This window comes from Paraburkholderia caledonica NBRC 102488 (genome assembly GCF_000685095.1).
GTDB classification, from domain to species: Bacteria; Pseudomonadota; Gammaproteobacteria; order Burkholderiales; family Burkholderiaceae; genus Paraburkholderia; species Paraburkholderia caledonica.
The window spans coordinates 55,535-109,160 of the sequence record NZ_BAYE01000020.1 but is presented as its reverse complement, the minus strand read 5'-3'; the positions used below and the strand labels follow the sequence as shown (position 1 = coordinate 109,160).

The window sequence follows — 53,626 nt, the reverse complement described above, 5'->3', positions numbered from 1 at the left end:
GCGCCGGGAAGAGTCGGCGCCAACGGCCGCGGCGCGCGAGATCTTCACCGGCACGGACTTGTAGGATGGCGTACGGCTTTGCGGGTCGAATGCGTACAGTGGAACGAGAGGGTTCGCCTCCGGATAATAGGCGCCGCAACAGCCGTCGGGCAGCGAGTATTCGACGACCTTGAAGCGTCGAATCACGCGCTCGATTCCGTCGGTCGACAGAGCCCATACATCGACGCGCTCGCCCGGATGCAGGTTGCGCTTGCGCAGTTCACGCGGGTTCATGAAGACGACATCGCGCTGCCCGAAGACGCCGCGATAGCGGTCCGAGTGCGAATAGAGCGTGGTGTTGTACTGATCGTGACTGCGCATCGTGGTGAGCCATAGCGCGTCGGGATCGTGGTGTGCAGGATCTTCGTCGAGTCCTTTGAAAACCAGAAAGTTGGCCCGGCCGTTGGGTGTCGCCCAGACCCGCTCCCGGGCAGTCGATGCAAGATGAAAACCGCCAGGCACGCGAATGCGTTCGTTGTATGCCTGGAACATCGGATAGACGATTTCGATCTTCTCGCGGATGCGGTCATAGCTCGCGACAAGGTGTTCCCAGTCGACGTGCGAGCCGGCTCCGAGAGTCGCGCGCGCAATGCCTGCGACAATCGCCGGTTCGCTTTTCAGATGCGGCGAGGCTGGCTCGTTCCGGCCACCTGAAGCATGCACCATCGACATGGAGTCTTCGACGGTAATCGACTGCGGTCCGTCTGCCTGAATATCGATCTCGGTGCGGCCGAGACACGGCAGGATCAACGCTTCCTTGCCATGCACGAGATGGCTGCGATTGAGTTTGGTCGCGATGTGTACGGTCAGGTCGAGTTTGCGCATTGCGGCCTGTACGCGCACCCAATCGGGCACCGCCGCGGCGAAGTTTCCACCCAGCGCGACGAAGACTTTCGCGTCGCCGCGCATCATCGAATCGATCGTGGCGATCACATCGTGGCCGTGGTCCGCTGGCGGCCGGAAACCGAACGCTCGCTCGACGCCGTCGATCAACGCCGCCGACGGCTTCTCCGTGATCCCGACGGTGCGATTGCCCTGCACGTTCGAATGTCCGCGCACCGGGCACACGCCCGCGCCGGGCCGACCAATATTGCCGCGCAACAGCGCGAGATTCGCGACCTGCTGGACGTTCTCCGTGCCGCGATGATGCTGTGTCAGCCCCATGCCATACACGAGGATCACGTTCTTCGCGCTCATGTAGATGTTGGCAGCGTTCTGAATATCGTCGCGCGACAGGCCGCTTTGCCGGACGATGAGATCCCACCTGGTGGCGCGCAGATCGGCGGCGAGGTCGTCAAAGCCGTGTGTGTGTCCTTCGATGAATTCCATGTCGAGTACACGGGGCCGGTCCGCGGCGAGCGCCGCATCGTCGGCCTCGATGAGCGCTTTCATCATGCCTTTGAGCGCGGCGACGTCGCCGCCCACGCGGACCTGATACAGGAACGAACTGATCTGCGTGGAGCCGAGCGTCGCCATCTCCACGGGATCTTGGGGCGCCGCGAAGCGCTCCAGCGCCCGTTCGCGGAACGGATTGAACGAGACGATTTTCGCGCCGCGCCGCGAGGCGCTATGCAGATCGCTCATCATGCGCGGGCTGTTGGTGCCGGGATTCTGGCCGAAGATAAAGATCGCATCCGCATGCTCGAAGTCTTCGAGCAGCACAGTGCCCTTGCCGACGCCGATCGATTGAGGCAACCCGACGCTCGTTGCTTCGTGGCACATGTTCGAGCAGTCGGGGAAATTGTTCGTGCCGAATTCGCGCACGAAGATCTGATAGAGAAACGCAGCTTCGTTGGATGCACGGCCCGACGTGTAGAAGTCCGCCTGATCGGGATGGTCGAGACCGTTCAGATGCTTCGCGTCGAGCGCGAACGCGTCGCTCCATTCGATCGGCACGTAACGGTCAGACGCCCGGTCGTACACCATTGGATGTGTCAGACGGCCGGCCATTTCGAGGTCGTAGTCGTCCCAGGCGCTCAGCTCCGAAACGCTATGCGCTGCGAAGAACGCCGGTGTGCAGCGATTGACGGTGGCTTCCCAAGCCACTGCTTTCGCGCCGTTCTCACAGAACTCGAACGACGATGTGTGCTTGGGATCGGGCCACGCGCAGCCAGGGCAGTCGAAGCCTTCGGGCTGATTCATCCGCAGCAACGTCTTCGCGCCCGATATCGCGACGCCCTGCAGTGCCAATGCCTCGCCGGTTGCTTTGAGCGCACCCCAGCCGCCGGCGGGTTCGCTGTATATACGAATCTGCTTCTTCTTTGCCATCGCCATTTCCCGCCATTTTGTAGAGGGCATGGGCGCAGCATGGCACGCCGCCCGACGCGGCAATTGTGCAAACGCCCGTCCGTTTCAGATTCGCACGCCAGTCTCCGGCTTGCCTGCGTCGCGCGCGACTGGCAGGCGGCTCGAAGCGGCCAACGATCCTGATGTCGCAAACGGGGAGTGCGCCGGCATCCCGGAAGCTCGCTGCGGCGCCTCCGATCGGCCGGCTTCGAGCGCAATGCGTTCGAGCGGCAGCCGGGTGTCGCGGTCGGTCTGTTCGAGCGCTTTGCGCAAGTCCAATGCGCAGTGGCTAGTCGTGACACACCACGCCGAAATCAGAAGGCCCGCCGCAACGGCTGCAAGGCGAGAACCGGGACGAAATTGCGTTGCTCTGCGGGCGGCCATGTCGTGTTCTCCCCAAAAGGAAGCCGCAGGAGGCCGTGCGGCCAGAGCAGCAAGTCGAATGATGGTGGCCAGTATGTCGGCCGTCGCACATACGAGCTTTCGTTCCAGCACGGCTAATTGTTTATTTGCACGTGGGCGGCCGTTGCGTGGCGTCGGCTTTCTGTTTCGCGCGGCCACGGCTCGCGTCGAGCATCCGCAAGCATGACGGTCTCATACGAAGGTGTGAGTAGGCGCGCGTGAACCACGACGCGCCACGTGCGAGAGCCCGTCGTGCGCAGTCGGGCAGCGGGAAGGATGCGGCAGCCTGCCGAAGCGGTGACTGCCGTATCCCTATGGATAGTGGTTTTGGCTGACTCCTCCCATTACCATGACTCAACCGGCGCTGGCCTCGTTACGGCCTCGTGGGCAAGGTTGCGAAAGCTATGAAAGTGATGGCTTCGCCGTTCCGCTAATCAACCAGACGTGAATCCCGCATGATCAAAATCGGTCGAATAACAGTGTCGCTGGACATGCGCGAGGTCTATCTCGGTGCAGAATTGATACCGCTGGGAGCGCGCGCGTTCGGCATCCTCGAAATGCTGATCCGGGCCCGCGGCGCAACCGTTACGAAAGACGAGATCTTTGAGCACGTGTGGTCGAAGTCAGTGGTCGGAGAAAATAACATCCATGTGCAACTGTCCGCCTTGCGCAAGGTTTTCGGCGAAGACAAGCAGGCTATCCGCACGATTCCCGGAAGAGGTTATCGCCTGACCCTGGCAATCGAGACAGACGAATCCGTGGAAGTGCCCGCGTCTGCGCCGATAGCTCGCATTGAGGCCGGTCGTCTCTACAGTTTGCCGGCGATGCACGGGCCTTTGATTGGCCGCGACAGCACAACCGCGGAGCTCGCGCAGGCGCTCACTACGGGGCCCATCGTTACGCTGGTGGGTCCGGGCGGCATCGGCAAGACGCAACTGGGTATCGCGGTCGCGCGGTCAATCGCGGATGCGGCCGGGATGGAAGTGTGTTTCGTGCCTTTGGCATCGGCAGCAAGGGCGCAGAGCATCGTCAGCATGATGGCAGAAGCGTTGGGCATAGCAGCCGGCAATGGCGACGCTCCCGAGTTGAAAGATCTGGCTGCGGCCGTCCACGGCCGCAAGCTGCTCGTTCTGCTGGACAGCTGCGAGCATGTCATTGAGTCGGCAGCGACCGTTTGCGACGTACGGGTGCAGGCGAGCGCCGATGTGCGGATTCTTGCGACCAGTCGCGAGCCGCTCCGAACGAGGGGCGAAATCACGCACTGGGTCGATCCAATGGAGACGCCCGCCGTGGACGCGGGGCTGCATGCCATCCTCACATGCAGTTCGGTGAAGCTCTTCCTTGCGCAATTGAGCGCGTTCAATGCCGCTGCGATAAGCGACCGTTGCAGTCTCGAGATGATCGCTACGATCTGCCGTCGGCTCGACGGCGTACCGCTCGCTATCGAACTGGCGGCGGCACGCGCAGCAGTGTTCGGCATCGGCAGGCTCATATTCGAACTCGACGACCGGTTCCAGTTTCTGACCGGTGGGCGCCGTACCGCGCCGCGCCGTCAGCAGACCCTGGAGGCGTCGCTCGATTGGGGCTATGAATTGCTGAGCGACTTCGAAAAACTCGTGTTGCAACGGCTCAGCGTATTTTCCGCGCGTTTTTCACTCGAAGCGGCATGTGCGGTCGCCGCCTTCGGTCAACTGTCATTCAACGAGGTCACGGAAGCGATCGTCGGCCTCGCCTCGAAGAGCTTCGTGAGCTCCACTGGCGGGAGCAACACCAAGGAATATTTTTTGCTCGAAAGTACCCGGGAATACGCGCTGCGCAAGCTGTACGGATCCCGAGAAGCGAACGTGGCGTTGTCGCGGAAGGCAGCGTTTCTCGCGAAATCGGAAGCCGCGCCGGAGCACGATTTGGGTATGGTCGCGCGACGCAGCCTGATTGCGGTTGAAGCCGTGGCCTCCTGGTAACGGCATTGGAGTGGTGGCAGCTATGAGTTTTGTGTGCATCGTTGACGATGACGCGTCCATACGGAGCGGCGTCGGCAATCTTCTTAAAGCCGTGGGTTACAGCACGTTGGCTTTCTCTTCCGGCGAGGAGTTTCTCGCGTCGCCGCTGATTGACGATGCACTTTGCGTGTTGCTGGACGTCAGGATGCGCGGCATGCCGGGACTGGAAGTTCAACGTCGATTGAACGCGGGCCACCGGTCGATACCCGTGGTATTCATGTCGGCGCATGGCGACGGGCAGACGGTCGAACGGGCCATGCGCGACGGTGCGGTGGGTTTTCTTCGAAAGCCCTTCGCTGAAGAAATGCTGCTCGATTCCATCGAGCTTGCCATTGCGCGAAAAAATGACGAGGCTTGATTCCATGATCGATCGCTGCGAACCTTTCGTAAAGGCTCGCAGCGATCGCATATCAACCGGTTGGTCGACTTGCTAGTCAGCGTGAAGTTACATCACAGGGCACGATTAGGCGTCGGACTCGCCCTGCTTGCCGACTCGATAGCAGCCGCGACTCCCTGACCGTAAGCCGGATCGGCCTTCGTGCAGTGCTCGATGTGCAGCTTTTGAATCGGCTCTGACACGCCCGCCATCGCGCGTGCAGTGTTGTCGAAGAGCGCCTGCTTCTGCTCCGGCGACATCAGGCGGAACAGCGCACCTGGCTGCGAGAAGTAGTCTTCGTCGACCCGGTGGTTCCAGTGATCCGCCGCTCCTTCGAGCGAAAGCGGTGGCTCGCTGAAATCCGGCTGATCGAGCCATTCGCCGCGCGTATTAGGGTTGTACGGCGTCGTGCCGCCCATGTTGTTGTCCACGCGCATCGATCCATCGCGATGGTAGCTGTGTACCGGACACCTCGGCGCATTGACAGGAATCAGGCTGTGATTCACGCCGAGCCGATAGCGCTGCGCGTCGCCGTACGAGAACAGGCGACCTTGCAGCATCTTGTCCGGAGAAAAGCTGATGCCCGGAACGACGTTCGCGGGGTTGAACGCGGACTGTTCGACTTCGGCGAAATGATTGTCCGCATTGCGGTTCAGCTCCATCACGCCCACTTCGATCAGCGGATACTCTTTTTTCGACCAGACCTTGGTTAGATCGAACGGGTTGAATGACGTCTTTGCGGCATCCTGCTCGGGCATGACCTGCACGAACATTGTCCACTTCGGGTGTTCATTGCGCTCTATTGCTTCGTACAGGTCGCGATGCGAGCTTTCCCGATCCACGCCCACAAGCGCCGTCGCTTCGGCGTCGGTCAGGTTCTGGATGCCCTGTTGTGTGTACAGATGGAACTTGACCCAGAAGCGTTCCTTGTCCGCGTTAATGAAGCTGAACGTGTGGCTGCCGAAGCCGTGCATATGTCGAAACGACTTTGGAATGCCGCGATCGCTCATCACGATCGTGATCTGATGCAGCGCTTCGGGCAATTGCGTCCAGAAGTCCCAATTGCTTTCGGCGCTGCGCAGGCCCGAACGCGGATCGCGTTTGATCGCGTGATTCAGGTCGGGGAACTTGAGCGGATCGCGCAAGAAGAAAACCGGCGTATTGTTGCCTACCAGATCCCAGTTGCCTTCGTCGGTATAGAACTTCACTGCAAAGCCGCGAATATCGCGTTCGGCGTCGGCGGCACCGCGCTCGCCGGCAACCGTTGAAAAACGCGCGAACAGGTCGGTCTTCTTGCCGATCTGCGAGAAGATCTTCGCGCGTGTATATCTGGTGATGTCATGCGTAACAGTGAAGGTGCCATATGCGCCCGACCCCTTGGCGTGCATACGCCGCTCGGGAATCACTTCGCGGTCGAAATGCGCGAGCTTTTCGAGGAACCATACGTCTTGAAGCAATGCGGGGCCGCGCGGCCCGGCTGTTTGAACATTCTGATTGTCTACAACAGGTGCGCCAAAAGCAGTCGTTAGCTTCTTCACTTACTACCTCCAATGATGGAAGAAAAACTCCTGAATGCGGGGCCATGACGTACCGCGGCGTTATGCAGAACGGCTGCCGCCGGTTCGAACGGCTTGATAAGCCCACGCGAAAAGTCCGCCGCGCGGGTACTACGGCTGCAATCTTAGCGCTCGCCTGATAGCGCGGCGTGCACACCCGTGCTGTTTTTGGGGCGAGGCATGAATCATGTGCAAGACGGTCGGTATTGGAGGATACCAATATGAATCGCTTTCAACATGTTCGTTAGGTCCGCTGCGATTTTCCGGGAGACACCGACGAGCGGTATTGCTCGGCGCGACACCTGAGGCGACAGTTTTATTCCATTGCATGACAACAAATTTATAGATCGTCCGTTTGCGGAATTTCAGCGTGGCGTGGAATAGTCGTGCTGCGTTGACTGTTATGAATGGACGGTCACGATCGGCAGGTTGGAGCGACCGTTCCGCTCTATTTGAGCGGAGCATCCGGCTCTGCGAGTTTTCAGCGCGAGTGAGCCGGATTCACCTTGCATTTGCCGCGGTGCAAGCGTTCTGGCGTTTGTTCAAGGAAGATCCATGTTCAGAAGAGTTCTGCAATGGGGCGGCGTGACGGTTGTTGGGGTGCTGACACTGGCCGCCTGCGCGTCGACGCCTGCAAGCCGTTCGTCGTCTTCCATCGATCCGCCAGCCGGCGAGCGTCTCATGGCGTTGACTGCGTCGGGTCTGCAGACGTACACGTGCGAGTTCGACGCGCAGCATCGTCTGCAATGGGTATTCAAAAGCCCGCTGGCGACGCTGTACGACACGAGCGGCCACGCCGTAGTCAATCACGCAGCGGGGCCTTCATGGCAAGCGAGCGACGGCAGCCGTATCGTTGGGCATGCAATCGCGCAGTTGCCGAGCGATACGAAATCGAGCGTGCCGCAACTCCTGCTGGAAACGCATAGCACGGCGGGAAGCGGCACGCTGTCCACGGTGCGGTACGTGCAGCGCGTCAAGACCGTGGGTGGCGTGGCGCCTGCCGCGCCGTGTTCGGCGGCGGGGGAGGCTGGTAGCTCGCCTTATCTAGCCGAGTATGTGTTCTATAAGTAGCGCGTGGCGAGGCTCTGCAACATAGCTAACGGTGCCATACCGCATATCGGAAACACGGCGGAAGGTGCATTGCGGCTGTGAGCGAACGTCTGGCCTACGCTGTACAATCCGCGAACTTTCGTCTGCCGGCAATAATCGCGCAGTTTGCGGTCCGCGCGCCGCCCGGCAGGCCTCAGCTTTTCGTCAGTCAATCATGTCAACAGCAGATGTCGAGGGTTTGCCCGTTTCACTACCGGGCATGATGCCGCGGCTTCGGGCACTCTCCGATGCCAATGAACGATGATCGCTTGCGCGAGTGGCGGCACCGCCACGGGCATGTCCTGTATGCATTGCGCTGGTTCGCCGTCCTCGCCATACCGGCGACGCTCGCTGTGCTGTTCGTCTGGTGCGCCGGATGGTTTTCACCGCGGCTCGGCCCGGCGCGCATCGTCGATGCGTTCCAGGCGACGACCACGCCGCATCCCGGTTTCCGGCGAAACCACGCGAAGGGCGTTTGCGTGACGGGACATTTCGTGAGCAACGGCGCAGGGACACTGCTGTCGCGCGCGAGCGTGTTCGCGCATGGCCAGTATCCAGTTGTCGGTCGGCTATCGATACCTGGCAGCGATCCCGGACAGAGCGACGGCGCCGCCCAGGTGCGCAGTTTCGCGCTGCGCGTCCTGCTACCGCACGGCGAAGAATGGCGTCTTGCGATGAATTCAGTCCCCGTATTCGCGGTACGCACGCCTCAGGCTTTGTTCGAGCAGCTTGAGGCGGATGCGCGCGATACGAGAACGGGCCGCGCCGACCCTGCGCAGATGCAGGCGTTTCTCGAGAGCCATCCGGAGGCCCGCGCGTTCGGCCGGTATCTCGACCGGCATCCGCCTTCGTCTGGCTACGATAACGCGACGTACTACGGCATTAGCGCGTTTGAGGTTGTAAATGGAGAGGGGGTACACCGGTTCGTGCGTTGGGAAGTGGTGCCAGAAAATTCGTATCGTCCCGCCGATGCGGGCCGCCTGCGCGATCCAGACTTCCTCGCATACGATCTGATGAAACATCTGCGCAGCGGTCCGTTGCGCTGGCACCTGATGCTGAACGTCGCTTTGCCGGGTGAGACGACCGACGACTCCACACGGCAATGGGCGCAGTCGCCCGATCGAATGCGGATCGACGTGGGCACTCTCGTGATAGATCGAGCGCAAGCGCAGATAGACGGCCCGTGCCGCGATATCATTTTCGACCCGACGATCCTGCCCAACGGCATCGCGCCGTCGTCGGATCCGCTGCTTGCTGCGCGCTCGGCTACGTATGCAGAGTCGTTTGGCCGTCGCATGAAGGAAGAGTCGGCAGCGCACGCAGGCACGCACTGATTTGCATGAGTGTATCTACTATGCCTTAACGGTCGTGGCCAATGGGCCCTTCACGGCGTTGGTAAGTCCATTGCGAAAGTCTCGTTCGGCGCGAAGGTGCAACTGCTGCGGTTATCATAGATGTCCGCTTGAAAACGTAAGTTTCGCGAGCCCGAGCCTACTCAATCCCCATTTCCTCCCTTTTGCATAACGTGCAATGAAGCTCGATGACAGCCTACTGATCGCATATGCCGACGGCGAACTGAGCGCTGCCGATGCTGCATCGGTCGAGCAGGCGCAGGCCGAATCGGTCGATCTAAGACGCAGCGTCGAATTGCTGCGTGCGTCGCGGCTTCCTTATCGGGAAGCATTCGCGAGGCAGAAACTGCCACCGGTGCCGGACGAACTTCGGCGCCGGGTCGAGGCAATGGCGAGTACCGCACAAGCGCGGACCGATTTCCCGGCGAGACAGCCGGCACGACGCTCACCAAGCCTTTTATGGCTTGCCGCGGCTTTCGTTGCCGGAGCGTTCTGCGTGGGCCTCGTGCAACAACTCAACGCGCGCTTGCCGGGCGCGTTCAGTAACAGCGCGGCGACGACTGCGAGCGTCGACAGGCGGTCGTGGGTTAGCGTCGCCGCGGGCTATCAGCAAATGTACACGCGTGACACCGTTGAGAATGTCGCGCCGGATCGAGGGGCGGCGGTCGATACGATCGAGGCAATCCGCAACGTCGACGGCATTCGCTTGCGCGTTCCGGATCTGAGGCCGGCCGGATTAGCGTTCAAGTCGGTTGAGCGCTTGCGTTATGACGGCAAGCCGCTTGTGCAGATTGTGTACCTGCCCGAGCGCGGCGTGCCGGTCGCCCTTTGCGTAATCAAGGATTCGCGGCCCGACGAGTCGATCGCGCAGAAGAAGGTCGACGGCATGACTGTCGTGTCCTGGCGGCAGAACGAACTTGCGTATGCGTTAATCGGCACGCCTGACTCGGGCGATTTGCCGACCATCGCTCGGCAGATCGCAAATGCCAACGTCGACGAGATATTCTCCGCACTCGCAACTGAACGTCCGGCACGCGGCTGACGCTGCCGCGTTAACGTGGCCTGGTTTTGCCGGGTCGTCGCGGGCTGACGCGCGACCCGCGCCGCTTCATCAAAAAATGCTGCGGCCACTCCAAAAGGCATGCGAATTGCTCACCTCTTGAGACCGTTGCGACGGTCGCGATTGCAGGCGGGCCACGTCAGCGTCGCGCAACATGACGGAGCAATTGAATATGACGCAAAAGAAATTCGCACAAACGGAAGATGAATCGACGTTGAACGCCGGCTCTGGCGACGACAATCCGAAGGTGCATCCCACGTCGAATGCCGAGAAAGATCCGGACGACTGGGTCACGGGCGAAGAACCGATGACGGGCGCTCAAGCCTCGTACTTGAAGACGCTGTGCGAAGAAGCAAAAGAGCCGTTCGAGGGCTCGCTGACGAAGGCAGAAGCGTCTCGACGCATCGACGAACTTCAGGGCAAGACCGGTCGCGGAAAACCCTGATCGGGCATTGTTTCGCCAATCTTACGGTGCGGCGCGCGCATGGAGTAAGCCCAGAGCAGTGAGACGGTTCTCTGCAGCGCCGTCCGCGTGACCGGCATATTTACCAATGCGCCTGCAGTTCGGACCTATTCCGGAAGCGTTAAATCCCACGCAGTTCCGGGAGTAGGTTGCGAGCGGTGGTGCAGTTGCCCGCCGATGCTCGACAGTATCCTGCGACTCGTACGCAGGCCAATGTGTTCAAGAGCGCTCGGGAGCAAGCCGCGTCCATTATCGGCTACGCAGATTGTGTATCCACCGGACGGGTTTCGCGTCAAGCTTATTGTCAGTTGCCCCGAAGTCCCGGCGAAAGCATGTTCTACCGCGTTCGCAACGAGTTCATTCACCACCGTCCCGATTGCGGTGCATGTGTCCAGAGTCACGGAGATGCCCGATACGAGATTGATCTCAAGCGTGATACCGCTCTCGCGCAAGCCGTAAAAGTCGTGGAAGCTGTCGGCCATCGACGCGAGGTATCGCCCGAGATCGACTAGTTCGCCATGATCGCCTAGCCCCAGCAGATGGTTATAGAGCGAAGCCATGGCGAAGACGCGGCGCTCGACTTGCTTGAAACTATCGCGCACATGCGGATCTTTGGCTAGCGCGCCATTGCGTTGAAGCATTGCAACGATGAACTGGAAGTTGTTACGTATGCGGTGCTGCTGCTCCCTTAACAGGTCTACCTTGGCATCGCGATCGGCGGTGAGCATGGAGCGCGTCCGGTACTTTTCGATACTCTCCGAAAGTGCGCTCGCCACCGACGCAAGAAACGACATCTCCAATGCCCCGAAGTGCGTCGGCTCGCGAAAGTCCACCTCGAGAATCCCGTAGGCGCCGCTGCGATTGATGAGAGGAAGGTTGACGGACGTGACGACCTGGTGCTCGATGAGAATGGCTGGGACCTTATCCTGGGGACGTAGACGAACGTCTGGCTCGACCACCGGCTTCGCATTGGTTAGTGCCTCGCCCGCTGGATTCCACGCTTGAACGGCCCCCGCAGAGCGGCCAATCACGTCTGAGCCCATGCCGTATTGTCCCCTGACGACCAGCGTGTCGCCGTTTCCTTCGACTTCGAGCACCTTTGACATTGGCGCATTGCAGCCGAGCGCGGCGCATTTTGCCGCCTCGTCGAGGATGGTTGCGAGAGGGACGTTGTCTTGCAATGCCTCTGTCATTCTTGCAAAGGCTCGCCAATGGCGCAAAACGTCGGTGAGCGCAGCTGTCTCGCCGGGTGCTGGCCGAAGCTCGTCGATGGATGCCGCCAACGTTGCTTTGCGTGCGTAATGCGCCATATGCGTACCGTCTTCTGTAAGCCCGATGATGCATCCTAGCACTTTGCACAGGTGGACCCGGTTGACGTTGTCATGAATGCGGCCGGACGCCGCATGCAGGTCAGGCTGCGATGCGAAGGCAAACGGGATCGACGCTGCGCAGTAGTCAGCGCGCGCACCATGTCGTGAGCGGACAATGTTGGCGCACATGTCCGATCTGTCGGGATTTAGAAGAAGCCTCTGCCATGCACGAAGAACAGTGAGAGGCGTCAGTTCTGGTTTCTATCGGGAATCCGAAATAAAATCTTGACGTTGCCGAATTCAGACCAGTGCGGTCCGCTCAATCAATCAGCGCGCGCAGCTCCGCAACACGGCGGAGCGCGCACGTGCGTCTCGTGACTTCCAGCCGACCCTATTTGCTGATCTGCTGCGGCTCCACCGATATGGCAACGGCCTCGTTGTAGACGACTTCTACCTGATCCCCTTTCTTGACGCGCTTGAACTGTTCAGGATCTTCTACCACGATATCGACCGCATTGCCCTGCGGACCCTTCAGCGTCACCGTTCTGGTCTGCGGGTTCAGGGCGACGACATTGGCCATCACCGTGATCGCACGGGCGGCGGAACCTCCGGGTTTTGCGCCTTCTGGTGCGCGGTTGAGCGTTTCACTCTGGCTGACTGTCGCGGGTCCGGTGGTTTTCTTCAGGCTAAGCGTGAGTGCCTGTGTGTACTCGGCTGCAACCGTATCGCCGAGCTTCAACTGGTCGAAGTTCCTCGCCTCTTCTCCGACTGTGACTTGCACGATCTTCCCTTTGGAGTCTTTCAGCCAGACAGTCCGGGTATCGGGTTCGATCCCGACGATGGTCGATTTTGTCTTGACTGTTCCAGTCACGGAAACCTTGCCCGGCTCTCTCGTCACGTCGTACTTCGGTGTCGTATCGGCGAGTACTCCATGTGAAAAGGCCGCAGCCAGTGCGACGATAACGAGCTTTGTGGTGTTCATGCTGATCTCCTCGAGTGTCCGACCGGGGGCCGCCGCGCGAATCGCGCGGCGACGGCGTCACACACAGGCATGTGCGCAGCGCCATCACCAGGCGCTGTTCATTTGATGGTGTAGCCTCGCCCTTCCATACATGCGGCATACGCGCGGTTGAACGTATCCATGGCGCCTTGAGATTGCGCCTGACCGGAAGCCTGCGCTGCACGCTTGTTCTGCCGCGCTCTGGAACCGCCGACCATGGTGCCCGCCGTTGCGCCGACGGCCGCGCCTTTCCCGGCATCTCCGCCAATAGCACCGATCACTGCGCCACCGGCCGCGCCCCGCGCGGCACCTTGAACGCGCTCGCCACCGCCCACTGCGGGGCCCGATGGCGGCGGCGGAGCGTTTGCGACCGCAGCGGGGTCGACGCCCGTGTTGTTCTTCGCCCAGGAATAACACGCACCGTCGTCCTGCTGCTGCTTCTGGGCGCTTTGTCCTTTGGCCGGGTAGGCGATCGGTTTGGCCTGCGGCGCGCCGGAGCCTAATAGTATGCAAATGGCGAAACCGTACACGGAGCACTTCCTTAGTGTTTTCACAGCACCTCCTCGGTCGGGCTATGTGCCGTAGCGGCCCGTCTCCTGATGATTGCGTTCAGAGGCCGACGCACACAATGAGACCATGGTCCTACTCGGCCAGGTTTCGGCTCCACATCGGCCTCCCGTCGGCCTCTGGTCATGCATTCCCAGTGACGTTGCATTGACGCTCCATTTGCACGCGGTGCCGTGACCGCAATGTCAGGTAGCAGAACCCGCAATTCGCTTAGGACCAAAGTCCGATTCCAGGCCGCTCAGCAGCGGCTTACGCTTGAGTGCGAGTACGGTCGTGGGCGCTGCCAATAGCGCTAACGCAGCCGTCCCAGTTGCTTGGGACGTGCTGCTCGCCGGCTCTCGCACTGGAGGAACACTTTCGTGACCAATAAAGTGCGCGCCGCTGGCCGGGCGACGGATGCGGCCGCGCCCACCGGTTGGCGCTCAGTCTTTCCGCCTGCACAGTGGCTCGCTTCCTATCAGCCAAAGTGGCTAAAGAAGGACGCGATTGCCGGCGTCACATTAGCCGCGTATGGCATTCCTGTGTCATTGGCTTATGCGTCGCTTGCCGGCTTGCCACCGCAATATGGTATCTATTGCTATCTCGTGGGCGGCGTGTGCTACGCGCTTTTCGGATCGTCGCGGCAACTCGCGATCGGCCCGACGTCGGCTATTTCGATGCTGATCGGTCTCACCATTGCAGGCATGGCGGATGGCGATCCCGCCCGCTGGGCCTCGATTGCCGCGCTGACTGCCTTATTGATTGCAGGCATGTGCTGCATTGCGTGGCTGCTGCGTCTGAGTTCGCTTGTCAACTTCATCAGCGAAACAATACTCGTGGGCTTCAAGGCGGGCGCTGCGCTAACCATCGCGTTGACCCAGCTTCCGAAACTTTTGGGCACGAAAGGAGGGGGGGAGTCATTCATCGAGCGTCTCATTGTCCTCGGCGGACAGATCCCCACTACTACGCTGACGGTGCTGATTTTCGGTCTCGTCTGCATCGCCGTTTTAGTCTTGGGCGAAAAATACCTGCCAGGCAGGCCGGTCGCCCTCGCGGTCGTTGTCGTCTCGACCATTATTGTTTCCGTTACTTCATTGGCGGCGCACGGCTTCTCTGTTGTGGGTGCCTTGCCGCGAGGACTGCCCGAATTCCATCTGCCGACGCTGCGCGTGCGAGACGTCGACGGCATCGTTTCGCTCGCTTTTGCCTGTTTGCTGCTGTCTTACGTCGAGAGCGTCTCCGCTGCGCGCGCGCTCGCGCAAGCCAATGGTTATGAGATCGACGCCCGTCAGGAATTACTGGGCCTCGGTGCGGCGAATCTGGCCGCCGGGCTGTTCCAGGGTTATCCGGTCGCCGGTGGACTGTCCCAGTCTTCAGTGAACGACAAGGCCGGTGCACGAACACCATTGGCGCTCGTGTTTGCATCGTTGACGATCGCCTTGTGTCTGATGTTTCTGACCGAACTGCTCACGAACTTGCCGACCGTGGTTCTCGCAGCGATTGTGATGGTCGCGGTCAAGGGACTGGTCGACGTGAGAGAGATTCGTCATCTCTGGCGCGTGAGTCGCTATGAGTTTGCCGTCTCGTTTGTCGCATTTGCGGCGGTTCTGATGCTCGGCATTCTGAAGGGCGTGATCGTAGCCGTGCTCGTTTCAATGCTGCTGATTATCAGGCGAGCCGCACACCCGCATGTTGCGTTTCTTGGCCGCATTCGCGGAACCCGGAGCTTTTCAGATATCCAACGTCATGCCGACAACGAATCTATTGCGCACGTGCTCGTGTTTCGCGTCGCGGCGTCGCTGCTGTACTTCAATATCGAGCACGTCCGTCAGACGGTATGGGCAAAAGTCCGCGAAGTCAGCGAGCCGATCAAGCTCGTGATTTGCGATCTGTCGACGTCGCCCGTGGTCGATCTTTCAGGAGCGCGCATGCTGGCCGCGCTACATGGCGCACTACGGGCTGAAGGGATAGACCTGCGGATAGTCGGCGCGCATGCTGAGGCGCGCGACATACTCCGCGCCGAGAATCTGGAGGCACGTGTTGGTCCGATCGGACGCCGGTATTCGGTGGCAGATGTTGTAGATGAATTCGAATCCGGCCGTGCGGCAGACTCGAAAGGGGCGCTGCGCGCCACCGGACAAGCGGTGAAGACGCTCGTGACTAAGCCGGACCGAAGCGGACAAGGTTCATAACGGGAAAGGCGCCAAAGCGCACTCGAGCGAGACAGGCGATTGGCGCTGCATATCCTGGCGTGCCGCAATAATGCCGCGCAACAGGTCAGCGCATGTTAAGCACTCAACGCAGTTTGGCAGCAACGAGGAGAACGAGATGAACAGACAGATGAGCGGTGACTCGCGGGTTCGTGCGATCGCGGCAGCTCCGGTTCCGGCCGCGGTTGCCTGTTTCTTTCGGCCGGTGCGTTTCGAGCCGTCTCCTTCAATGGCCGGGTGCCCCGCACTTGTCCAGATGCGACCGACACGCTCGCTTGCTCGCCTGTTTTTACGTTGCCTGACTGGAGTTGCGCTGCTTGCCGTGAGTGCGGGCAGCGTCGCTTCGAATTTGAATTTTTTGAAAGACACGCCGATCAGTTTCATGAGAGAAGCTGATCGCAAGGCGCTCAACGACGCCGCGCAAAAGGCGCTGGAAAAGAAAGACGGTGAGGTTGTTCCGTGGAGTAACGCAGGAACCGGTAACCCGGTTGCGATCAATGGCACCATCACGCCGCACGACACGTCGACGAAAGGGGACCGGACGTGCCGTACCACGACGCTCGTGGCAAATGCGAAAGGTCAGACACAAAGTTGGACTCCGACTGTCTGCAAGACTGCCGGCGGGCCGTGGAAAATACTCAGGAAATAGCGGATGGGACGCACCAGGGCGTGCAGATACGCAGGTATATGCGCGCCGTGTCCGGCGGGTCGTTCCATTCCAGTGGCAGCACCGCGCTCTGCTGCGCAAGAAGAGCAACGCAATCGGCGCGCTCAGAATCGTTCAGCCACGTATTTGAATGGATAGTCGGGCTCCTTGTAACCGTTCGGCTTTTGCCGGGCCGGCAGGGTGACCTTTTCGCGCGCGATCGCCTTATAGGGAATCTTTTGTAGCAGATCGCTAATAATATTGAGTCGCGCACGCCGCTTGTCGTCTGATACCGCGACAAACCATGGGGCGAAATCAGTGTCGGACGCTTCGAACATTGCGTCGCGCGCACGCGAATAGTCGTACCACCGGCTATAAGACTTCAAATCCATGCCGGAGAGTTTCCAGACTTTACGTCCGTCGGTGATGCGACCTTGCAGACGACGCGTCTGTTCTTCTTCACTGACTTCGAGCCAGTATTTGAGCAGAATGATGCCAGACTGAACGATTGCACGTTCCACTAGCGGCACCGCTTTGAGAAAGCTCACAGCTTCGTTTTCGGTGCAAAAACCCATTACTCGCTCAACGCCTGCGCGGTTATACCAGCTGCGATCGAAGATCACTATCTCGCCGGCTGCAGGCAGGTGAGGCAGGTAGCGTTGCACGTACATCTGGCTTTTCTCCCGGTCCGTGGGTGCGGGCAATGCGACCACACGGAATACACGTGGACTCACTCTTTCGGTGATTGCCTTGATCGTGCCGCCCTTGCCGGCGCCGTCGCGCCCCTCAAAAACAATACAGATCTTTTGTCCGGTTTGAACGACCCATTCCTGCAGCTTTACCAGTTCAACCTGCATTGGCGTGAGTTCGCGCAGATATTCCTTGTTGGATAACGTCTCACGCTTACCTGGGTCGTCCTGCTTACTTTGGTGCTTCGTCATTGCAATCTCTCCGCGCGCGCCGCCACAGCCTCGGTTGATGATTCACTAGAGTATGCGGCGACATCGCGGCAAACAATGAGCCTTTGGTCCAATAGCGCGGCTGGTCGTCCTGTTCTATCCTCGGGACGTCCCGATGGGTGCAAGGGTAGAGCAAGACGCGCCGCGAACACCGGGCATGCCGGGTCGTTCGTGAAGCTAACGAACACGGACCGCGATGAGACGATCCGAAACCAGAATAGCGTTTGCATTACTCGGCGTATTTGTCTTCCGCTTGCGAATCGTGGTCCGAGAAAATGACAGAGGCTATCTACTGCGCAACCTGCCATCGCAACACCGGATGCGTCGCGGCCGCGGGCATTGCCCACGCGCCAGTGGAACTGAAGTCGTAGGTGGGACCGAAGCTCGACGGCATGCTCATTTGTGCCGTGGTCAACCCCTTCGCTGCCGAGGTGCCCGTACCACTATAAACATCACGCGTTGCCAAGGTGGTTTGAATGTCCCAGTACACGTCGCCCGCAATGGTGCCGTTATTGGTGCTTGCGGCGCCGAGCGCAGGCGGGCCGAGCGTCGGATTGATGTTCTGTACAGCTTGCCCGGTGGCGAACGACTGCTCGATCGTGCCGTCGTTTCCTTGAACCAGCGCGGCACTGCCGCCCGAACACTGTGCGCCGTTTCCGCCGCCGCAATAGTTCGGCTGGAACGAAACCTGTCCGGTCGCGTATGACTGCGAGATGAGTCCCGAGTTGCTGCCGACCAGTCCTCCGCCTCCTCCTGTATGCGCCTGCGCGGCCACTGCGCCCGTTGCATACGACTGCCGGATCGTCCCCGCGTTGATTCCGACCAGTCCGCCGAGCGTGCCTTCGGCGGACACGTCGACGTTGCTGCCCGAGCGCGTGATCGTGCCATAGTTGTACCCGATCAGCCCGCCTGTGCTGGAGGTGTAGCTGTAGCCTCCAAACGCGGAAGCGGATCCGCTAGTGCGTACGTAAGTGACGAGTCCATAGTTGAATCCGGCCAGCATGCCGTAGGATCCGTAGTCCTGCTGATTATTGATCTTCCCATTCACGTCTACATGACGCACGACACCCGCCGCGCCGATTACACCGAACAGGCCGGCTGCGCGTTGATCGGGACCGCCGGTCATGGAGCCGGGTGTGACGAGCACCGTGCTCGACAGTGAGAGTCCATTGATTGCATGCCCCATGCCGTCGAACTGACCGGAGAACGGCGTCGTGCCATCGCCAATCGGTGTAAACGGGAACGAGGGCGGGAAGCCCGAGGTCGCGCTTGCATCGATGTCTTTGCCAAGCGCGTAGTTGCCGGCGAGATCCGTCGAGATCTGCTGCAAGTCGCTCAGCGAATTGATCAGTTTATAGGCTGTCGCCTGGGTCAATAGACCGCTGTATGGCGCGGCCGTCCACGCGCTGTTGGTAAGCACCGTGCCTGGGCTGTAACTGCCGTTCATGTCGTATAGCGCGCTGACTATGCCGGTACTCGCGGACCAGTCGAGCGTGCCGTGGTTGACGATGCTGCCGGTGTTGTCGATGCCCGACGCGTCCGCGCGCAACGTCAGATTGCCGGAGCCCGAGTTCCTAAGGGTGACGCCCGGAGCAATCGACACATCGTGGTAGGCCGCGAGCGATAGGGCGGCGGAGCCCTGCCAACTGATGCCCGAAGCGACGCTTAGATCGCCGGATGCGCCGTTCGCGCCGGTGGTCGTTAGGTTCACCGATGTCCCCGCGTCGAGGCTGCGCCGAAGTGCTCCGGCGGCCGGCTGGTCGATCGTAAAAGCGGGAGTCGTTACGTTCCATTGCGACGCGAGCACTCGTGTGCCGGGAACGAACGAAAGCACACGTGCCTGTGCATCGACAATGCCGCCGCTGCCATCCGCATCGAAGGCGGAGATCGTGCCGCCCTGCGTGATCCCGCCCGTATCGGCGACGAGCCAGACGTGTCCGTCGCGCGTTGCGGTGCCGGTTGCGCGTGTGCGTGTGCCGCCGCCCGCGAGCGCATAGATGTTGCCATCCGCGGCTTGCAGGTTGATCTGCGCGGCCTGCAAGGGCCCCACGTCCGCGATGGTGCCGTTGCTGCCTGTCTGCACGAAAAGCTGCTTGCTACTCGACGAATCCTGCAGCAACAGTTTTGCGCCTACACCGAATTCCGCTGTCCCGTTCGGTGCTTCGACGGTGCCTGCATTGACGACAGCCTGCCGAGCGATCAGAAATACGTCGCCGCCAGTCGAACTGATTTTGCCCAGGTTGACGACGCTCGCATTCGAGTCGCCGGAGAACGTCAGCGAGCCGCCGTTCATGAAGGCGCAGTTGCAGACATCCAGCGTCGATGCGAGGAAGCGTCCACCCGTGCTCACGACGCCGGACGGTCCAACGACGATTCCTTGCGGATTGATCAGGTAGAGGTCGCCTGTCGCGCTGAGCTTTCCAAGGATTACGGAAAGCGAGCCGCCCGTCACGCGATTGAGCGTTGCGCCCGAGCCGTTCTGGAACGTGACGGCATTGTCCTTGCCGATTGAAAAGCTACGCCAGTCGATCACGCCGCGCGTGGAACCGGGCTGGGTCACGACCAGGTTGTTGCCGCTTGCGTCAATGGAGCCTTGCCCGCTGACGAATTGACCACCTTGCGGTAATACGCCACCTGCGAGGGCGAGGGTAGCCGAAGAGACTCCCGCGAGTGCCAGTGCGAGTGCGATGGCGGTCGAGCGATGCGATGTGCCAATGACTCGGCAAGCGGGATTTTCAACCGGTGATAGTGGTAACCGAAACGACATGGATGCCTCCTCGGTATCAGTCTGATTTTCGTCGGCGGCGGTAAGCAGTTGCCGCTGGCTAACGTCGCATCGTCTGACGTAACTGGCTCAGATCAGCTTAGCAGCGCGGTTGGCTGACACGCCGTAATAATCACATCAATTTGCGCCTGACGATGCCGCTTTTGGCGGATGTGTCGGCAGGCGGCGAATGCGTGGCGCGCTGGCCTGCGCCTCCGCTCTTCAACGTTTTTTTTCATACGCACCCTACGCAAGCGGCTATTTGTTGCCGACATCCAAACATGAGTTGCATCGCCTGAAGCAGGCGACGGGAAGAATTACCGATCCTATCTCTCGTGGCGTTTTCCTTTTGGCGCGAACGCCATAGATAAGGATGGCGAAGGAAATCGGCGCTCCTCCCGGACACGCACCCCACATCCCCTGATCGCGGATTTTTTCTGGGCGCGCCCCGGCGCTGGATTGCCTTGCCATGGTTAAACGACGTGAGTTTCTCGGCTTGCTGACGGCTGTCGGCGGCAGTTATATGTTGAGCGCCTGCGGCGGCGGTTCGGGCGGAAGCGCTGGCGGCACGGCCAATGCCGGCGTGACCAGCAGCGCGGTGCCCGGTTCGGACGGCGCGGGCACCGGCACAGGCAGCAACGGAGCGCCGGCGACAACAGGAAGCCCCGCGAGCACGCAGACCAGCGCGACGTCGACGGGCGCGAAGGGCGGGTCGTCAGGGTCGAACAGCAACGGCGGCGCGTCGGACCACGGTACGCCTGCATCGGCGGACGGCACGTCGGTCCCGCCAGCCGTGTCGATCACCGACAACCAGGCGGCGGTCTGGACGCTCGTCGGCGGATCGGTCTTCCGGAATAGCACACGGGCCGGCAATACGTACAACGTGTCTTTGCTGCTCTGGTATGGCGGCGGCATCTATCACGAGGGAACCGGCGGCCAGTTCTACGGCTGGAACGGTTCCAACTGGTTCGCGTGTAACGATCCGCGCCTTGGCGGCACCTCGGCCGACGGTACGACGATCCCCGGCGCGTCGTACATCATCGACAAAGTGGGCGCGATCTGGAGCGTCGTGAACGGGGTCGTGCTTCGCAACAACGCCGCGGTCGGCGTGACATCCAATGTCTCGCTGTTGCTGTGGTACGGCGGCAAGCTGTGGTACAGGGCAGCGGGCGGCCAGTTCTACGTGTGCAACGACATTGAGCAATGGCTGCCTTGTACCGATCCGCGCATTTCTGTGGCGGCTACTAGCGGCACGTTCCATGGCATTAACGGGCATTACGATTATCGCTACACGCCCGCGCAAGTCGTGTCGATCATGACGAACATGGGGTGTTCGACCTATCGCGTCGGCGCCACCGACGATCCGACGCAGCTCGGCGCGGTGGTCAGTCTCGCGCGGGCGTTCCAGGCAGCAGGCTTGACGCTGTTCGTGCTGATCGACATCGGTGTGCGGGACTGGAGCAACGTGCTCTTTGCAAGCGAATCGGTGGCATACGCCCGGGGGCACTCTTGCGGCGCGACGGTCGCTGCCGCGCTCGCGCCGTATGGCGTGGTTATGTACGAGTGCGGCAACGAGTTGACCCGAGATCCCGCGATCATTCTCGACTCGACCAATGCGGGGACGAAGGCCGTCGACTTCAACAACGGCAACTGGCCAATCATGCGCGGTGTCATGCGCGGCATGATAGACGGCGTGAAATCGGCGCAGGCCTCGGCGAAGTGTGGAATCAACTTCTGCGTCGCCGACGTCGGCGCGGCCGACGCGTTGTGGGACGGCATGCAGCCGGACGGCACGAGCGGTTATCCGACGGTACGCTGGGACCTCACGACGTGGCACAACTACGAGGTGTACGGCGACATCTTCGATATAGGCTCGGACGGCTCGGGCCCCGGCTTCGATCTGCCCGCGTACTGTAAAGCGCGGTACGGTGCGCCGTTTCTGCTCACGGAGTGGAACACCGGACCGGAGAAGACTCAGGCCTATCGCGCGGATTACATCAGCTCGCGCTATGCGACTTACTATCAGGCGAGAAAAACGAAGAACGTCCAGTCGGTGATGTACTACGTGCTCGATAGCGGCAACGCGACATATGGCCTGATGATAGACGGCGTGACACTTAATCTTCCGTACAACGCGTTTGTCAGCTTTGTTGCGAGCCATCCCGACAACTAAAGCTCGGGCTGGACGAGTGGTTCGCTCTGTCGACAGCGATGAAAGCCGGTCCGGCGCTGCGAACACTAGTAGAAAAAGAGCGGCGAGGGCACGGGCAACGAGCGGTCAGCTTCGGGTCAACTGCTACTGCTTACGCAGGCTTCAACAGTGTCCGCCATTCCGGCAGGCTGCCTTTCTTGTCGATTGCATCGACGAGCGGCGCGGCGCGCGCGGCGAGTTGCTCCTGCACATCAGCCACAGCGGTTGCGAGCCCGCCCGACATGCCGAGACCGTCCAGCATGAGCGCGGCTTCACGCATTTCCTCCGAGCGCCGCTGACCGTGCTCGACCACTCGTCCGATCAGATACGCTTCGTAGCCGTTGTCCCAGCCCACACCCGGAAAAGTGGCCGCGAGCGAAGCCAGCACGCGCCCGTCTACATCGAATTGATGCGCGGCGAGCATCGACTGAACGCACAGTGCTTCCATGCCCTTGATCATGATGCTGCGGCACAGCTTGATTGCCGACGCGAGCCCGACTTCCTCAGCCACGGCTTCGGAGCGCATGCCGAGTCCGTCGAGAAGCTCGGCCGTTTGCTTGGCGACGCGTCCGCCGAGCAGCATCGGCACCCGAATGCCTTGCGGCGGCACGGGCGCCATGACCGCGGCTTCCACGTAATCGGCGCCGCTTTGCTGAATCGCGACACTATTGCGCTGCTTGACTGCGGGCGACACCGAATTGAGATCGATGAACACCTGGCCTGCCCTGAGATGCGCGGCGGCGGCGCTGGCGACGGCTTCGGCCTGGCTCGCGGTGACTGCGGAGAACACGAGCTGCGCATCGCGCAGTGCGGACGCAAGATCGTCAGCGATGTGAGCGCCGCTTTTCTCGCCGCGCTCGATGATTGCACCGCGCGTGGCCGCGTCTTGCAGCTTGACGTCGAACGCGCGAACCGTATGTCCCGCTTCGGCGAATCCGCGCGCAAAGATGGGGCCGACTTCGCCGAAGCCGATCATCGCGATGTGGCCGGTGGATCGTGGGAATGACTCAGGCATACAGGAACTCCGGAAAGAGCCTCGCGAATCTCACGAGCGCGCCGCGTTGGGCCGGCAAAAGCCCAACGTCATACTCAGTCTACGTAGCGAAGACCTAACTGTTTCAACGGCTCGCGCATCTGATACATGTCGAGGCCGAGCACGCTCGAGGCAAGCTTTTCACGCTTCTGCCCTTCGTTTGCCTCGCGTGCGGTGGCTTTATCGAGCGTCTCTTGTGCTTTCGTCGACGGCACCACGACCACGCCGTCCTGATCCGCAACGACCACGTCGCCCGGTGTGACGAGCGCGCCCGCGCAGATCACCGGAACGTTGACCGAGCCAAGGGTCGCCTTGATGGTGCCCTTCGCCGAGATCGCCTTGCTCCACACCGGAAAGTCCATTTCGGTGAGCACGCTCACGTCGCGCACGCCCGCATCGATGATGAGCGCCCGTGCGCCGCGCGCCTTGAAGCTCGTTGCAAGAAGGTCGCCGAAATAGCCGTCGGTGCAGTCGGCCGTGACGGCTGCCACTACGATGTCGCCGGGTTGAATCTGCTCGGCTGCAACGTGCATCATCCAGTTGTCGCCGGGATGCAGCAGCACCGTGACGGCGGTGCCGCTCACCGGCGCGCCTGCATAGATCGGGCGCATGTACGGCTTCATCAGGCCCACGCGTCCCATGGCTTCGTGAACGGTCGCGCTGCCGAGCGCGCCGAGGGCGTCCGCGACGCGGCTGTCCGCACGCGCGATGTTGCGATAAACCACTCCGAGTTCGTACATGTTCAACGTCCTTGTGCTTTGAGTGCGGCATCGAGGCGCGGATATACTCGCCGCGCGTTGCCTTCGTAGATCTGGTAGCGCTGTTCGGGATTCATCGCCGCTGCCTCGACGTAGCGCTTGGTATCGTCGAAGTAGTGGCCCGTTTGCGGGTCGATGCCGCGCACCGCGCCGATCATCTCGCTCGCGAACAGAATGTTGTCGACGGGAATCACGTTCGTGAGCAGGTCGATGCCCGGCTGGTGATACACGCAGGTGTCGAAGAAAATATTCTTGAGCAGATGCTCTTCGAGCAGCGGCTTCTTCATTTCCTGCGCGAGGCCCCGAAAGCGTCCCCAGTGGTACGGCACCGCGCCGCCGCCGTGGGGAATCACGAAACGCAACGTCGGGAAATCGCGGAACAGGTCCGACGTGAGGCACTGCATGAAAGCCGTGGTGTCCGCGTTCAGGTAGTGCGCGCCCGTGGTGTGAAAGCACGCGTTGCAGCTCGTGCTCACGTGGACCATCGCCGGGATGTCGTATTCGACCATCTTCTCGTAGATCGGATACCAGTAGCGATCGGAGAGCGGCGGGCTCGTCCAGTGGCCGCCCGACGGATCGGGATTCAGATTGATCGCGACATTGCCGTACTGTTCGACGCACTTCACGAGTTCGGGAATGCAGGTGGCCACGTCCACGCCGGGGCTCTGCGGCAGCATCGCGGCGGGAATGAAATGCTCGGGGAACAACTGGCTCACGCGATAGCACAGTTCGTTGCAGATCGCGGCCCACGTGCTCGACACGTCGAAGTTGCCGATGTGATGCGCCATGAAACTGGCGCGCGGGCTGAACACGGTGAGGTCGAGCCCGCGTTCGCGCATCATGCGCAACTGGTTCGTCTCGATCGACTCGCGCAACTCGTCGTCGCTGATCTGCAACTCTGACGGCTTGGGCGCGTCGGTGGGGTTGCCCAGCGCGGCGATCTGGCGGTTACGCCACGCCTCCAGCGCTTTGGGCGCGGTCGTGTAATGACCGTGAATGTCGATGATCATCTATGTACTCCGAAATAAAATGCGGTATGACGGGATTTTTCGCGTGACCATCTAAGCTTTCTCGTTCGTCTGAGTCTGTCCCGGGGCGCCGGAATGCCCGTCGTTCAATGGGTGATGCTCACGTCGCGAGTTTGCAGGTGCCGCGTCAAGAGACGCCGCTTCGAGCAAAGGCTCTTGGTCGCCGCCTAGCGCCTTCGTCACGCGCGCCGCGAATTCCAGCAGGCGCGGGCGGTAGCGCTCCATTTCCTCCATGCCCATGCGCGCGGACGGTCCGACAATGCCGAGCGCGCCGACCAGTTCCTGACCAACGCGGAACACAGGGGCCGAGATGCCTGACGTTTCGCGGTCGCGTTCGCCCATCGACAAATAGACGTAGCGCGAGCGGACCGTCTCGTATGGCTCACCCGGTTCGCCTGCAAACGCGAGCAGCACGCGTCCGCCCGCACCGCGTTCGAGCGGCTGAGTGTCGCCTTGCTGCACTTCCGCGCGAATCGAATGACGCGATGCGATGCGGTAGAGGCACACGCGGTGATCGCGCTCGCGCACGTGAAACGAGACGGCCTCGCCGGTTTCCGCGCTGAGTTCCTTCATGGCGGGCAGCAGGACGTCGCGCAGATCGAAGCCGGCTTCGTAGACGGCGCTCAGATGTATTGCCGCGGACCCGATCCAGAAGCGGCCGTCGTCGCGGCGAATCAGAAGCTGATGATGGCAAAGCGCCTGCGCGAGCCGCGAGAGGGTGCTCTTGTAGAGTCCCGTGCGCTCGGACAGCTGCGTTAGCGTGAGCGGTTCGTCGTCGCGGCGAAAGGCGAAGAGAATCGACGCCGCGCGATCCAGAACGTCGATTCCACTGGCCGTGACGCCTTGGGGCGCGCGCACGGTTTCGCTATTGCGAGGCATATGTCCGTCTCCGTTGTGTTCTATCAGATAGAACCGATACTCATTAGATGGAACAATGCTATTCCGATCGCTTTTCGCCGTCAATCACTCAGCTGTGCGTCGTGTCGGTGATATCCCTGAGCGACAGGCGACGATGGTATCGCTACCATCGCATTCATCCCGAAAAGCTCCCTCCGTCGGCAGTCCGTGCGGCGAGATGGTAGCGTTACCATGGAGACATCAGTGGCGAACCGTAAAACCTCGGAAGAGCTGCGCAGCTATCGCTGGTATGGCGTCAACGACCTTCGCTCGTTCGGCCATCGGTCGCGCACTGCGCAAATGGGCTATCACGCGTCCGATTACATGGGCAAGCCGGTGATCGCCGTCGTCAACACATGGAGCGAGATCAACTCCTGTCACACGCATTTCAGGCAGCGCGTGGAGGAGGTCAAGCGGGGCATCTGGCAGGCCGGCGGCTTCCCCGTCGAGATGCCGGTCATGACGCTCGCCGAGCCGTTCCAGAAACCGACCACGATGCTCTACCGCAACTTCCTCGCGATGGAGACCGAGGAAATCCTGAAGTCGTATCCGTTCGACGGCTGCGTGCTGATGGGCGGCTGCGACAAGACCACGCCCGGCCTGTTGATGGGCGCAATCAGCATGAACCTGCCGTCGATCTTTCTGCCCGCCGGCCCCATGCTGCGCGGCAACTGGAACGGCCGCACACTCGGCAGCGGATCGGACACGTGGAAGTACTGGGCCGAATTGCGCGCGGGCAAGATCACGGAAGACGAGTGGAAGGGCATCGAGAGCGGCATCGCGCGCTCGCCTGGCCACTGCATGACGATGGGCACCGCATCGACCATGACGAGCGCTGCTGAAGCACTCGGCCTCACGTTGCCCGGCTTTTCGTCGATTCCCGCGGTCGATTCGCGGCATGCGCAGTTCGCATCGCTGACGGGCCAGCGCATCGTCGAAATGGTGTGGACCGATGTGAAGCCGTCGGACATTCTCACCGCGAAATCATTCGATAACGCGGTGACCACCGTGCTGGCCATGTCGGGTTCGACCAACGCGATCGTGCATCTCGTGGCGGTCGCGCGCCGCGCCGGGATCGACCTGACGACCGCAAGGTTCGACGAGCTTTCGCGCATCACGCCGGTGATCGGCAATCTGCGCCCGTCGGGTCAGTATCTGATGGAAGACTTTTTCTACGCCGGCGGCCTGCGCGCGCTGCTGCTGGAACTCGGCGATCTGGTCGACGGCTCGCAGATGACCGTCAACGGCTCGACCCTCGGCGAGAACATCGCGGGCGCTGAAATTTTCAATGACGATGTGATCCGCAAGCGCGGCAATCCGGTGGTGGCGAGCGACGGCCTTGCGGTACTGACCGGCAATCTCGCGCCGGACGGCGCCGTCATCAAGCCAGCGGCGATGGAAGCGCATCTGCTCAATCATCGCGGCCGCGCCGTGGTGTTCAAAGACTACGCGGATATGGCGGCGCGCATCGACACGGAGGAACTGGACGTCTCCGCCGATTCGGTAATCGTGCTTCAGCACGCGGGTCCTATCGGCGCGCCCGGCATGCCCGAATGGGGCCAACTGCCGATTCCGCAGAAGCTGTTGAAGCAGGGCGTGCGCGACATGGTGCGTATCTCCGACGCGCGCATGAGCGGCACGAGTTATGGCGCGTGTGTGTTGCATGTGGCGCCGGAGTCGTTCGTCGGCGGCCCGCTTGCTCTCGTGAAGGACGGCGACATGATTCAACTCGACGTGGCCGCGCGACGTCTGCATCTGGAAGTGAGCGACGAAGAACTGAGCGCGCGCAAAGCCGCGTGGCAGCCGCCGAAACTACCCTTCGAACGCGGCTTCGGCGTGATGCATCAATTGCACGTATTGCAGGCGAATAAGGGCTGCGATTTCGACTTCCTCGAAGAGCCGGTGAAAACAGCGTCTGCACAAAGCGCGCCGACCACACACGACGCGCCGGGTGCGAAGAGCAGCGAACCCGAAATTCACTAAATCAAACCGGAGCCCTGAGATGACCGCATCCGAAATCGTCGTGAGCGAAGAGACACTCGAACAACTGAGGCACGTGAGCACGGCCACGTTGACCACGCAACTCTTCAAGCGCGGCTTGCGCAACGTATTTTTGCAAGGCGTCGCGCCACTCGCCAAACCGGCACCGGGCGCGCCGAATCTGGTGGGTCCCGCGTTCACGTTGCGCAATATTCCGGCGCGCGAAGACCTCGATCACGTCGGCGTGTTTCAGGACCCGGACCATCCGCAACGCAAGGCAGTCGAGACCGCGCCTGTCGGCAGTGTGCTCGTGCAGGACTGCCGCGGCGAGCGCTCGGTGGCGTCGGTGGGCTCGATTCTCGCGCTGCGCCTCGCTAAGCGCGGCGTCGCGGGCATGGTGTCGGACGGTCCGGTGCGCGATAGCGGGACCATCGCGGCATTGGGCTTGCCGATCTGGTGCGCGGGCGCGAGCGCGCCGCTGAATCTCGCGAAACATCATGCGGTCGATATGGATGTGCCGATTGCCTGTGGCGGCGTGCCGGTTTATCCGGGCGATGTCGTCGTCGCGGATGTGGACGGTGTCGTCATCGTGCCGCGCGAGATGGCCGCCGATGTCGCGCGCGATGCCGCCGAGCAGGAACAGCTCGAGGCGTTCATCGCCCAGCGGATCGACGAAGGCCGGCCGTTGCGCGGCACTTATCCGCCCAATGAAGAGACCATGGCCGCTTATGCGCAATGGCGCGCACAACGGCAATGAGCCGCTGCGACGCCTGAGTACACATCATTCACGCTTGATTTATCGCAGGACACAGGTCCGCGCATCGAACGCGGCCGGAGGAGACGCTGTGAGCACCACGACACCGGCAATCGCCGAATCGCGCCTGATCAACCGCCTTGCGCTGCGCCTGATGCCGCTGCTAGGGCTGCTCTATCTGGTCGCTTATATCGACCGCTCCAATATCAGCTTTGCCAAGCTGCAAATGCTCGGAAGCCTCGGACTTTCCGAGGTTGCCTATGGGCTTGGCGCGTCGCTGTTCTTTATCGGCTACCTCATTTTCGAAGTGCCGAGCAACGTGATGCTGCACAAGTACGGCGCGCCGCGCTGGATGGCGCGCATCATGTTCACATGGGGCGTCGTGACGATACTGCTCGCTTTCACGCAGAACGCCACGATGTTCTACGTGCTGCGTTTTCTGCTCGGCGCATCGGAAGCCGGCTTATATCCCGGTGTGATCTATTACCTCACGCTGTGGTTTCCGGCGCGGCATCGTGTGCGTATGCTCGGTTATTTCACGGTGGGCAGCAGTCTTGGGAATATGGTCGGCGCGCCGGTCTGCGGCTGGCTGCTCGACAAGGGCGGGATTGCAGGGCTGCATGGCTGGCAACTGGTGTTCATCGTCACGGGGCTGCCGTCGGTTCTGTTGACGGTCGTCGTGCTGTTCCTGCTGCCTTCGTCGCCGAAACAAGCGAAGTTCCTTTCCGCCGACGAGAAAGAGTGGCTCACGCACACGCTCGACGCCGAACGCGCGCAGATCAAGGCGGGCGTCGCGACGCACGGCTCGCTGCTCAGCGTGCTGACCGAGCCGCGCGTGATCGGCATGGCGCTCTACTACATGATGCTGTCGATCTCCGTCTACGGCGTGAGCTACTGGTTGCCGACGCTGGTCAAAGGCTTCGGCGTGAGTAACACGACGAACGGGCTGCTGAACATCATTCCATGGCTGATGGCGACCATCGTGCTTGCGTGGCTGCCTTCCAGGCTGCGCGGTGCCGGCAATCGAGCAATCATCGCGATGCTGGTTTCGGCTCTGCTGGGTGTCGTGTGTTTTCTAAGTGCGGTGTTTCTGCCGACCAACACATTGCGATTCATCGCGTTGTGCTTCGGCGCGCCGTGCATGTATCTGCTGATTCCGTGCTTCTGGACCCTGCCGCCGAAATTCCTGTTCGGCGCGCGTGCCGCGGCCGGCATCGCCGCGATCAATTCGCTCGGCAATATCGGCGGCTTCATCGCGCAGAATCTCGTGCCGTGGGTTCGGCAGACAACGGGCAGCGTGAAGGCGCCGATGCTGATTCCGGCGACCTGTCTGCTCGTGTTCGCCGTCATTACGCTGTTGATCTTGCGCCGCGAAAGAGGCGCACGCGGGGTGCAACATGCTGTCCCCGTGACTGAGTAGGCTGTGCGACCACGCTTTGACATGCGGCGCGTCTGACCGAGCCGCGTTCGGGTTGCCGCGATTTAGCGAAAGTCGGCGCGGTTCAGCCAGTTTAGAATACGGCGCGCGATCCATTAACTTCCGTCAGCACTCATGCCGAATCAGAAACCGCCCGCTGCCGCCGACGCCGATCTGCCCGACGCGGCGGCGCCCGCCAGACGCATGCGCGGCGGCCCGAAAGGCCTGCGCATCACCGACGTCGCGGCGCAAGCGGGTGTCTCCCCGATCACGGTATCGCGCGTCTTCAACAGTCCTGCGACGGTGGCGCCCGAAACACTCGAACGCGTGCGGCAGGTCGTGCAGAAGCTCGGCTATGTGCCAAACCGGCTTGCAGGTGGCTTGTCGTCGTCGCGCTCGCGGCTGATTGCGGCGATCGTGCCGACCATCGCCCACTCGCTGTTCTCGGAAACGATCCAGGTCTTCAGCGAGACGATGTCGCGCGCGGGCTACCAGGTGCTGCTCGCCTTGAGCGGCTACGACGATTCGAGTGAAGAGGCATTGCTCGACGCAGTGCTGAGTCGGCGACCCGAAGGCGTGCTGCTGACCGGCGTCGCGCACACCGACTCCTTGCGCGAGCGGCTTGCGAACGTCGGCATTCCGATCGTCGAAACGTGGGACATGACGGATCAGCCTATCGACATGCTGGTCGGCTTCTCGCATTACCGGATCGGCGTGGCGGTGGCCGAGCACTTCCTGCAAAGGAACGTGCGCAAGCCCGGGCTCGTGTCGGCAAACGACGAACGGGCGCTCGCGCGTCGCCGTGGCTTTTGTGAGCGGCTCGCGCAGGCGGGCATTCGCGACATTACGGAAGTACTCGTCGCGCCGCCTAGTTCGGTCGCGCTCGGTAAGGCGGCATTGTCTCGGCTCGTTGAGCAGTCCCCCGATATCGACGCGGTTTTTTGCGGGTCGGACCTGCTCGCCATTGGAACGTTGAGCGCGGCCAGACAATTGGGGTTGAACGTGCCGTCGCAACTCGCGATCTGCGGCTTTGGCGATCTGGAGTTCGCGACCGAGACGACGCCCGAGCTTACCTCTGTGCACGTCGACGGCACACGGATCGGGCTCACCGCGGCGCGCTGCCTGCTAGACCGGCTGGCCGGCACAGAGCAGAACAAAGTAACCGACGTGGGCTTCCAGATCGTGGAGCGCGCAACGACCTGATCCGGCTTCGGCACTATCTCCATCACGCCGTTGGATATGCGGCGCCTGTCAGGCCGTCATGGCCTCTTTCCCCTGGTGTCTTTGCGATTGACGACGCGGCGAATCGAGCCGCCGCGTGCGCGCAACACTTGACGCAGATCAGAAATACAGTCACTCGCGACTATCGCGCATGAGCACGCGCACGTGCATCGAATGCCGATGCAGACATTGTTTGATTTAGCTTGTCCGAGATCATGCTCCAGGCCGGTGGGCCCTCTTAAAATCCGACCGCGCATGAAGTAATGGGTCTGGTCTTCATGGCGAGAACATTTTGTAGCGTTCCAGATCGGTCCATGGAAATCAGGCAGATATGGTGAATAGTAAAACCATTGAACGGGTGTTGGTACCCGTGGGGGCTGGACTCGTCGCGTGTCTTGCGGGGTGCAGCAATCTCGACGTGCTCGATCCAAAGGGCAGCGTGGGTGTGGCCGAAAAGTCGCTGATCAGCACGGCGACAATGGCCATGCTGATCGTCGTTGTGCCGGTGATCATCATGATCCTGGTGTTTGCCTGGCGTTACCGCGCAAGCAATCGTAGCGCGACCTATGCACCAAAGTGGGCGCATTCCACCGCGATCGAAACGGTGGTGTGGACCGTGCCCACTCTCATTATTCTGTTCCTCGGAATTCTGACGTGGAATACCACGCACGAACTCGACCCATACCGACCCATCGAATCGGCGGTCAAGCCGATCAAGGTCGAGGTCGTGGCACTCGACTGGAAATGGCTTTTCATCTACCCGGAACTCGGCGTTGCTTCGGTGAATCAGCTTGCGTTCCCCGTGGGTACACCGGTTGATTTCAAGGTCACGTCCGATTCCGTGATGAATTCGTTTTTCATCCCGCAACTGGGAAGCCAGATCTACGCAATGGCGGGCATGCAGACGCAACTTCATCTGATAGCCGACCATGCCGGCGATTACGCCGGTATCTCCGCGAACTTCAGCGGCAAAGGCTTTTCCGACATGAAGTTCCGCGCGCTCGCCGTCACGCCCGCTCAGTTCGATACGTGGGTCGAAAAAGTGAAGGCCTCGCCGCGCCGGCTCGATATGAACGAGTACAACTCGGTGGCGCAACCGAGCGAGAAGGAGCCGGTCGGCTATTTCTCGACGGTGGACCCGAAGGTTTTCACGAACATCATTGCAAAGTACAACAACGGCAATGTCCTCGATTTGCAAAACAGCAATTGCCGCACAAGGGGTTAGCATATGCTCGGAAATCTGACACTCTCCGCGATCCCATTCGATCAGCCCATCATCATGGGGGCGGGCGCACTGATGATCGTCATGGTGCTCGCCGTGGTCGCGACACTGACACGGCTACATAAATGGAAATGGCTATGGCACGAGTGGCTGACTAGCGTCGATCACAAGAAGATCGGCGTCATGTATATCGTCGTCGCGGTGCTAATGCTCGTGCGCGGCTTCGTCGACGCGGTCATGATGCGTCTTCAGCTTGCTCTGGCGTATCACTCGCCAGGGTATCTTCCACCACACCATTACGATCAGATCTTTACGGCGCACGGCGTCATCATGATCTTTTTCATGGCAATGGCGCTGATGGTCGGCCTGTTCAATCTGGTGGTGCCGCTGCAGATCGGAGCGCGCGACGTCGCGTTTCCCTTCCTCAATTCGCTCAGTTTCTGGATGACTGCGATTAGCGCGATCCTGATGAATCTGTCGCTCGTGATCGGGGAATTCGCGCAGGTCGGCTGGCTCGCGTATCCGCCGTTGTCGGAGTTGAAATTCAGTCCGGGCGTCGGGGTGGACTACTACATATGGAGTCTGCAACTGTCAGGTGTCGGCACACTCATTACGGCCATAAACTTCTTCGTGACGATCGTGCGGATGCGCGCGCCCGGCATGACGCTGATGAAAATGCCGGTGTTTACGTGGACGGCGCTCTGTTCGAATGTGCTGATCATGGCCACGTTCCCGATTCTCACAGTGGCCTTGGCGCTGCTCGGGCTCGACCGCTACATGGGCATGCACTTTTTCACGAACGAAGCAGGCGGCAACGCAATGCTGTACCTGAATCTGATCTGGGCCTGGGGCCACCCCGAAGTCTATATTCTGGTGTTGCCCGCATTCGGCATCTATTCGGAAGTCATTGCAACCTTTTCGAAGAAACCGCTGTTCGGCTACCGGACGATGGTCTATGCAACCTGCGCAATCATGGTCCTCGCGTTTCTCGTCTGGTTGCATCACTTCTTCACGATGGGCTCGGGTGCGGACGTCAATGCATTCTTCGGCATTATGACAATGGTCATTGCCATTCCAACCGGTGTGAAGATATTCAACTGGCTGTTCACGATCTACCGGGGGCGTCTCGAGTTTTCCGCGCCCGTGTTGTGGACGATCGGCTTCATGATCACGTTCACTATCGGCGGCATGACTGGCGTGATGATGGCGATTCCCGGCGCGGACTTCGTGCTGCATAACAGCCTCTTCCTGATCGCCCACTTTCACAATGCGATCATTGGCGGCGTGGTTTTCGGCTACCTCGCTGGGTTCCACTACTGGTTCCCGAAAGCATTCGGTTTCAAGCTGAATGAGAGGCTCGGCAAGTGCGCGTTCTGGTGCTGGTTCGTGGGCTTCTATGCTTCGTTCATGCCGCTATACGTGCTGGGCTTCATGGGTGTGACTCGACGTCTGAACCATTACGACAACCCGGCGTGGCATCCGTGGATGATTGCGGCTGCATGCGGAGTAGCCCTGATCGCGGTCGGCGTGGTTTTCCAGGTGGCGCAAGTATGGGTCAGTGTGGCAAACCGCAATAAACCCGAGTACCGCGACATAACGGGTGACCCTTGGAACGGCCGTACTCTCGAATGGGCGACCGCGTCGCCGCCACCGGTCTATAACTTCGCCGTCATTCCAACGGTGCACGAGCTCGACGCATACGCTCACATGAAGGAGACGACAAGCCGACTCGCGAAAGTCCCGGCCAATCAGGCATATCAAGACATTCACATGCCGTCCAATACCAGTGCGGGGTTGCTCATCGGTCTATTCAGCCTCGTGCTCGGCTTTGCCGGCGTCTGGCATATCACCTGGCTCGCTGTCGCGGCACTGCTGGCTATCGTGGCCACGCTAATTGCACGCAGCTTCGGCGACAACGACGGCTATTACATCTCCGCCGACACCGTGCGGGAAATCGAAAGTAAGCGTGGCCCGGCGGCCGCGGCGGTGCAGAGCCGCGAATTCGAAGCTGTGGAGGCCTGATCGATGTCGCAGAAAACAATTCCCGTGGCGCACTACGGCGCACACGATGGCCACGGTTCGTCGGATACGGTGTTCGGCTTCTGGCTCTATCTGATGACCGACTGCGTGCTGTTCGCATCGCTATTCGCCGTGTTCGCGGTCATGTCGCATCAGTTCGCGGGCGGTCCGTCGGGCAAGGATCTGTTCGACATGGGCGGCGTCGCCGTAGAGACTGCCGCGCTGCTGTCGAGCAGCATCAGCTACGGCTTCGCCATGCTAGGCGCCCGGCGGGGCAAGTCCGCCGCCGTCCTGGGCTGGCTTGCGGTGACCTTCGTGCTCGGTCTTGCGTTTCTCTTTCTGGAAATGCGCGAGTTCTCGCACCTGATTGCCGAGGGAGCCGGACCTTCCCGCAGTGCGTTTCTGTCGTCGTTCTTCACGCTGGTGGGCACGCACGGACTGCATGTTACGGTGGGCCTCGTATGGATGGCGGTGCTCGCCGTGCAGATCATGCGGAGTCCGAAAATGTCGGAACGCCAGATCACGCGTCTCACATGCCTAAGTCTTTTCTGGCATTTCCTCGACATCGTGTGGATCTGCGTCTTTTCCTTTGTCTACCTCGGGAGCGTGCTGTAAATGGCTCATATGCAATCAGTTCCGACGCAGCAGGGCAACGGCAGCATGCGCGGTTATGTAGGTGGATTCCTGCTTTCCGTGGTGTTGACCGCCGCTGCCTTTGGGTTTGTAATCCGCGGCGCTTTCCCGGCGCAGACGGCGATGATCGCGCTATCGATTCTTGCGTTCGTGCAGATCGTCGTGCATCTGGTGTTTTTCCTGCACATCGACATGTCGGCCGGACAACGCTGGAACGTCATGGCGCTGGGTTATACGGCATTAGCCGCGTTGTTCCTGATCGGCGGCACAATGTGGGTCATGCATAACGTCAGTATGAACATGATGTCGCGGTAGTCCGTCGGGATTACGCACGATGTATGAAGCGGCCCGGCTTTGCTGGCTGCTTCGTACAAGCCCTCAAAATCGCACGCCGATACCGCCCTCGATCAGATCCGTATCGCGGTTGTAGCGAGTCACTATGCGGTTCCAGCTGACACGAGCGAGCCAGCGAGATCCGAAGCGATAGCTCGCCGACACGGCGAAGAGCGCTGATACGCGGCCGTCGCCCGTGCGGTCTTGCGGAACATTGTCGGTCTGCTTGATCGCCACGTACGACCAACGCCGGCCGACAATGCGAGGCGGTCGCCAAAGAATGCGCGGGTAGCCCACAGTTGCGCCGCGACACCGTCGCGGCGCGATTGAATATGCCCGCCTTCGTGGATGTATGACGCGCTCACGTCGACATAGCGCCACAATCCGCGCCGATATTCAAGACTTCCTGCGCTGCTCGATTCCGACTCGTTGCTGTTGAGGATCGTTTTGCCGAACAGGATGGTGAGTTCGTTACCGGTGACATTCGACGTCCGCGACACCGGCCGTTGACGTGGCCCCGGCTCACCCGACGCCTCGAGTTGATAACCGACGCCGAACATCAACGCGGTGGTGTCCGGGCCGCCGAACGCATGCACGTAGTTCAATTGCGCCTGGGCGATCCAGCGTCGATCGAAGTAGTAGGCGGCGCGCAGACTCCCCAATACGCCCCAGCCATGAGTGTTGGAATAGTCGCCTCCGGCGCTCGCCGCGGTCGTGTCGAAGTACCGGTATGGCCCGGCACCCGCCGACAGCTCGAGCCGGTCGTTCCATAAGGGCAGGCGTCCCCACGCTTGCAGTGCCTGTCCGTCGCGATGATGGTTGGGCAGATGGCCTTCGTTGAGCCATGAAAAACTCCATGCCGCGTATCGTCCCACGCCCTCACGATAATTGGCGCTCCATGAATAGGTATTCGTGCCCGCACTAAAGAGTGGTCCGGCCAACAGCGAGAATTCCTGTGCCTGCGCGTGCGGCGACAGGCCCGCCAGGGCGCTGAATAGAATCGCCGACAACGAGGCAAGGAAATGCTTGCGGTATCGATTCGCGGACACTATCCGATAGTCAGCACAGTACTTACAAGGAAGGTAGCTTGTGATCAGTCGCGGTGCAAGAAGAAATGGTCGCGACGATCAGGGCGATCGAGATGTCCGGCCTGAGCCGTTCCGGACGCTCAACACTACCGCTGCGTGATAGCCCTTTACGTGTTGGCGCACTCAAGACAGGCGTCGTGTGGTGTTCGTCTGCCATTGCAAAGCTTTAGCCGCCTGCTGTCGCCTGTGTCGCAAGACTTCGCGCCGCATCGGCCTGGCTTGTGAAATGTCCGCCAGATTTATCTCGGCGGGCAAGTTGGCTCTTGTTGGCTTGTAGCCGAGTAGTTGCTACGTCTGACGGCTGGTTGCGCGCACATTCACTTTCGCGAAGCTGGCGAACCGGCTAACGTGTCTTGTCTGTCTACTTCTTCCTGTAGCGTGCTAGCGACCAGCATGTTCACGCGCCGGCCTATTTGTTCTGCAATGTCGTTGAACGGCGGGACAGCGGATGAGCCCGGCATCTATGTACGCCACCAACCTCTCGCGCGCGAAGTCCGCGAGGCGCGGTACGGCGCCTCGGCCGACATCGCCGTGATGTCTACGCGCTGTTTACACGCGACGATGTGCTAAAGCTCAGCGCGATTTTAAGAGAACGCGAGGGCAGGGATCGTCATGATTTGATTTCGCGCGGTTCAGTGTCTGAGATTAGAACCGGTCGCTAGATGAATGAATCCAGATTTCACTACTGCGTTAAATCTAAGTCGCGACGCGGTGACTGAGTGTCAAGGATATTTTGGCAGCGTTAGACCAATCATAAAGTGAGTGGCCACACGTTCATAGGTTGAGCGCTGCCTCTGCCGCCGTTTCGCCCCACGCGCTGGAAAGTTAAAGCCGAATAGCGTAAACCACGAGAAAGGAAATTTCTTACGAAGATTGAAAGAGGAAATTTCCATCCGTTCGCAGATCGAACCGGACCGTGGTTTCTTATGGAATCGTCTGATTTAAGAAGAAATTTCCCGTTCTGTACGCGTCGCTCGGCTAATAGCGAAACTATTACTGAAAGGGGCATAAGAAGCGAAACTTCTTACCGAGGGCAGTTAGCTCCGCGTGCTATCCATCTAATCTTCCGATCATCATCAGAAAGCAGAAATTTTTGCGAAATGCGAAGTTCACGGAAAGGATCGTGCTTTTTGGCCGAAAACGACTATTTTCCGTGTGACCTACCCGACATAAGCGGGTACGATTTACCCCTGTCGCGGCATGGAAGCGAACAACTTTCCGAGCAGAGCACTCAATTGCGTCCTCTTGGTTAAACGTTTGCGCCGCAATGCGACGTGTTCCAGCGGCGGATGTGCCGCAGCGGTCGTTCCAAGTGGTTCATTAAGTATCGCGGCGTCGAGCGCATCGCGATAGGCGCAGCTTTGTCTGTTTGCCTGGGCATGTCAGTCCACGTTGTCTTTGGCAATGTGATTGCAATTACAGCAGTTGCTGGCGATATGACATGTCATTCTGAATCATTAAGCATAACGAATTAATAAGGGCTGTTTAAAAACAACTCTGCTGAACTTCAAAACTCCTCTTTGGCTTTTTTATCGAGACTTTCTCGACAGTGGGAAAAACAAACATGGTAAAACGACGACAATTTCTTGGAGGCCTGACGGCCCTTGCCGGTAGCTATCTTTTGAGCGCCTGTGGTGGCGGCGGTGAAGACGGCGGCGCGAGCCTGGCAGCGAAGGCTTCAGCAAGCCCAATGGCGAAAGCTGCCGCTGCATCCGCGAACGGAACGGTCATCCCTTCGGCCGCTTCTATCACCGACAGCTCCGGCGACGTATGGACGCTCGCCAACGGCGTGATCTACAGAAACGGCTCTACCGTTGGCAATACGTACAACGTGTCGCTTGTGCTCTGGTATGGCGGCAAGATCTGGCATTGCGGCACCGCCGGTCAGTTCTTCGTGAACGCGGATGTTGCAGAGCAATGGCTCCCTTGCAACGATCCACGCATCGACGTGGCTCCTGTTCCAGGAAGCTTCTACGGCATGAATGGCCACTACGACTATACGTACACGCCCGAGAAGGTTGTGTCGATTTTGAAGGCCATGAATTGCACGAGCTACCGCGTTGGCGTGTCCGACGACCCGAAGCAATTGAATGCTGTAGTGAAGCTCGCGCAGGCTTTCCAGTCGGCAGGGCTCACGCTGCTCGTGCTGATCGACGAGGGAGTATATGACGCAAGCGGCGCTGTGATCGGAAGTGAGTCGACCGCGTATAGCCGCGGTTACTCCGTCGGCTCGACTGTCGCGAATGCATTGAAGCCCTACGGCGTGACGATCTACGAATGCGGTAACGAGTTGACGCGGCAAGACGCGACCGTAATGGACTTCACCTACGCCGGCTCAAAGGCGAGCGACTTCAATAATGCAAACTGGCCTGTCATGCGCGGCGTCATGCGCGGAATGATCGACGGTGTGAAGTCGGTGCAGTCGTCCGCGAAGTGCGGCATCAACTTCTGCGTTGCAGACGTCGGTGCAGCCGACGCGCTATGGGACGGCAGGCAACCCGACGGCAGCGGAGGCCATCCGCAGGTACGCTGGGACATTACGACCTGGCACAATTACGAAGTCTATGGCGACCTGTTCAACATCGGGACCGACGGCGCAGGTCCGGGCTTCGACCTCGCAACGTACTGCAAGGCCCGCTATGGTGTGCCGCTTATCGTCACTGAATGGAACGCAGGCCCGGAGCGCTCGGAGAGCTACCGCGGAAATTACATCTCGGACAGGCTTGCCGCATTCTACGGCGCACGAAAGACGCACAACATTCAGTCGGTCATGTACTACGTGCTGGATAGCGGGAACAACACCTACGGCATCATGATCAACGGCACACCGATAGACGCGCCGTACAACGCATTCACCAGCTTTACGTCGAGCCACGCCGACACCTGAGCGCGCTTTGCCGCTTATCGGTTAAATGAACCTGGTTCCCGTCTGCTTGCAGGATGGGGCCGGGTTCATTTTGCATTTGATGGCTACTAAGTGGTCCGTGGTGGGACAGATGCTACTGTCCGATATCAGCGGCAGAACGTGTCAGGAACCAATCTTCCCCAGTCGTAATCGGTGCTATCTGGCGTGAAGGGCAGAACACCTGCTCCCGGCGTAAACGTTAGTTCACCAAAGTACACGAGGTTATCCGGTGCGTACAGGTCCACGCGAACATAGTCGAAGTCTTCGCAGAGCTTCGTGGCCGCTTGCAGAATGGCGTCGAGGTTCTCGGGGCGCGGCGCCGGCACTGGACTGCGTTTGTAATAACCGATTGCTATGTCGAGATGGTTCCAATCGACGTCGTACACATCACCTCTTGTGTTCCCGCCAAATCTGTCGGAAATCACCAGGATGTAGATGATCGGTCGTCCGCTACGCCCGCCGAAGCAGTGCAGTTTGTAGTCGGCGGGAATATTGCCGCTGCTGTCGAGCAGCAGCTGCTCGAAGAAGATGCGCGGCTTGATCTTGCGGTAGTGCCTTTCGCGAGCAATCTTGTAGAAGTCGAGGGACAGCCAGTAGTTTGCGAGGTCCCGCAATTGTTCAAATGAAGTTGCCGGTTTGCTTTTGACAACTTCCACATAGCTGCTGCCGTGATTCGCCTTCATTACGAATGCATTCGGCAGAGCGTCGAACACTTCTTGCGTGAAAGCGTCGGGGACGGCTAGCAACGGTATTACGTGCTTTTCGCCCAGCTTTTTCGCGACATACTCACGGACCGTGAGCTTGTCGGTCAACTCGACGAACCATGGATCCGGCCGCAAGTTCTTCTGCAGGATTTTTTCATTGAAGGTGGTGGGCCGACGCAGGTTTGGGTAGCGGCCAATCTCTTTGTGATGCAGCAGACTAAGAAACAACGGCGCCGGCAGCATCGATTTGGCCGCTTCCTTGAGCCTTCTAACGCTCGACTGTCTGCGCGGCTGCTTTGGCTTTCCGGCGTCGTGCGACAGCAGCCAGTCGTCGGGTACGTCGTCTTCCGACATGTGGGCTTCCCTGCCCCGCAGGGTAGATGTACCGGCTTCGTTGGAGAACCGCGCAGATTTGGTGGTTGTCATTTTCTGTTCCATATCTGATAGCTTGGCGACGCTCGATTCGCGCGCAAAGCCGGACGGCGCGGTCTCTCAACCGCGCGCCGCCTGGCTGTGTGGCTGCCGGACCGTCAGTCGTCGATTGCGACGCATCGTTCTGCCACTTCCAGGCGCTGCTGCGCGCGGAATTGCGTGGGAGACATGCCGTAGCGTTCCTTGAATAGGCGGCCGAGGCGATTGCCGTCGCCCATTCCACACCGCCGGGCAATCTTGTCTACCGGCAAATCGGTGTTGCGCAGCATTGCGCGAACAACTTCAAAACGGGTGCGCAGCAGGTATTCGAGCGGAGTCATGCCGAACTCGAACTTGAAACGGCGCTGATAGTTTCGTTTGCTCATGGCCGCGCACTCCGCAGCCTTTGCCACGGAAATAGGATTGCTGTAGTTCTCCTTGATCCAACGGGCAGATTCGCGAATCTTCTCTGTCGTGGTGGTAATGCTCGCATCGTCCAGTTCGAATTTGTCTGACTCGACATACGTCGTTTGAAGCATGTCTGCAATTTTTCGGGCGATCTCGGTACTGAGGTCGCGTTCGATCTGCGCAAGGGCGAGGTCTGTCGGCGTGGCGCTGCTGGTCCGCGTCGTCGTCGGAGCGTCGTCGAATACGAAGATCGGCACGGTGGAATGCAGCGGATCCTTGCAAATGACGACCATGTTCGCGCCTTGCTGGATATCGAACGATGCAATAGAGCCTTGCCGGGCTATCCATGAGAGCAGACGGTCGTTGGATTCTAACGCCCTGGCCGCGTCGCGACAGGCGACAAACAACGCGTGGAATTCGCCGAGCCGATGACGCTCGATACTTTGGGTCCAGATCGATATGCCAGACGAACTGGTTACGAGCCCGCCGCTCTCAGAAAGCACTGAAAGCGAATAGGGAGACCCGGGTGCTGTGTCTTCTGACAATTCGTTTGCCAGACGGAATGCGTCGCCGATAGATCCAGCAGTCGCCATGGAGCATTCCTGGGACACTAAGAGCCCAATTTGTTTCGCTGCTTTCCGTGTTGCAGCCTTTGGACTGGTCCGGTGCGCATCAATGTACGACCTGAGAAAATCGGTGGAAGTCGTCACGCTTAGTTCTCCAAACAGGGTGAATCACTGCCTACGTGACGAGATTAGCGTACTCAAATGACCCTGGCGATGGTGGCCGGTAATCGATGGTGTTTTGGCGCAATTCGGATGATTGGAGAAATACTTACCTTGTGCACCTAAATAAAGGCATACGAAAGCCTGTCCGAGTCAGCAACAATTGCTGGAACGAACGAATGAGTGGTTGTCGGGGAAAAGAGCCGTTTTCGCCCCCGAAAGCCCGTGGGAGAAGGCTTGCAGGGCATTCAGCGCCAGCAGCGTCGGATCGGCCCCGTCAGAAGAGACAAAAATGGCGCATAACGCTGAATGCGCAGACCAGTATCACTCTGTTACATCCATTGCAGATAGCTACAACACTTTCTAATTTATGTGTTGCGTGGTGATCTCTTCCACGGAATCGGCCATTAGCACCCGAATTTACGCCCCGAGTGATGCACTCATTCGAACCAACGCTATGCTTCACTGCAGCATCTGTAGAAAAGTAGCGATTGCCCCGGTAGGCGCTATCGAATGCCAGCAATGCGCAATTTCTTCGCCTTAGTCACGTAAAGAAGTTGAGTGAGGTGTAGTAATTGCCGTGTCTTTAAGTGCCTTGCACTGACGACGTACGATGAGGCATCGCTCACGTGAGTCCGGGGCCGGACCGCGCTTTGCGAAGTCAACCGTAGGTCGGTCTCGGGTGTAATAAAAAGCTAACGATTTGTAGTACGGAATTAAACGCGGAGCGCGGTGGCAAGCGTATCGCTTCGTGATCTGGGGGATTGAAAGTCTGGAGACGGGGGCGAGCCGTGTTGCCAACGGCGCAGCCTTTGATCAATTCAAGCAGGTGGACAGCCACTTGGCTTGGCAAACCATGACGTAGTCCCCGATCAAACGTCGGGCCTACGCCATATGCGTTCCTGTCAGAGACGGCAGGTACCGCGGACCGTTGGTTGAGCCAGGCGGTGTCGACTCATTACTGTGCCCATCAAACATGGAAGGATCAAACCGGTGGACTACTATCCTCTGAATTCGCTCCCGGCGACTGCCAGTACAGAGCGCGGCCAACTTAGCCCCAGTGCCATGTTGCGTCTGATGCGCGACCATATCTGGGAGATCGTACTTACCACGGTCGTCGTGTTCAGCCTCGCCGCCGCTTATCTGCTCATCGCGTCACCGATCTATTCCGCGGATGTACTCATTCGCGTAGACCCGCCCGAACCGAATGCGCTTGGTCTCGCACTCCAGAATCAGGAAAACCTGCCTCCACCTGCACCGTCTACCGTGACGGAGATGGGGGTCATGCGCAGCCGCTCCGTGCTCGAGCCAGTGATCCAACGTTTCCGGTTCGACGTCTCCGTTACGCCGCACAAGCTACCGGTACTCGGCGACATTGCAGAGAAGTTTGCGACGCCCGGTGAGCCATCGCGGCCATGGCTTGGACTCAAGTCGTACGCGTGGGGAGGCGAGCAGGTAAAGATCGGCACGCTTGACGTTCCCAAAGATCTGGAAGAAGAAAAAATGACGCTGGTTGCTGGAGAGGACAATACCTACGAATTGCGCGGGCCGCAAGATCAGGTATTCCTCCATGGCGTTATCGGCAAACAGGTGTCCAGCAATGGCATTTCAATGCGCGTGGAAGAACTTGTCGCGCGCCCGGGCACTGAATTTACGGTAGTGCGGTGGAATGCTGTGGACGCGATCAAGCGTTTCGACGCAACCATCAAGGTTAGCGACAAGGTCAAAGACTCCGGTCTTCTACAGATCGAGTACACCGACAAGAGCGCGGCGAAGGCTGCTGAAGTCGCGAATGCGTTGGGCCAGCAATACCTGGCGACGGCGATTGCTAGCCGGCAACTCAACGACACCACGACGCTCGCGTTCATCAACGGAGAACTTCCTCGCCTGCTCGCAGACCTGAGGAAAGCCGAAGAGGCGCTAAAGGCATTCCGGGCCAATTCTCAGTCGATGCAGCCAACAGCGGAAGCGCAGGCCTACCTGCAAGGCGGCCTCGACATCGACCGGCAGATCGCAACGCTCCAGCTGCAACGCACGCAACTGCTGGAGCGCTATACGCCGCAGAGCCGTTGGGTGCAAAGCGTCGACACACAGCTCGCGCAACTGAAGAACGCAAAGGCGAGTTTCGACGGACATTTCAACGGTATGCCCGCGTCCGAACGTTCGAGCGTCGATCTGATTCGCGCGCAGAAGGTGGCGGAAACGATCTACCTGGGGATGGTGCAGAAGGCCGAGCAATTGCAGGTGCGGCGCGCAAGTACCACTGGCGGAGCGCACGTGGTCGACGAAGCGATTACGCCGCATCGTCCGGTTAAACCCAAGCCGATTCTGGTGCTTCCTGGCGGTCTCGTACTCGGCCTCGTATCCGGCGTTGTGCTTGTCTTCATGCGCCGACATGTGCTGACGGGCGTAACGGATCCGCGTTATGTCGAACGCAGAATGAGCGTGCCGGTATTTGGCGAAATCCTGTTTAGCCAGCAGCAGTTGTTGCTCGACAGAACGAACGCCGGCGCGAAATCGCTGCCTGGTGCTGCCGCGCGAGCAGGACTACCTCAGCCGGCCTCGGGCGGCGTGCCCGAAATACAGGTGGCAGGCGGGGGCACCAAGGTGCTTGCTGAGCGCTTCCCGAACGATACTTCTGTGGAGGCGCTACGGGCAGTGCGCACTTCGCTGGCTCGCGATCTCGCGCATTCACGCAACAACATTCTGATGGTAATCGGGCCGACTCCATCGGCGGGGAAGAGCTTTGTCGCGGCCAATATTGCGACTTTGCAGGCTGAGATCGGCGCGCGCGTTCTTCTGATCGATGCCGATATGCGTCGCGGCCATCTCGCATCGCTCTTCAATCAGAACAATCGCGGCGGACTTTCCGAAGTTCTCTCGGACCGTATGCCACTGCGCAATGCGCTGCGTCATACGGGTATCGACGGTCTGTCGTTCATGTCGTGCGGTTCGCGCCCGGACAACCCAGCCGCCTTGCTCGCGAGACCGCGTTTCAAGGAAGTGCTGGAGCGCCTGAGCGGGCAGTTCGATCTGGTCATCTTCGATACGCCGCCGTTCCTTGCGGTCACCGACGCGTCGATCATTGCTAGCGAAGCGGGTGCATCGCTACTCGTGTTGCGCTCGGGCATGCAATCGGAGGAGGAGATCGAGGACACCGTGAAGAAGATGGAGCGCGCGGACGGACGCATCGCCGGTGCGGTGTTCAACGGTATTCCGCTTCGACGCAGTACTCGCACCTACGGTTATGCAACCAACTATGCGAGCGACTATGGCGATGCCGACGCAACCAGTGGATCCCTGCGAACGTGAGCGAGTTGCTACGTCGTTCGATGAACTCGCAAAACGGAGAAGCAGATGGCGTTTGCAATCAACGGTAAATTCACTTCGCAGCCGGTCACGGGTGTGCAGAGAGTCGCGTATGAGTTGACGAGAGCGATGCAAATGCGGGTTCCGCCGGGCGAGAAGCTCGAGGTATTCGTTCCGCGCGACGCAAAGGAGCCGGGCGCGCTGCTGAAATGGCAGCGACGCTTCCCATGGCTTCGCGGCACGCTGTGGGAACAGATCACACTGCCCATTGCCGCGAGAGGCGTCAGGCTCGTCAACCTGTGCAACATGAACCCGGTGTTGAAACGCCGGCAGGTGGTGATGCTCCACGACATGGCGGTGTATGACGTACCGGGTGGGTTCTCCAAAAAATTCGTGCTGTGGTACCGCCTTTGTTTCTTCATACTGCCACGAATGCAGCCGATGATTCTGACGGTGTCGAAGTTCTCGCGATCGCGGATCTGCCACCATCTGAAGATCGACGAATCGCGAGTCGCAGTAGTGAGTCCCGCTGCGGACCACCTGGACCGCGTTACCTCGGACCCTGCGGTGATCGAGCGGCTCAATCTCGTCAAGGACGCCTATTGCGTCGTGGTCGGCAGTCTCGATCCGCGCAAGAACCTGCAACGCGTGCTGGAAGCGATAGAGAAGCTCGGGCATCTCGACCACGTCAAGTTCGTAGTGGTCGGCGGCAAGAATGCGCGCATCTTCAATAGCGAACTGGCTGAAGAGAAGCCGCAATCGGAAAGAGTGGTGTGGGCCGGGTTCGTCTCCGACGGCGAGCTGAAAGCGCTCTATGAAAACGCCGGCTGCCTGATCTTTCCGTCGCTGTACGAGGGCTTCGGCCTGCCTCCGCTCGAGGCCATGTATTGCGGCTGTCCGGTAGTCGCATCGTCGCTGACCTCTATCCCGGAGGTTTGCGCAGATGCGGCGATGTATTGCGACTCTACATCGGCGGACGACATTGCCGCGAAGATCTCTCTAATGATGACAGACGACGTATTGCGGCAACGTTATAGGGCAATGGGACTCGCTCGTGCACGCGAGTTTCGCTGGGACGTGACCGCGCAAACCGTGCTCGAGATTCTCAAGGGGCAGGCGGGCGTACGGTTGACGGGCGTGCCGGCCCGCGCGTCGGCGAGCTAGCGCATGTCGGTAGGCAGGCCTATGTTTCGCATTCGAAAGAGTGTCGGCAGACGTCGGGCGTTGGGAACAATCGCGGCCCTTTTGGGTGCGGCCATACCGCTTGCGCGCGGCAAGACTTCGTCGTCGGCCGGTACAGTGCCGCAAGCGCAAAGTACGGGCGGTCGCAGGATTACGGACCTGATCGGCTCGAATGGATGGGCTGGCGCAAGCAACGACGTCGAGATGTGGCGACAAATGGGTATCACCTGGGGGCGCGATTCGGTCGGCCCCGGTCAGCCGGATTCACCCACTGAGCCCGTGCGTGTCGATAAGACTGGATCGCAGTTCGACAACGATCTTCCGTCAGCGCTGCTGCTGAACAATCGCAATGGCATCAAGTCGCTGTTGCTGCTCGGCTATACGCCGCCCTGGAATGCCACCGTGCCCGGTGACAGCAATTCTGCGCCCGTGGATGTCCGGGCGTGGACCCGTTACGTCGAGGCAGTTGTGCGCAAGTACTCCGCACCGCCGTTCAACCTGCGCTATTTCCAGATCTGGAACGAGGCGGCCGGAAAATTGTCTGGCGGTTTACCGCAGGCTACGTTCTGGCACGGTCCGAACTTCAACAAGGATGAAAAGCACGCGAAGCCGTACGACCGTGCGATGCAGGACTACGTTGAACGTGTGCATCTACCTGCCGCCCGCATCATCCGGAAGTACAACGCGTATATCGTCTACGGCGGCTGGCCCGATCAGGGCGGAGTGTCCAACTTCTGCAAGTGGCTCGAGTACCGAAGTCCCGCTTCGAATGAACGCATGCTGGACTGGGTCGACTATCTCGACACGCATTACCTGGGCGTCGCTGATCTCGATCCGCTGTATCAACAGTACGTGAAGAACGGGCCGGCGCGCGGTATCTGGCAGACCGAAATTGGCGATGCGTATATGAAGAATCCGCATTACCTGCCGGAGTACTTCTTCGACTTCGCGGTGTGGGCGCTCGATCGTAACTGGAACGAACCCAACAAGTACGTGTCCATGATCTATCACTGGGACGGATACGAGCCGTTCCGTCTTACTCATCGGGGTCCGCCCAGGCGGACCTACAACGTGTCGGGCAGAAGCCTCGTCGTACTTCATCAGACGGTTTCGGGCTCTCTGGCAAGCTTGGCGAACCCGTTGCAATTTGGTCCAGGCGCGTCCGGCAGCGGTCTGCGCTCCGGCAATGACATCGTGCTGCAGGTTAATGGATCCGCGGGGTGGCGCGCCGTGACAGTGGCGGGGCTTAAGAGACCTTCGGGTCGCGACGTAAAGATTGATTTCATCGACGCGGTGACGGGCACAGTAAGTGCACCTGACGCCATTACGACCACTTGGAGTAACGACGGTTTGCAACTGCGATTCAAGGTGCCGGACAAAGTCAATGGCGCCGGAAACGATCCGCCAACCCACCTTGCTTATATCGCCGTCCGTTCGCTTGCGTAGCAATTCCGACTCACCGAAAACTTCAAAATAGCGTCGAATGCCATGAACCAGGTCACAGTTGTCATATGCAACTACAACTACGAACGCTATCTAGCGGCCGCGATCGATTCCGCGCTCAACCAGGACTATCCAGGCACGCAGGTCGTCGTGCTCGACGACGGTTCGACGGATGGATCGCGGAAAATTATAGAAAACTACGGTAGTCGGATTACCGCGATCTTCCAGGAAAACGGCGGCCAGGTCGCCGCATACAACCACGCGATCAGTGCGCTGGAAACGGAATACGCGATCCTTCTCGATTCGGACGACATCCTGTATCCGAGCGCCGTGTCGGAAGTAATGCAAGTCTTTAACAGCGGCTCCTGGGCGAAGGTGCAGTTCCGGCTCGACGTCATGGACGCAAGCGGAGCGGCGACAGGTGCTTACGTGCCGAACACCGAACCGCCCGCCAACTGCGGAGAACTTCTGCAGGCGGGTTGGCTCTATCCGTCGCCGCCGGCCTCTGGCAACGCGTATCGGGTAAGCGCACTTAAGCAGGTGTTTCCTATTCCCGCGCCGGGAATCAATCGCTACGGCGCCGACTTCTTCGCGATCTACGGCGCTGCATTAGTCGGCCCGGTAGCCACGGTGCGCAAGTCGCTTGGCGGCTATCGCGTGCATAACGCCGACGGCGGCACGGTGTCCTTCGCGAATTCGGAGCAGATCTCCAAGGCGCCGAAGGCGCTGGGCATGCGCTGGGCGATCCTGAGAAATATCGCGAGGTCGCGTCTGGAGATCGAGCTGCCCGCGACGTTTCATGATTTTGGCCACGAGAAGGCGATTTTCTGTTCAAGCGTGTATCGGGCGACGCTCGTTCATCGGTGGCGCTGGATGTTGCACGATTCGCGCGGCTATCTGCATGCGATCGTAGCCAACCCATTCTGGAGCGTGAAGAAGAAGTTCGGCACGCTGTTTCTTTCCGGCCTGTGCCTCGTACCGTACTCGCCACTTTCTGACTTCGTCGTTCGCTACATATCGAACCCGCTCGCACGCCGACGCGTGGCACAGCGCTAAGGTCAGGAATACGCAATTGGAGAACGGAATGGAAAGACGAGACAACGCAAGCGTCATTGCGTTTGTTTACGGCGGATATTTGATGAGGTACGTGTACCTCATCATCGTGGTGCCGTTTTATGGAAGAATTCTCGGCGTGTCGGAGTACGGGCGAGTGCTCGCGTCAATGTCGCTCATGAACGTGATCTGGATGCTCGTGAGCTACGGATTCACGTTTGTTGGAATGCGCGAAGTCTCGAAGGCGCATTCGGTGCAAGAGTGCAATTCGATCTACTCGCTGCACGTCAGCGCGCGGCTCTTGCTGGCCGCCCTGGGCGGGTGCATTGGCCTCGTCGCCACCATGTGCTCGCCGACATTGTCTGAGCGACCTCTTATCGGTGTACTGGCTACATTGCTCGGCATCGTCTCGGCGCTGAATCTGGGCTGGCTATTCCAGGGGCGTCAGCGTTTTCGTACGCCGATCATGATCGAGGTCTTCGGCTTCGCCGTGAGCCTCGTGCTGGTGCTGAGCTTCGTGAAGGAGCCTTCAGATTCGGTGTGGGTGCTTGCGAGCCTGCTGATTGCGGGAGTGGCGTCGTCGATCATTTCGTATGGCATTACCACTTCACAACTGGGATTGCCGCGCCTGAAACTAGAAGGCGTGATGCCGCTGATTCGCAACTCGACGATGCTGTTCTGCTATTCGTCCGGCTCTGTGGTACTCACGGCTTCGTCGACCTATCTGCTGACGCTGTTGTCCACGCCTGCTCAGGTCGGGTATTTTGGCGCGGCTGAGCGCTTCGCGACTATTGCTCTCAGCCTGATGGGCCCCGCATCGCAGGTATTCGTCCCGACGATTTCGCGGCAACTTGCTCATGGCGATAAGGACGGCGCGCATGCGACCACCCGCCAGGGCGCGGCACTTCTGCTCGGCTATGGCCTACTCGTTTTTTGCGGTGCAATGACGTTGTCGCCCTTTGTCCTGCCGCTGATTCTCGGGCCGGCGTTCGAGCCTGCCGCTCGAGTTCTTCAATGTTTCGCGTGGATGTTCCCGTTCGTCGCGTTCAACGAGTTCGTCGCGTTCTATGTATTCGTTCCGCGCAGAAAGGACCGGCTGCTTGCGTTTGCGGGAGTGGCCTCCGGCCTCGTCAATCTGGCCGCGGCGCTGCTTCTTGCGCCGCGCTTCGGAGCAATTGGCATGGCAACGGCGCGGGTCATCGGCGAGGCGACCCTCGCCGTGATCCTGATGGTCATCATGGTCCGGCTCGAATTGGTGGGGCTCGTGCCAGGCGCACGGCGCGCTGCAGGAATGCTGGGGCTTGCATGGGGCGCGAGAGCTCAAGCAGGCGCGACCAAGGACGACTGAACCGGATTGCCGGCGCTAAAGCGTCCGGCGCGTAATCTCACAGGAGGTTGAAGTGAAAGTCGCTATTGTTCACGATTGGCTCGTGGTTTCGGGCGGCGCAGAGAAGGTTTTAAAGAGCATCGTCGAATGCTTCCCGAAAGCGGACATCTTCTCGATTGTCGACTTTCTCGAAGATCGCGATTGTGTGAAGGGCAAGCCTGTCAACACGTCGTTCATTCAGAAGATGCCTTTTGCGCGGAAACGCTATCGTGCATATCTGCCGTTGATGCCGATCGCAATCGAACAACTGGACCTGTCTGCCTACGACCTCGTTATTTCGAGTTCGCATGCGGTGGCCAAGGGCGTGCTGACGGGCCCCAATCAGATTCACATCAGCTATGTGCATTCGCCGATTCGCTATGCGTGGGATCTCCAGCATCAGTATCTACGCGAATCGCACCTGAACAAGGGCGTCAAGTCCATCATGGCCCGCGCGCTGTTGCACTATATCCGCGGGTGGGATTCGCGTTCGGCGAATGGCGTGGACCATCTGCTTGCGAATTCGCACTTCATTGCGCGAAGAATCAGGAAGGCGTACCAGCGCGACGCTACGGTTATCTATCCGCCGGTCGATCTCGACAACATGGTCATGTGTACGCAGAAAGAGAACTTCTACGTGACCGCCTCGCGGATGGTGCCGTATAAGCGCATAGACCTGATCGTGCGTGCTTTCTCGCAGACGCCGGAGCGCAAGCTAGTGGTGATCGGCGACGGCCCGGAAATGAAGCGCATAAAGGCGGTCGCGGGCCCCAACGTGACGATACTCGGCCACCAGCCTCTGGAAGTGCTGGTCGATCATCTGCGGCGCGCTCGCGCTTTTGTGTTCGCCGCGGAAGAGGATTTCGGCATCTCCGTGGTGGAGGCTCAGGCATGCGGGACGCCGGTGATCGCATTCGGCAGGGGAGGCGCACTGGAATCGGTTGTAGGCTTGCCACTTGAGCAGCCAACCGGTGTCTTCTTCGGGGAGCAGACTGCTGAATCTTTGCTCGAAGCAGTAACACGGTTTGAGCGCAATGCTACGTTATTCGACCCGGTCAATTGCCGCCAGAATGCCGAACGGTTCTCGACCGAGAACTTCAAAACTGCATTGACGGATTTTATTGACGCACGGCTTCTGCGCAGTTCAATCGAACAGCTCCGCCCGTACCTCGTGCGCGAGCGGGCTGTCGACGAACGTCATCTGGCGAGCGTGCCTTCGTAAGCTTGAAGGCGATATTTGACGCGGCCGGCAAGAGCCATGATCGAGTGAGCGTGGCTGTGTATTTGCGGTGACCGCGTTTCAATAAGCCGCTGAAGCGGCGCCTGGTGTCCATAGGCGAGCGCGCAGACGAACAGAAGGCTCGCGGCCGACCACGCGGGCCGCGCGCGTTCGGACTGCTCGGAAAGGGCCTTTCGCAGGAAGATGAGGCCGACGATCGCGCCGAGAATCCAGCCTGCAATTACTTCCGGCAAGGTATGCGAGAGGTCCATCAGGCGCGATACGCCCGTTAGCGCGCCGATTCCCATTCCAGCCGCAATTCCTGGCGACGGCGGCAGACGCCACCACTGCAGTTGCAGTGCGAGCGCGACCATCCACACGCATGTCGACAGCATCGCGTGGCCGCTGATCACGCGGAAATGCGAAGCGGGAAAAGAGATGCCCCAACCGGCGTAGAAGATCTTGCTCGCACCGACAATGGCGATGCCGGCAGAAAGCATCACGATCCACCGGAAGGCGAGCTTAACGTTAAAGAGAGCGATCCAGCAGGCGCAGACAGCGGCCACGGGTAAGGTGACGGCGGCATCGCCTATGTTGGTGAATACTGTCCACATAGGGTTCTCGTTCTTGTTGGGTTTCGCTACAGCGGGAACTGACGTTCCCGCTGTAGCGCAGCAGGCGTAGCAACTTTTTAGACGCGACGGCGGACCAGCGATTTGCGCCGATTGAATTCCGCAGTGATCGCATTGGCGGATTGTGACGCCAGCAGCAGAGAGATGACGAGCGAGAGTATCAGAACATTCGAAGGCGACACGAGCCGATGCTCTGTTGCCGCCATGACCAGCAAACACACGGACGAGATTTCGACGAAGCGGAACGCGGAAAAGTTCTGGCCGCCTCCGACCAACGCGCTGGCAGCCGCTCCATCTTTACTCCACTCCACCAGCTTCCAGAAGAAGCTCAGCGTGAGGAACAGACCCACCACGCCAGTTTCGGCGAGCGCATTCAGGTAAGAGTTATGAGCGTGCGAATCGCTGTGTTCGACCACAATGTCGGAAGGTGCACCGAACAGGTGAAAGTACGACGTTACAGTGCCGATGTGATCGTCGAATGAACCAAAGCCGAGGCCCACGATCGGGCTTTGCTCAAAATAGGCGAGAGCGCGCGGCCACAGCCATTCATAGCGGATGTTTAGGTTGGCGACCTTGGCATCCTGATTGTGGATATTGAACGGGTAGCCCATGTAGTCGATGGTCCCGTCGGTATGGAAGAAGGCCATTGCAAGGGAGCCTGCAATCAGACCGCCCATCAACACAGCCAGTAGCCAGCGCTTACGGCCGAAGTAAAGGTATGGCAGTACTGCGGCGGCACCAAGCAGCGAGCCACGGCTGTATGTTGAAAACAGCATCATTGCGTTGGCCGCGATCAGCGCGAGCAGCAGTTTGCTGCGCTTTTGCAGATAGCAGCCAACACCGAGGCAGAACAGCATTGCGAAGAATCCGCCCGCTGCGTTGCGCGCGATGAAGTAACTGCCGAAGCTGTTGTCCGGGTTCGTGAAGATGCTCAGTATGCCGGTCTCGACGACGTAGTAAGCGTATGGCGGAATGTTGATCCCCACCGCGAAGATGAAGAACGTGCGAAGCACTTTGTTCAGATCCAGCCGATGCACATAGAGGCAACCGGCAAAAATGGGAGCGTAGGAAATGAAGAAGTTGCCGTCGCGGCGGTAAAACTCGAATTCGGTAAACGATTTCGGATCGTAAATCAGCGTGGATACGACGATAAGGGCGGTGAGTGCCGTCAACGGCGTAATAAAAGCCGGATAGCGCCGGCCAAAAAAACGCCATGAGCAAAGAACGATCGGTACGAAGCCGACCGCGCTAAGAGGCACGAGATTCGTGACAGTAAGAAACAACGCAAGTAGCGAAATGTAAGCCATTGCGACTCCCGAAAAACAAATGGCGCATAGCCTGCAATGACATGGCCATTACGTGCGAACACAACCTGGTTGGAGATGCGGCGCGCCGCAACGGGGCGACGAGCCTGAATTGAATTGGGGTCCTGCGTTTGGATGAAGGAGCTATCCAAGTACCCACGAAGGTACCACGTATAGGCACTGATTTCCACGCGGTGCCGCACAGACGGCGGCGATAACAATCGCCTCACAGACGTGCGCGCTCGCTGATGCCACCACGCTGGCCAAAACCTCAACTGTTCGCGCCACGATTGCTGTGGTGCAGCGTGAGGTGTCTATGATTGATCACATCGA

39 protein-coding genes and 1 pseudogene are annotated in these 53,626 nt (G+C 59.8%); 24 read left to right on the top strand and 16 right to left on the bottom strand.

The genetic code is table 11. The features are described 5' to 3' along the window. Positions 1 to 2,307: FdhF/YdeP family oxidoreductase (locus tag BCA01S_RS28320; protein WP_027779796.1), on the bottom strand; the 2,307-nt coding region annotated here is incomplete at its 3' end. 875 nt (positions 2,308 to 3,182) lie between these two features. On the opposite strand from BCA01S_RS28320, the gene BCA01S_RS35395 reads away from it, so the two are divergent. Both BCA01S_RS35395 and BCA01S_RS28305 read left to right on the top strand, forming a co-directional pair. Continuing rightward, positions 3,183 to 4,688, top strand: coding sequence for an ATP-binding protein (locus tag BCA01S_RS35395; protein ID WP_052369509.1), 1,506 nt, complete (start codon positions 3,183 to 3,185; stop codon positions 4,686 to 4,688). Between the two features lie 22 nt (positions 4,689 to 4,710). Beyond that, the gene (locus BCA01S_RS28305; RefSeq protein WP_084166964.1) at positions 4,711 to 5,085 is read left to right on the top strand and encodes a response regulator transcription factor; all 375 of its coding nucleotides are present in this window, start codon (positions 4,711 to 4,713) and stop codon (positions 5,083 to 5,085) included. A 92-nt stretch (positions 5,086 to 5,177) separates the two neighbouring features. Here BCA01S_RS28305 and BCA01S_RS28300 read toward each other — a convergent pair whose 3' ends face one another. After that, positions 5,178 to 6,641 carry a catalase gene (locus BCA01S_RS28300; protein ID WP_027779793.1) on the bottom strand — a complete coding sequence of 488 codons (1,464 nt, stop codon included), beginning with the start codon at positions 6,639 to 6,641 and terminating at the stop codon, positions 5,178 to 5,180. Between the two features lie 573 nt (positions 6,642 to 7,214). On the opposite strand from BCA01S_RS28300, the gene BCA01S_RS28295 reads away from it, so the two are divergent. The 4 genes from BCA01S_RS28295 (at position 7,215) to BCA01S_RS28280 (ending at position 10,605) form a co-directional block, all read left to right on the top strand. After that, positions 7,215 to 7,730, top strand: a complete 516-nt coding sequence (locus BCA01S_RS28295) for a DUF3455 domain-containing protein (protein ID WP_042319644.1) — start codon at positions 7,215 to 7,217, stop codon at positions 7,728 to 7,730. 272 nt (positions 7,731 to 8,002) lie between these two features. Next, positions 8,003 to 9,082 carry a catalase family peroxidase gene (locus tag BCA01S_RS28290; RefSeq protein ID WP_052369506.1) on the top strand — a complete coding sequence of 360 codons (1,080 nt, stop codon included), beginning with the start codon at positions 8,003 to 8,005 and terminating at the stop codon, positions 9,080 to 9,082. Positions 9,083 to 9,278: 196 nt separating this feature from the next. Beyond that, complete coding sequence (locus BCA01S_RS28285; RefSeq protein ID WP_027779790.1) at positions 9,279 to 10,142, top strand: anti-sigma factor family protein; 864 nt, start codon at positions 9,279 to 9,281, stop codon at positions 10,140 to 10,142. Between the two features lie 190 nt (positions 10,143 to 10,332). Next, positions 10,333 to 10,605, top strand: coding sequence for a DUF3072 domain-containing protein (locus BCA01S_RS28280; RefSeq protein WP_244146082.1), 273 nt, complete (start codon positions 10,333 to 10,335; stop codon positions 10,603 to 10,605). 125 nt (positions 10,606 to 10,730) lie between these two features. On the opposite strand, the gene BCA01S_RS28275 is transcribed toward BCA01S_RS28280, so the two are convergent. The 3 genes from BCA01S_RS28275 to BCA01S_RS28265 all read right to left on the bottom strand — a co-directional run bounded on the left by BCA01S_RS28275 (position 10,731) and on the right by BCA01S_RS28265 (position 13,463). Beyond that, the gene (locus BCA01S_RS28275; protein ID WP_027779788.1) at positions 10,731 to 12,122 is read right to left on the bottom strand and encodes a sensor histidine kinase; all 1,392 of its coding nucleotides are present in this window, start codon (positions 12,120 to 12,122) and stop codon (positions 10,731 to 10,733) included. Between the two features lie 202 nt (positions 12,123 to 12,324). After that, positions 12,325 to 12,915 carry a hypothetical protein gene (locus BCA01S_RS28270; protein WP_027779787.1) on the bottom strand — a complete coding sequence of 197 codons (591 nt, stop codon included), beginning with the start codon at positions 12,913 to 12,915 and terminating at the stop codon, positions 12,325 to 12,327. Positions 12,916 to 13,013: 98 nt separating this feature from the next. Beyond that, entirely contained in the window at positions 13,014 to 13,463 is a 450-nt protein-coding gene (locus tag BCA01S_RS28265; RefSeq protein ID WP_027779786.1) for a glycine zipper family protein, read from the bottom strand. A 396-nt stretch (positions 13,464 to 13,859) separates the two neighbouring features. Here BCA01S_RS28265 and BCA01S_RS28260 point away from each other — a divergent pair, with 396 nt between their 5' ends. Together BCA01S_RS28260 and BCA01S_RS28255 are read left to right on the top strand one after the other, a co-directional pair. Next, on the top strand, positions 13,860 to 15,671 hold the full coding sequence (locus tag BCA01S_RS28260; protein WP_027779785.1) for a SulP family inorganic anion transporter: 1,812 nt from the start codon (positions 13,860 to 13,862) through the stop codon (positions 15,669 to 15,671). 136 nt (positions 15,672 to 15,807) lie between these two features. Further along, positions 15,808 to 16,338 carry an RT0821/Lpp0805 family surface protein gene (locus BCA01S_RS28255; RefSeq protein WP_425176928.1) on the top strand — a complete coding sequence of 177 codons (531 nt, stop codon included), beginning with the start codon at positions 15,808 to 15,810 and terminating at the stop codon, positions 16,336 to 16,338. Positions 16,339 to 16,460: 122 nt separating this feature from the next. On the opposite strand, the gene ppk2 is transcribed toward BCA01S_RS28255, so the two are convergent. Together ppk2 and BCA01S_RS28245 are read right to left on the bottom strand one after the other, a co-directional pair. Next, on the bottom strand, positions 16,461 to 17,276 hold the full coding sequence (ppk2, locus tag BCA01S_RS28250; protein ID WP_027779783.1) for a polyphosphate kinase 2: 816 nt from the start codon (positions 17,274 to 17,276) through the stop codon (positions 16,461 to 16,463). A gap of 307 nt (positions 17,277 to 17,583) precedes the next feature. Beyond that, the gene (locus BCA01S_RS28245; protein ID WP_027779782.1) at positions 17,584 to 20,061 is read right to left on the bottom strand and encodes a two-partner secretion domain-containing protein; all 2,478 of its coding nucleotides are present in this window, start codon (positions 20,059 to 20,061) and stop codon (positions 17,584 to 17,586) included. A gap of 466 nt (positions 20,062 to 20,527) precedes the next feature. On the opposite strand from BCA01S_RS28245, the gene BCA01S_RS28240 reads away from it, so the two are divergent. Continuing rightward, positions 20,528 to 22,231 carry a hypothetical protein gene (locus BCA01S_RS28240; protein WP_027779781.1) on the top strand — a complete coding sequence of 568 codons (1,704 nt, stop codon included), beginning with the start codon at positions 20,528 to 20,530 and terminating at the stop codon, positions 22,229 to 22,231. 130 nt (positions 22,232 to 22,361) lie between these two features. On the opposite strand, the gene BCA01S_RS28235 is transcribed toward BCA01S_RS28240, so the two are convergent. The 4 genes from BCA01S_RS28235 to BCA01S_RS28220 form a co-directional block, all read right to left on the bottom strand. Beyond that, the gene (locus BCA01S_RS28235; RefSeq protein ID WP_027779780.1) at positions 22,362 to 23,264 is read right to left on the bottom strand and encodes an NAD(P)-dependent oxidoreductase; all 903 of its coding nucleotides are present in this window, start codon (positions 23,262 to 23,264) and stop codon (positions 22,362 to 22,364) included. A 74-nt stretch (positions 23,265 to 23,338) separates the two neighbouring features. Beyond that, a complete protein-coding gene (gene ligK / locus BCA01S_RS28230; protein WP_027779779.1) occupies positions 23,339 to 24,022 on the bottom strand; it encodes a 4-carboxy-4-hydroxy-2-oxoadipate aldolase/oxaloacetate decarboxylase in 684 nt (227 codons plus the stop codon). Between the two features lie 2 nt (positions 24,023 to 24,024). Then, on the bottom strand, positions 24,025 to 25,050 hold the full coding sequence (locus BCA01S_RS28225) for an amidohydrolase family protein (protein WP_027779778.1): 1,026 nt from the start codon (positions 25,048 to 25,050) through the stop codon (positions 24,025 to 24,027). 51 nt (positions 25,051 to 25,101) lie between these two features. Beyond that, positions 25,102 to 25,947, bottom strand: a complete 846-nt coding sequence (locus tag BCA01S_RS28220; protein WP_027779777.1) for an IclR family transcriptional regulator — start codon at positions 25,945 to 25,947, stop codon at positions 25,102 to 25,104. A gap of 210 nt (positions 25,948 to 26,157) precedes the next feature. On the opposite strand from BCA01S_RS28220, the gene araD reads away from it, so the two are divergent. The 8 genes from araD to cyoD all read left to right on the top strand — a co-directional run bounded on the left by araD (position 26,158) and on the right by cyoD (position 35,526). Continuing rightward, positions 26,158 to 27,948 (top strand): L-arabinonate dehydratase, encoded by a 1,791-nt coding sequence (araD, locus tag BCA01S_RS28215; RefSeq protein ID WP_027779776.1) that lies wholly within the window; start codon positions 26,158 to 26,160, stop codon positions 27,946 to 27,948. Between the two features lie 19 nt (positions 27,949 to 27,967). Then, positions 27,968 to 28,702 (top strand): ribonuclease activity regulator RraA, encoded by a 735-nt coding sequence (locus tag BCA01S_RS28210; protein WP_027779775.1) that lies wholly within the window; start codon positions 27,968 to 27,970, stop codon positions 28,700 to 28,702. An 88-nt stretch (positions 28,703 to 28,790) separates the two neighbouring features. Next, a complete protein-coding gene (locus tag BCA01S_RS28205; protein WP_027779774.1) occupies positions 28,791 to 30,119 on the top strand; it encodes an MFS transporter in 1,329 nt (442 codons plus the stop codon). A gap of 132 nt (positions 30,120 to 30,251) precedes the next feature. Beyond that, positions 30,252 to 31,319: a LacI family DNA-binding transcriptional regulator gene (locus BCA01S_RS28200; protein ID WP_027779773.1), complete on the top strand. Its 1,068-nt coding sequence runs from the start codon at positions 30,252 to 30,254 to the stop codon at positions 31,317 to 31,319. 349 nt (positions 31,320 to 31,668) lie between these two features. Further along, positions 31,669 to 32,562, top strand: coding sequence for a ubiquinol oxidase subunit II (cyoA, locus tag BCA01S_RS28195; protein WP_027779772.1), 894 nt, complete (start codon positions 31,669 to 31,671; stop codon positions 32,560 to 32,562). 3 nt (positions 32,563 to 32,565) lie between these two features. Beyond that, entirely contained in the window at positions 32,566 to 34,581 is a 2,016-nt protein-coding gene (gene cyoB / locus BCA01S_RS28190; RefSeq protein ID WP_027779771.1) for a cytochrome o ubiquinol oxidase subunit I, read from the top strand. A gap of 3 nt (positions 34,582 to 34,584) precedes the next feature. Continuing rightward, positions 34,585 to 35,193: a cytochrome o ubiquinol oxidase subunit III gene (gene cyoC / locus BCA01S_RS28185; RefSeq protein ID WP_027779770.1), complete on the top strand. Its 609-nt coding sequence runs from the start codon at positions 34,585 to 34,587 to the stop codon at positions 35,191 to 35,193. Beyond that, the gene (gene cyoD / locus BCA01S_RS28180; protein ID WP_027779769.1) at positions 35,194 to 35,526 is read left to right on the top strand and encodes a cytochrome o ubiquinol oxidase subunit IV; all 333 of its coding nucleotides are present in this window, start codon (positions 35,194 to 35,196) and stop codon (positions 35,524 to 35,526) included. 63 nt (positions 35,527 to 35,589) lie between these two features. Here cyoD and BCA01S_RS35390 read toward each other — a convergent pair. Next, positions 35,590 to 36,593 (bottom strand): annotated as a pseudogene (locus BCA01S_RS35390) (hypothetical protein). Between the two features lie 1,603 nt (positions 36,594 to 38,196). Here BCA01S_RS35390 and BCA01S_RS28170 point away from each other — a divergent pair. After that, entirely contained in the window at positions 38,197 to 39,519 is a 1,323-nt protein-coding gene (locus BCA01S_RS28170; RefSeq protein WP_027779768.1) for a hypothetical protein, read from the top strand. Positions 39,520 to 39,644: 125 nt separating this feature from the next. Here BCA01S_RS28170 and BCA01S_RS28165 read toward each other — a convergent pair whose 3' ends face one another. Together BCA01S_RS28165 and BCA01S_RS28160 are read right to left on the bottom strand one after the other, a co-directional pair. Then, a complete protein-coding gene (locus tag BCA01S_RS28165) occupies positions 39,645 to 40,667 on the bottom strand; it encodes an ATP-grasp fold amidoligase family protein (RefSeq protein ID WP_027779767.1) in 1,023 nt (340 codons plus the stop codon). Positions 40,668 to 40,771: 104 nt separating this feature from the next. Further along, a complete protein-coding gene (locus BCA01S_RS28160) occupies positions 40,772 to 41,653 on the bottom strand; it encodes a GlxA family transcriptional regulator (RefSeq protein WP_027779766.1) in 882 nt (293 codons plus the stop codon). 1,125 nt (positions 41,654 to 42,778) lie between these two features. Here BCA01S_RS28160 and BCA01S_RS28155 point away from each other — a divergent pair. The 6 genes from BCA01S_RS28155 to BCA01S_RS28130 are packed head-to-tail and all read left to right on the top strand — an operon-like array spanning position 42,779 to position 51,360. Then, a complete protein-coding gene (locus tag BCA01S_RS28155) occupies positions 42,779 to 45,097 on the top strand; it encodes a polysaccharide biosynthesis tyrosine autokinase (RefSeq protein ID WP_027779765.1) in 2,319 nt (772 codons plus the stop codon). Positions 45,098 to 45,142: 45 nt separating this feature from the next. Beyond that, positions 45,143 to 46,258 (top strand): glycosyltransferase family 4 protein, encoded by a 1,116-nt coding sequence (locus BCA01S_RS28150; RefSeq protein ID WP_027779764.1) that lies wholly within the window; start codon positions 45,143 to 45,145, stop codon positions 46,256 to 46,258. A 21-nt stretch (positions 46,259 to 46,279) separates the two neighbouring features. Beyond that, positions 46,280 to 47,722, top strand: coding sequence for a hypothetical protein (locus BCA01S_RS28145; protein WP_027779763.1), 1,443 nt, complete (start codon positions 46,280 to 46,282; stop codon positions 47,720 to 47,722). Between the two features lie 42 nt (positions 47,723 to 47,764). Further along, entirely contained in the window at positions 47,765 to 48,775 is a 1,011-nt protein-coding gene (locus tag BCA01S_RS28140; protein WP_027779762.1) for a glycosyltransferase family 2 protein, read from the top strand. A 28-nt stretch (positions 48,776 to 48,803) separates the two neighbouring features. Then, positions 48,804 to 50,120 carry a lipopolysaccharide biosynthesis protein gene (locus BCA01S_RS28135; protein ID WP_027779761.1) on the top strand — a complete coding sequence of 439 codons (1,317 nt, stop codon included), beginning with the start codon at positions 48,804 to 48,806 and terminating at the stop codon, positions 50,118 to 50,120. 52 nt (positions 50,121 to 50,172) lie between these two features. Next, positions 50,173 to 51,360: a glycosyltransferase family 4 protein gene (locus tag BCA01S_RS28130; protein WP_027779760.1), complete on the top strand. Its 1,188-nt coding sequence runs from the start codon at positions 50,173 to 50,175 to the stop codon at positions 51,358 to 51,360. On the opposite strand, the gene BCA01S_RS28125 is transcribed toward BCA01S_RS28130, so the two are convergent. Next, the gene (locus tag BCA01S_RS28125; RefSeq protein WP_027779759.1) at positions 51,336 to 51,971 is read right to left on the bottom strand and encodes a phosphatase PAP2 family protein; all 636 of its coding nucleotides are present in this window, start codon (positions 51,969 to 51,971) and stop codon (positions 51,336 to 51,338) included. The genes BCA01S_RS28130 and BCA01S_RS28125 overlap by 25 nt on opposite strands. A 77-nt stretch (positions 51,972 to 52,048) precedes the next feature. After that, the gene (locus BCA01S_RS28120) at positions 52,049 to 53,296 is read right to left on the bottom strand and encodes an O-antigen ligase family protein (protein ID WP_027779758.1); all 1,248 of its coding nucleotides are present in this window, start codon (positions 53,294 to 53,296) and stop codon (positions 52,049 to 52,051) included. Positions 53,297 to 53,626 lie beyond the last annotated feature (330 nt).

What these genes read in the sequence shown, in the direction of transcription:
- BCA01S_RS28140 (WP_027779762.1), top strand. Translation starts at nt 47,765, where the DNA reads ATGAACCAGGTCACAGTTGTCATATGCAACTACAACTACGAACGCTAT.
- BCA01S_RS28125 (WP_027779759.1), bottom strand. Translation starts at nt 51,971, where the DNA reads ATGTGGACAGTATTCACCAACATAGGCGATGCCGCCGTCACCTTACCC.
- BCA01S_RS28165 (WP_027779767.1), bottom strand. Translation starts at nt 40,667, where the DNA reads ATGACAACCACCAAATCTGCGCGGTTCTCCAACGAAGCCGGTACATCT.
- BCA01S_RS28150 (WP_027779764.1), top strand. Translation starts at nt 45,143, where the DNA reads ATGGCGTTTGCAATCAACGGTAAATTCACTTCGCAGCCGGTCACGGGT.
- BCA01S_RS28290 (WP_052369506.1), top strand. Translation starts at nt 8,003, where the DNA reads ATGAACGATGATCGCTTGCGCGAGTGGCGGCACCGCCACGGGCATGTC.
- BCA01S_RS28225 (WP_027779778.1), bottom strand. Translation starts at nt 25,050, where the DNA reads ATGATCATCGACATTCACGGTCATTACACGACCGCGCCCAAAGCGCTG.
- BCA01S_RS28245 (WP_027779782.1), bottom strand. Translation starts at nt 20,061, where the DNA reads ATGTCGTTTCGGTTACCACTATCACCGGTTGAAAATCCCGCTTGCCGA.
- BCA01S_RS28295 (WP_042319644.1), top strand. Translation starts at nt 7,215, where the DNA reads ATGTTCAGAAGAGTTCTGCAATGGGGCGGCGTGACGGTTGTTGGGGTG.
- BCA01S_RS28240 (WP_027779781.1), top strand. Translation starts at nt 20,528, where the DNA reads ATGGTTAAACGACGTGAGTTTCTCGGCTTGCTGACGGCTGTCGGCGGC.
- BCA01S_RS28305 (WP_084166964.1), top strand. Translation starts at nt 4,711, where the DNA reads ATGAGTTTTGTGTGCATCGTTGACGATGACGCGTCCATACGGAGCGGC.
- BCA01S_RS28270 (WP_027779787.1), bottom strand. Translation starts at nt 12,915, where the DNA reads ATGAACACCACAAAGCTCGTTATCGTCGCACTGGCTGCGGCCTTTTCA.
- ppk2 (WP_027779783.1), bottom strand. Translation starts at nt 17,276, where the DNA reads ATGACGAAGCACCAAAGTAAGCAGGACGACCCAGGTAAGCGTGAGACG.
- BCA01S_RS28210 (WP_027779775.1), top strand. Translation starts at nt 27,968, where the DNA reads ATGACCGCATCCGAAATCGTCGTGAGCGAAGAGACACTCGAACAACTG.
- BCA01S_RS28145 (WP_027779763.1), top strand. Translation starts at nt 46,280, where the DNA reads ATGTTTCGCATTCGAAAGAGTGTCGGCAGACGTCGGGCGTTGGGAACA.
- araD (WP_027779776.1), top strand. Translation starts at nt 26,158, where the DNA reads ATGGAGACATCAGTGGCGAACCGTAAAACCTCGGAAGAGCTGCGCAGC.
- BCA01S_RS35395 (WP_052369509.1), top strand. Translation starts at nt 3,183, where the DNA reads ATGATCAAAATCGGTCGAATAACAGTGTCGCTGGACATGCGCGAGGTC.
- BCA01S_RS28235 (WP_027779780.1), bottom strand. Translation starts at nt 23,264, where the DNA reads ATGCCTGAGTCATTCCCACGATCCACCGGCCACATCGCGATGATCGGC.
- BCA01S_RS28220 (WP_027779777.1), bottom strand. Translation starts at nt 25,947, where the DNA reads ATGCCTCGCAATAGCGAAACCGTGCGCGCGCCCCAAGGCGTCACGGCC.
- BCA01S_RS28200 (WP_027779773.1), top strand. Translation starts at nt 30,252, where the DNA reads ATGCCGAATCAGAAACCGCCCGCTGCCGCCGACGCCGATCTGCCCGAC.
- BCA01S_RS28135 (WP_027779761.1), top strand. Translation starts at nt 48,804, where the DNA reads ATGGAAAGACGAGACAACGCAAGCGTCATTGCGTTTGTTTACGGCGGA.
- BCA01S_RS28275 (WP_027779788.1), bottom strand. Translation starts at nt 12,122, where the DNA reads ATGTGCGCCAACATTGTCCGCTCACGACATGGTGCGCGCGCTGACTAC.
- BCA01S_RS28280 (WP_244146082.1), top strand. Translation starts at nt 10,333, where the DNA reads ATGACGCAAAAGAAATTCGCACAAACGGAAGATGAATCGACGTTGAAC.
- cyoA (WP_027779772.1), top strand. Translation starts at nt 31,669, where the DNA reads ATGGTGAATAGTAAAACCATTGAACGGGTGTTGGTACCCGTGGGGGCT.
- BCA01S_RS28255 (WP_425176928.1), top strand. Translation starts at nt 15,808, where the DNA reads ATGAACAGACAGATGAGCGGTGACTCGCGGGTTCGTGCGATCGCGGCA.
- BCA01S_RS28285 (WP_027779790.1), top strand. Translation starts at nt 9,279, where the DNA reads ATGAAGCTCGATGACAGCCTACTGATCGCATATGCCGACGGCGAACTG.
- ligK (WP_027779779.1), bottom strand. Translation starts at nt 24,022, where the DNA reads ATGTACGAACTCGGAGTGGTTTATCGCAACATCGCGCGTGCGGACAGC.
- cyoD (WP_027779769.1), top strand. Translation starts at nt 35,194, where the DNA reads ATGGCTCATATGCAATCAGTTCCGACGCAGCAGGGCAACGGCAGCATG.
- BCA01S_RS28170 (WP_027779768.1), top strand. Translation starts at nt 38,197, where the DNA reads ATGGTAAAACGACGACAATTTCTTGGAGGCCTGACGGCCCTTGCCGGT.
- BCA01S_RS28120 (WP_027779758.1), bottom strand. Translation starts at nt 53,296, where the DNA reads ATGGCTTACATTTCGCTACTTGCGTTGTTTCTTACTGTCACGAATCTC.
- cyoB (WP_027779771.1), top strand. Translation starts at nt 32,566, where the DNA reads ATGCTCGGAAATCTGACACTCTCCGCGATCCCATTCGATCAGCCCATC.
- BCA01S_RS28160 (WP_027779766.1), bottom strand. Translation starts at nt 41,653, where the DNA reads ATGGCGACTGCTGGATCTATCGGCGACGCATTCCGTCTGGCAAACGAA.
- cyoC (WP_027779770.1), top strand. Translation starts at nt 34,585, where the DNA reads ATGTCGCAGAAAACAATTCCCGTGGCGCACTACGGCGCACACGATGGC.